At 58.4% G+C, this 52,225-nt stretch carries 37 protein-coding genes; 33 read left to right on the top strand and 4 right to left on the bottom strand.

All coding sequences use genetic code 11. The features are described 5' to 3' along the window. The first annotated feature begins 42 nt into the window (after positions 1-42). On the top strand, positions 43-11,994 hold the full coding sequence (locus AAE514_RS16550) for a beta strand repeat-containing protein (RefSeq protein ID WP_347332669.1): 11,952 nt from the start codon (positions 43-45) through the stop codon (positions 11,992-11,994). Between the two features lie 43 nt (positions 11,995-12,037). Beyond that, positions 12,038-13,933, top strand: coding sequence for a ShlB/FhaC/HecB family hemolysin secretion/activation protein (locus AAE514_RS16545; RefSeq protein WP_347332668.1), 1,896 nt, complete (start codon positions 12,038-12,040; stop codon positions 13,931-13,933). 33 nt (positions 13,934-13,966) lie between these two features. Here the strand turns inward: AAE514_RS16545 and AAE514_RS16540 are convergent, their stop codons facing one another. From AAE514_RS16540 to rsmD, 3 genes are all read right to left on the bottom strand, one after another. Next, positions 13,967-14,893, bottom strand: a complete 927-nt coding sequence (locus AAE514_RS16540) for a DMT family transporter (protein WP_347332667.1) — start codon at positions 14,891-14,893, stop codon at positions 13,967-13,969. Between the two features lie 3 nt (positions 14,894-14,896). Continuing rightward, a complete protein-coding gene (gene coaD, locus AAE514_RS16535) occupies positions 14,897-15,388 on the bottom strand; it encodes a pantetheine-phosphate adenylyltransferase (protein ID WP_347332666.1) in 492 nt (163 codons plus the stop codon). Positions 15,389-15,487: 99 nt separating this feature from the next. After that, the gene (gene rsmD / locus AAE514_RS16530; protein WP_347332665.1) at positions 15,488-16,087 is read right to left on the bottom strand and encodes a 16S rRNA (guanine(966)-N(2))-methyltransferase RsmD; all 600 of its coding nucleotides are present in this window, start codon (positions 16,085-16,087) and stop codon (positions 15,488-15,490) included. A gap of 79 nt (positions 16,088-16,166) precedes the next feature. On the opposite strand from rsmD, the gene ftsY reads away from it, so the two are divergent. From ftsY to AAE514_RS16375, 31 genes are all read left to right on the top strand, one after another. Next, positions 16,167-17,276 carry a signal recognition particle-docking protein FtsY gene (gene ftsY / locus AAE514_RS16525; protein ID WP_347332664.1) on the top strand — a complete coding sequence of 370 codons (1,110 nt, stop codon included), beginning with the start codon at positions 16,167-16,169 and terminating at the stop codon, positions 17,274-17,276. 9 nt (positions 17,277-17,285) lie between these two features. Then, positions 17,286-17,954, top strand: a complete 669-nt coding sequence (gene ftsE, locus AAE514_RS16520; RefSeq protein ID WP_347332663.1) for a cell division ATP-binding protein FtsE — start codon at positions 17,286-17,288, stop codon at positions 17,952-17,954. Beyond that, a complete protein-coding gene (gene ftsX, locus AAE514_RS16515; protein WP_347332662.1) occupies positions 17,951-18,946 on the top strand; it encodes a permease-like cell division protein FtsX in 996 nt (331 codons plus the stop codon). The genes ftsE and ftsX overlap by 4 nt, the downstream gene beginning before the upstream one ends. Positions 18,947-19,102: 156 nt before the next feature. Next, positions 19,103-19,960 carry an RNA polymerase sigma factor RpoH gene (gene rpoH / locus AAE514_RS16510; protein WP_347332661.1) on the top strand — a complete coding sequence of 286 codons (858 nt, stop codon included), beginning with the start codon at positions 19,103-19,105 and terminating at the stop codon, positions 19,958-19,960. A 99-nt stretch (positions 19,961-20,059) separates the two neighbouring features. After that, positions 20,060-20,443 carry a DUF423 domain-containing protein gene (locus AAE514_RS16505; protein WP_347332660.1) on the top strand — a complete coding sequence of 128 codons (384 nt, stop codon included), beginning with the start codon at positions 20,060-20,062 and terminating at the stop codon, positions 20,441-20,443. Between the two features lie 87 nt (positions 20,444-20,530). Further along, a complete protein-coding gene (gene trmB / locus AAE514_RS16500) occupies positions 20,531-21,223 on the top strand; it encodes a tRNA (guanosine(46)-N7)-methyltransferase TrmB (protein ID WP_347332671.1) in 693 nt (230 codons plus the stop codon). Between the two features lie 303 nt (positions 21,224-21,526). Further along, positions 21,527-22,585, top strand: a complete 1,059-nt coding sequence (gene gspC, locus AAE514_RS16495; protein ID WP_347332659.1) for a type II secretion system protein GspC — start codon at positions 21,527-21,529, stop codon at positions 22,583-22,585. Between the two features lie 15 nt (positions 22,586-22,600). Next, positions 22,601-24,628, top strand: a complete 2,028-nt coding sequence (gspD, locus tag AAE514_RS16490) for a type II secretion system secretin GspD (RefSeq protein ID WP_347332658.1) — start codon at positions 22,601-22,603, stop codon at positions 24,626-24,628. 66 nt (positions 24,629-24,694) lie between these two features. After that, a complete protein-coding gene (gspE, locus tag AAE514_RS16485) occupies positions 24,695-26,197 on the top strand; it encodes a type II secretion system ATPase GspE (RefSeq protein ID WP_347332670.1) in 1,503 nt (500 codons plus the stop codon). Between the two features lie 12 nt (positions 26,198-26,209). Next, the gene (gspF, locus tag AAE514_RS16480) at positions 26,210-27,445 is read left to right on the top strand and encodes a type II secretion system inner membrane protein GspF (RefSeq protein WP_347332657.1); all 1,236 of its coding nucleotides are present in this window, start codon (positions 26,210-26,212) and stop codon (positions 27,443-27,445) included. Between the two features lie 33 nt (positions 27,446-27,478). Next, positions 27,479-27,931 carry a type II secretion system major pseudopilin GspG gene (gene gspG / locus AAE514_RS16475; RefSeq protein WP_347332656.1) on the top strand — a complete coding sequence of 151 codons (453 nt, stop codon included), beginning with the start codon at positions 27,479-27,481 and terminating at the stop codon, positions 27,929-27,931. Next, complete coding sequence (locus tag AAE514_RS16470; protein ID WP_347332655.1) at positions 27,931-28,506, top strand: prepilin-type N-terminal cleavage/methylation domain-containing protein; 576 nt, start codon at positions 27,931-27,933, stop codon at positions 28,504-28,506. The genes gspG and AAE514_RS16470 overlap by 1 nt, the downstream gene beginning before the upstream one ends. Then, on the top strand, positions 28,503-28,919 hold the full coding sequence (gene gspI / locus AAE514_RS16465; protein ID WP_347332654.1) for a type II secretion system minor pseudopilin GspI: 417 nt from the start codon (positions 28,503-28,505) through the stop codon (positions 28,917-28,919). Before AAE514_RS16470 ends, gspI begins: the two co-directional genes overlap by 4 nt. Beyond that, complete coding sequence (gene gspJ, locus AAE514_RS16460; RefSeq protein WP_347332653.1) at positions 28,903-29,628, top strand: type II secretion system minor pseudopilin GspJ; 726 nt, start codon at positions 28,903-28,905, stop codon at positions 29,626-29,628. The genes gspI and gspJ overlap by 17 nt, the downstream gene beginning before the upstream one ends. Beyond that, complete coding sequence (gene gspK, locus AAE514_RS16455) at positions 29,585-30,700, top strand: type II secretion system minor pseudopilin GspK (protein WP_347332652.1); 1,116 nt, start codon at positions 29,585-29,587, stop codon at positions 30,698-30,700. Before gspJ ends, gspK begins: the two co-directional genes overlap by 44 nt. Before the next feature lie 12 nt (positions 30,701-30,712). Then, positions 30,713-31,966, top strand: coding sequence for a type II secretion system protein GspL (gene gspL / locus AAE514_RS16450; protein WP_347332651.1), 1,254 nt, complete (start codon positions 30,713-30,715; stop codon positions 31,964-31,966). Then, positions 31,963-32,445, top strand: a complete 483-nt coding sequence (locus AAE514_RS16445) for a type II secretion system protein M (protein WP_347332650.1) — start codon at positions 31,963-31,965, stop codon at positions 32,443-32,445. Before gspL ends, AAE514_RS16445 begins: the two co-directional genes overlap by 4 nt. A 15-nt stretch (positions 32,446-32,460) precedes the next feature. Beyond that, entirely contained in the window at positions 32,461-33,240 is a 780-nt protein-coding gene (locus AAE514_RS16440) for a type II secretion system protein N (protein WP_347332649.1), read from the top strand. Between the two features lie 16 nt (positions 33,241-33,256). Then, positions 33,257-34,255, top strand: a complete 999-nt coding sequence (locus tag AAE514_RS16435; RefSeq protein WP_347332648.1) for an FAD:protein FMN transferase — start codon at positions 33,257-33,259, stop codon at positions 34,253-34,255. Positions 34,256-34,480: 225 nt separating this feature from the next. Continuing rightward, positions 34,481-35,050: an AraC family transcriptional regulator gene (locus tag AAE514_RS16430; RefSeq protein WP_347332647.1), complete on the top strand. Its 570-nt coding sequence runs from the start codon at positions 34,481-34,483 to the stop codon at positions 35,048-35,050. Further along, complete coding sequence (locus AAE514_RS16425) at positions 35,047-36,930, top strand: tetratricopeptide repeat protein (protein WP_347332646.1); 1,884 nt, start codon at positions 35,047-35,049, stop codon at positions 36,928-36,930. Before AAE514_RS16430 ends, AAE514_RS16425 begins: the two co-directional genes overlap by 4 nt. Continuing rightward, on the top strand, positions 36,927-39,779 hold the full coding sequence (locus AAE514_RS16420; RefSeq protein ID WP_347332645.1) for a tetratricopeptide repeat protein: 2,853 nt from the start codon (positions 36,927-36,929) through the stop codon (positions 39,777-39,779). The genes AAE514_RS16425 and AAE514_RS16420 overlap by 4 nt, the downstream gene beginning before the upstream one ends. After that, positions 39,766-40,449 (top strand): tetratricopeptide repeat protein, encoded by a 684-nt coding sequence (locus AAE514_RS16415; RefSeq protein WP_347332644.1) that lies wholly within the window; start codon positions 39,766-39,768, stop codon positions 40,447-40,449. Before AAE514_RS16420 ends, AAE514_RS16415 begins: the two co-directional genes overlap by 14 nt. Then, positions 40,446-40,739, top strand: coding sequence for a hypothetical protein (locus AAE514_RS16410; RefSeq protein WP_347332643.1), 294 nt, complete (start codon positions 40,446-40,448; stop codon positions 40,737-40,739). Before AAE514_RS16415 ends, AAE514_RS16410 begins: the two co-directional genes overlap by 4 nt. A 156-nt stretch (positions 40,740-40,895) precedes the next feature. Then, complete coding sequence (locus tag AAE514_RS16405) at positions 40,896-41,576, top strand: MotA/TolQ/ExbB proton channel family protein (RefSeq protein ID WP_347332642.1); 681 nt, start codon at positions 40,896-40,898, stop codon at positions 41,574-41,576. A gap of 48 nt (positions 41,577-41,624) precedes the next feature. Further along, positions 41,625-42,143 carry an ExbD/TolR family protein gene (locus AAE514_RS16400; protein WP_347332641.1) on the top strand — a complete coding sequence of 173 codons (519 nt, stop codon included), beginning with the start codon at positions 41,625-41,627 and terminating at the stop codon, positions 42,141-42,143. Further along, a complete protein-coding gene (locus tag AAE514_RS16395) occupies positions 42,140-42,649 on the top strand; it encodes an ExbD/TolR family protein (RefSeq protein WP_347332640.1) in 510 nt (169 codons plus the stop codon). The genes AAE514_RS16400 and AAE514_RS16395 overlap by 4 nt, the downstream gene beginning before the upstream one ends. After that, complete coding sequence (locus AAE514_RS16390) at positions 42,649-43,626, top strand: AgmX/PglI C-terminal domain-containing protein (RefSeq protein WP_347332639.1); 978 nt, start codon at positions 42,649-42,651, stop codon at positions 43,624-43,626. Before AAE514_RS16395 ends, AAE514_RS16390 begins: the two co-directional genes overlap by 1 nt. A gap of 75 nt (positions 43,627-43,701) precedes the next feature. After that, positions 43,702-43,884, top strand: a complete 183-nt coding sequence (locus tag AAE514_RS16385; protein ID WP_347332638.1) for a PLDc N-terminal domain-containing protein — start codon at positions 43,702-43,704, stop codon at positions 43,882-43,884. A 1,231-nt stretch (positions 43,885-45,115) separates the two neighbouring features. After that, on the top strand, positions 45,116-51,472 hold the full coding sequence (locus tag AAE514_RS16380) for an RHS repeat-associated core domain-containing protein (RefSeq protein ID WP_347332637.1): 6,357 nt from the start codon (positions 45,116-45,118) through the stop codon (positions 51,470-51,472). Between the two features lie 5 nt (positions 51,473-51,477). Beyond that, the gene (locus tag AAE514_RS16375) at positions 51,478-51,849 is read left to right on the top strand and encodes a hypothetical protein (protein WP_347332636.1); all 372 of its coding nucleotides are present in this window, start codon (positions 51,478-51,480) and stop codon (positions 51,847-51,849) included. Between the two features lie 63 nt (positions 51,850-51,912). Here the strand turns inward: AAE514_RS16375 and AAE514_RS16370 are convergent, their stop codons facing one another. Further along, positions 51,913-52,155, bottom strand: a complete 243-nt coding sequence (locus AAE514_RS16370; protein ID WP_347332635.1) for a hypothetical protein — start codon at positions 52,153-52,155, stop codon at positions 51,913-51,915. Positions 52,156-52,225: the final 70 nt, after the last annotated feature.

The raw sequence follows: 52,225 nt of genomic DNA, 5'->3' as shown, positions 1-52,225 counted from the left end.
TCAAAGAATGAAGGCTCCGAACCCTATATTGCAATCACGGGGATGACCGAACTGGTCGGCGGCAATAATGATGATTCCTTTGTAGCGTCGGTCAACCACGGTAGCCGAGTCACCCTTCGTGGTGGCGAAGGTACCAACACCCTAGACCTGTCCGGTCTTGGAACCGATACAGTGGTGCAAGTGGAGTCTGTAGAGGCTGCGGACGAGGACCCCTCCAACTGGCTGATTTCAGACATCACAGAGGTGACTGGCGTTGAGGGTGACTTCTCCACGACTCTACGAGTTCCCTCGGGTGACAACCTCTGGACTATCAATGACGTAAACATTGGTGAGGTGAAACAGGTCGAGCCGGGAACGGGCGAAGAGGACAATCGCCTTTTCGATGAGACCATAAGCTTTTCCAAAGTGGACACCCTGGTTGGTGGGTCCGGAGACGATACGTTTACCTTCCAGCGTGGTAGTGACGGCAACGGCTCCCTGACGGGCGGTGTTGACGGCGGTGCAGGAGACAGTAACCAGATCGTGGCCGGAAACGTCAACAATATCTGGTCCTATCACGAACCTGACGGGGCCGGCGAGCGGACCGCGACCTTGCGCGAAGGCGCTGATCCTACTAGCGCAACCTCATACCTGCCTGAGTTCGCCAATATACAGAAGTTAAAAGGCGGCACCGGAGATGACCAGTTCATTTTATCCGGCGCGGTCTCGCTGGCGGAAATTCACGGCGGTGAAGGCGGCAGCAACTCTTTGACGGTGGAGGACGGCGACAATACCTGGACGCTTGATGGCGAATTTTCGGGAAATGTCGACGGCGGAAAAGTTACGTCCTTTTTGGAGATCCAATCCCTAACCGGCAGCGGCAGCGGCAACGATACCTTGAAGGGTCGTGATCAGAATAACGCCTGGGTGCTGAGTGGGCCGAAGGCGGGTAGCGTCGGATGGTGGAACCCAGATGACGAGAATGCGACCGCTACGGACACGTTGAAGTTCGATGAAATGAGTACCCTTGAAGGCCGTAGTTACTCCGATCGCTTTACGCTGGAACAAGACGCGGTGTTCGAGGGAACCCTTGTTGGAACGACAGCAGGCGAGCAGAACATTGAAGGCTCTCAAGACTCGCTGGTTGTTGAGAACGGGTCCAACGCCTGGGTTCTGGAAGGGCTCGACGCCGGTTCCGTCGCGGACAAGGCAGACTCGGACATAACGCGCATCGGCTCCTTCTCCGGTATTCAGAAACTGACTGGCAACGGCGACGATAGCCTAACGGCTCCAGTGGGAGCGGCGAATTACAGTTGGAATGGTGTTTCTGAAGGTCAGTGGACGGTAACGAATACCGGCACGGAGAAAACGTTAGCCTTCTCCGGCATGAGTTCACTAACAGGTAGCGACGGCGATGATACCTTTACGCCGGGCAGCAACACCACGGCGTTGCGAGTAGATGGCGGTGAGGCCGGTACCGATACGCTAAACTTGGCTAAGATGGCCGACCAAACAGTCGTCGTTGGGGAGAGGGCAGACGGTACGGAAGTCACAGGATGGAAAGCGGCCAATCTGACGAATTTGACAGGCAGTACCGGCACCACCACGTTGGAAGTAACCTCAGGCCATAATAGTTGGTCGGTTAATAGTGCGTTCGCCGGTGAAGTCAAGCCGGCAGACTCGGAGGATCCCTCCCCGCTGTCTTCAACCCTAAGCTTTACCGGGGTAACCACTTTGATTGGGGGCAGCGGTGATGACAGCTTTACCGTGCAGACCGGAGCGACCATTACCGGTATTGAGGGTGGTACCGGTTCCGACAAGCTGACCGTTCAAAGTGATGAAGGGGACACCGTCGACTGGAGTCTGAACGAGAACAATGGCGGCGGGCCCGTTACGCGTGATCCACAGGGCGATGACCCCGCTTACTCCGTTGTTACGACATTCTCTGGCATCGAAAACCTTACCGGCGGTGAAGGCAATGATCAATTCTCGGTTGACGGTGACGTTGCGTTCGATGGCCTTGTTGATGGTGCTGGCGGCGACACTAATACCTTAGACTTGTCGAAGTGGGACAACGGTAAGGACTCTCTGAGTATTGGTTTTGGCACCGATAACGAAATCTGGAACATAGCCGGTATTAACAGCTTAACTGGTAGCGGCACAGACGCGTCCTTGTCTATGGCCTACGGAACTAATACCTGGACCATTACGGATGAAAATGCCGGAAACATAGAACACAGCATCGTCGACGACCCCGAAAATCCGGATACGTTGTTTTCCGACACGTTGACCTTCAGCGGCTTCGGCAATCTGAATGGTGGTACAGGCAATGATACCTTTATCCTCGAAGCGGTGGACCCCGACGTGGTCGATGATGTCGCCGGCTCCATTACCGGGCGGATCAATGGTGGTGTTGATCCAGACAACGACAGCGGGCCAAGTAACACGCTTACCGTAAAGGGTGGGACTAACACTTGGAAACTGGACCATTCTGATAGCAATGTGGTGGCGGTTGCAGACGGCAACGCCACCCGCGTATCCGAGTTTAGCCATATACAGGTGGTTAATGGGGAAGGCTCCGACAGCTTCTACGGAAAGAATGAAGCCACCTACTGGAGCTCCGACACAAACGGCACTTGGGACCTTTCAACGTCAACATTAGCGGCGGACCAATACCTGACAGTGACCGGAATGGGAGCGCTGTTTGGTGGCAGCGGAGCGGATACCTTTACGCTGGACGAGAACGTGTCGTACTTGGGCTCTATTGATGGCGGCAGTGATCTTAATAACACGCTTAGCGTAGTGGGCGGTGACAACACCTGGAATCTGGACCATAGCGGTGATGATGTATTTGCAATTGTTAAGGACGGCGCCGCTCGCCTGACGGCGTTTGACCATATACAAACGCTCAATGGCGCGGACTCAGACACCCTGCACGGACGGAATGAGACCACCTACTGGAGCTCCGAGACGAACGGCACTTGGGACCTTTCAACGTCAGCCTTAGCGGCGGACCAATACCTGACAGTGACCGGAATGGGAGCGCTGTTTGGTGGTAGCGAAGCCGATACGTTTACGCTGGAAACGGGTGTGTCGTACTTGGGCTCCATTGACGGTGGTAGTGATCTTAATAACACGCTCACTGTTGTGGGCGGTGATAACACCTGGAATCTGGACCACAGCGGCGATGACGTGTTTGCAGTCGTTAAGAACGGTGCCACTCGCCTGACGTCGTTTGACCATATCCAAACGCTCAATGGCGCGGACTCAGATACCCTCCACGGACGGGATGAGACCACTTACTGGAACTCCGAGGCGGAGGGCACCTGGAGTCTCTCCACCTCTGATTCGAATGATGGCCGGTACCTGACGCTGACTGGCATGAGCCAGCTTTTTGGTGGCAGCGGGGCGGATACCTTTACGCTGGGTGACGGGGTAGCTCACTTGGGCTCCATTGACGGTGGCAGTGATCTTAATAACACGCTCACCGTAGCGGGTGGTGATAACACCTGGAATCTGGACCATAGCGATGCTGGCGTGAATGCAATCGTTAAGGACGGGGCGGCTCGCTTGACGTCGTTTGACAATATCCAAACGCTCAATGGCGCGGACTCAGATGCCCTGCACGGACGGAATGAGACCACCTATTGGAGCTCCGACACAAACGGCACCTGGAATCTGTCCACGTCTGATTCGGATGATGATCGGTACCTGACACTGACTGGCATGAGCCAGCTGTTTGGTGGCACCGGAGCGGATACCTTTACGCTGGGTGACGGGGTAGCTCACCTGGGTTCCATTGACGGCGGTAGCGGCCTCGACAACACGCTCACCGTAGTGGGCGGTGATAACACCTGGAACCTCGACCATAGCGACGGGAGCGTGAATGCCATCGTTAAGGACGGCGCCGCTCGCCTGACGGCGTTTAACAATATCCAGATGGCCAATGGTGCCGGCTCCGATCTCGTGTACGGTAGGAATGAGACCACTTACTGGAACTCCGAGGCGGAGGGCACCTGGAGTCTCTCCACCTCTGATTCGAATGATGGCCGGTACCTGACGCTGACTGGCATGAGCCAGCTTTTTGGTGGCAGCGGGGCGGATACCTTTACGCTGGGTGACGGGGTAGCTCACTTGGGCTCCATTGACGGTGGCAGTGATCTTAATAACACGCTCACCGTAGCGGGTGGTGATAACACCTGGAATCTGGACCATAGCGATGCTGGCGTGAATGCAATCGTTAAGGACGGGGCGGCTCGCTTGACGTCGTTTGACAATATCCAGGTGGCCAATGGTGCCGGCTCCGATCTCGTGTACGGTAGTAATGAGACCACTTACTGGAACTCCGAGACGGACGGCACCTGGAACCTGTCCACGTCTGATTCGAATGATGACCGTTACCTGGCACTGACTGGCATGAGCCAGTTGTTTGGTGGCAGCGGGGCAGATACCTTCACGCTGGATGAGAACGCGTCGTACTTGGGCTCCATCGATGGCGGCAGCGATCTTAATAACACGCTTAGCGTAGTGGGCGGTGATAACACCTGGAACCTGGACCATAGCGATGCTGGCGTGAATGCAATCGTTAAGGGCGGGGCGGCTCGCCTGACGTCGTTTGACAATATCCAGGTGGCCAATGGTGCCGGCTCCGATCTCGTCTACGGTAGGAATGAGGCCACTTACTGGAACTCCGAGACGGACGGCACCTGGAACCTGTCCACGTCTGATTCGAATGACGACCGTTACCTGACAATGACCGGCATGCGCCAGCTGTTTGGTGGCACTGGAGCGGATACGTTTACATTGGGCGAGGGTGTCTCGCATCTGGGCTCCATCGATGGGGGCAGCGGCCTTGACAATACGCTCACCGTAGTGGGCGGTAATAACACCTGGAATCTGGACCATAGCGATGATGGCGTGCATGCCATCGTTAAGGACGGTGCCGCTCGCCTGACGGCGTTTAACAATATTCAGATGGCCAATGGTGCCGGCTCCGACAGTTTTTACGGAAAGAATGAAACCACCTACTGGAGCACCGACACAAACGGTACGTGGAACCTGTCCACGTCTGATTCGAACGACGACCGTTACCTGACAATGACCGGCATGAGCCAGCTGTTTGGTGGCACCGAATCAGATACGTTTACACTGGGCGAGGGAGTGTCCCATTTAGGATCAATAGACGGGGGCAGCAGTGCCCCCAATACGTTGAGAGTTCTGGAGGGTAGCAACAGCTGGCAGCTAAATGAGGCCGGCGATGATACAGCCTTAGTGGTCGGTTCAGTAACGGGCCGGGTTGACGACTTCTCCTCCTTTCAAACCCTTCAGGGTAGCGGAACAGATACTTTCTATGGCCGCAATCGCACGACTGGCTGGACCCTGTCTGAAAACGCCGCTGACCATAACGACGAATGGAGCCTTGACGAAGGAACCGGAAGTATCGAGGGGCTGACGCTTAAGGGCATGAACAAGCTGGTCGGCGGTAACGACGTCGATACCTTCACCTTGAATGCGAGCACCGACTTTAACGGCACGGTAGACGGCGGCGCGAGCGGCGGCGATACCCTGGAGGTGAAAGGCGGGGGCAACGCCTGGCGTATTAGTGGGTACGGAACCAACAATACCGACGGCGTTGCTGGCGAAGTAACTTCCCTGAGCACCGAATTCTCCGCAATCAATATCCTTACCGGGGCGGCGGGAGACCGACTGTCCGCTCCGAACGAGTCCAATAATTGGAGCTTAACGGGCGCTGATAGCGGCACCGTAGTGGCCGCTGACGGTATCGGTTCCGATGTGGAGTTCAGCGGTATGTCCGCGCTGGTCGGTGGCAGTGGTACCGACAAGTTCGTCACCTCCGGTAAAACGCTTTTTGCGGGAGTGGTCGACGGCGGCGCCGGAGGCGATGATTCGCTCGACCTGTTGAGCATGGGGAGCACCGCCGTCACCGTGGGCATGCTGGCGCCGGACAACAATGCGTCTAGCTGGGAAGCCCGTGGTGATGACGATGTGACCATCCGCAATCTCGAGACGCTCCGCGCTGGCGAGGCGGCGAATAATGTAGACAATGACACGGGCAACACCCTGCTGGGCCCGGTGGCTGACCGCTACATTTGGACTCTGACCGGTGAGAACATTGGAACCGTCGAGCCCTCGCCCGGGGGTGCCGAGGACACAACGCTTGCGTTCTTCGGGTTCGCCTATCTGCAGGGTGGTGAGCATAGTGATTTGCGTTTCGATGGCGGCAACGTTACTGGTGGTATTACCGGCGGTACCGGCGAGACTTGGCTCGATTATTCTTTGGTTGAGGAGGACCTGTGTGTCAACTTGCTCAGTGGTTCTGATGCCTGCGACAGTCCGGTTCTTCGCGGAATCGACGGGGTAATCGGCAACGGTAGGGAAAACTCTGAATTCAACAGCCAACTGCTGGCCAATGGCGCTGGCGATTACGACTGGGTTATTGATGACAATGGTCACGACAGGGCCGATGGCATCAATGACGGTGAGTTCCAGCATGGCGATGAGACCGTCGCCTTTATTGACTTCAACCAGTTGCTCGGCGGCGCCGGGGAAGACCGGTTTCTTTTCCAAAACCAGGGCCGATTGTCAGGCTATATCGACGGCCGGGACGGCTCGAATACCGTGAATTCGGTTCAGTCCAATCGGGATTTGGCGTTCCGGCTGAAGGAAACGGCCCCCGAAGGCAGCAACGGTGCGGGCGTCTGGCTTAAGGGGGTTGGAACCATCACCGCCCACGGTAGCCGGAACAACCAGTTGATCGGCGAAACCGACGGCAGCCAATGGGTCGTCGACGGCGAAAACCGCGGCCACCTAAACAACAACGCCATCTCCTTCTCCGGTATTGGTCAGCTGTGGGGTGGCTCGGGCAGCGACACTTTTACCATCGAGCAAGCTGGCCGTTTGTCCGGCGGCATTACCGGCGGCAATGGCGAAGGCCGGGATAGCCTGCGGGTAGAAAGCGGCAATAACGATACCATCGCCTGGTCGGTGACCGGTGCCGGCACGGGCACGGTGGATCGCGGCGGGAGCTTTAGCGAACTGGAAGTGCTCAACGGTGGTCGAGGCGTTGACCAGTTTACCCTGAACGGCGCCGAGGCTTGGGTTGACGATATTAACGGTAGCAGCGGTGAGAACACCTTGAGCTACAGCGCTGACGATACCGATCCGGTGGTGGCTACTTGGACCCTCAGCGGCGCTCGGAACGGCTCGGTCACCTTGGGCGATAATGGCGAGGCCATCGGCTTTACCGCCATCGGTGATATTACCGGCGCTGGGAGTGACTGGCTAAGCGCCTCGAATGCGCAAAACAATTGGAGCCTCTCCAGTGCGCACGGCGGCACGCTGGAAACCGTCACTGGAAATGACTCCCAAAGCCTGACATTCGACGGCATGGCCACCCTGGAAGGCAGCCAGGGCGTCGACCACTTCACCCTTAATGGGGCGAACTTTGCCGGTACGCTTCTGGGCGGTAGTGGTGATGATGTGGTCTCCGCCCAAGGAGCCAATACCTGGAGGCTATCGGCCAACGGTAACGGCACATTGAATAATGCCACCAAGTTTGAAAGCATTAAAACGCTCAACGGCGGCGGTGAGAACAACGAGCTGATCGCCCCCGCGCGCGTCAACGAATGGACCCTGACCGGCGCGGGGAGCGGCACGGTGAAAGAGGGTGGAACCACTGACCTGGCGATGACTTTCACCGGCATGGCTATCCTGACCGGCAATGACCAAAAGGACAGCTTTGCCGCTAACGATGCGTTCACGCGGGAGCACCTGCAAAGCTTCGCCGCCCTGAACGGGGGCGGCGGCGCGGCCGATGAGCTGGACCTGAGCACGCTGGATGAGGCCATTACCCTCAGCCTGGGCCAGCCCGAAGATGGGCAGGAAGTCGAGCATGATGTCCACATCGACAGCTTTGTCTCCGGTTTTGAGACCCTAAGCGGCGCGGCCGGTGCCGCCAACCACTTGCTCGGCGCGGGGGATCGGGCCTACCGCTGGAACATCACTGGTGAGAACCAGGGCGAAGTGGAATACTTCGAAGGCGCCACCGATCAGACCACGGTCGCCTTTACCGACTTCTCCCGCCTGACTGGCGGTGCGGCCAGCGACACCTTCGCCATGTTCGACGGCGGGAAGACGTCAGGGAAGATTGACGGGGGCCGTGGCATTAACCTTATCGATTATTCCCGCAAGGACGAAGAAGTAAAAGTCACTTTCGCCGGTTTTGGCAGCAATATTGTCAATATTACCGGGGTGATCGGCAATAACGCCGGTTCCGGCGAGCACCTCAGCCGGCTTCTGTTGGGGGAAACCGAGGCTAACGCCAATTGGCGCCTCGGCTCCATCGCCGCTATTGACCAAAGCTGCACCGAGAACTGCCAAAACGATGGGCTCAATGACGGTGTGGTCACCCTCGGTGAGGAGTCGCTGTACTTTATCAACTTCAATGTTCTTGAAGGCGGCTCCGGGCAAGACACCTTTACCCTGGCCGAGGACGGGCGCTTTATCGGCACCCTCAAAGGCGGCATTGGGGCCGACACCCTAAACATCAGTGGCGCCGGCTCTGCCCAAAGCGTCGGCTTTGGCGAGTCCACCCCCGCCGACACCCATCTGGTTGGAGTGGAAACGCTGAGCGGCTCGAACGCGGTGCACCACCGCCTGTACGGGGCCGATACGGACAACACCTGGCGACTTGATGCCAACGGCGGCGGCTCACTCAATGGTGAAGACCTGAGCTTCACCGGCATCCAGCAGTTGTTCGGCGGCACCGGCGAAGACACCTTCATCCTCACCGGCGAGGGTAAGGCCCACACTCTGCACGGCGGCGTTGAGGGCGAGAATAACTCGCTGGATATCAGCGCTTCCCAGTCGGCCCTGCTAGTCAGTCTGGACCTCGACAGCACCGAGGCGGACATTATTCGGGTGGCCGGCTTGGATGACCTGACCGGTGGCAGTGAACAGGCCCACCAGCTGCACGCTGATAATGTCAGCAACACCTGGGCGATCGACGGTCGCAACCGCGGCACGTTGAATGACTCCCTGGAATTCAGTGGCGTTCATGCCCTGCTGGGCAACGACGGAACCGATGCGTTTATCTTTTCCGGGGCCGGTCGCCTTGACGGCTACGTGGACGGCGGCAACAACACCGGTAACCGCGTGGACCTCAGCCAACTGGCCGACGGGGAGAGCTGGACTCTCGCCACCTCGTTGGATCTGGCCGCCGACCTGAATATGCTCAACATTCAGAAACTGGATGCCGAGCGCGATGCGGCGCACACCCTGCTGGGCACCAACGGCGATACCGAGTGGACCATTACCGGAATCAATAGCGGCACGCGGGGCGGCTTGACCTTCAGCGGCGTCGCCACTTTGCTGGGCGGCACGGGCAAAGACGACTTCGAGTTCGGCTCGGCCGGCGAGCTTAGCGGCTACGTTGATGGCGGGGCGGGCACCGGCCGCAATACCGTGGACCTGTCCGCTAAAAACACCGTCGATGTCACGGTGGGCACCGACCAGGGCGACCTGCGTCGTTTCCATCACCTGACGGGCAATAACCGACAAACCACCCTAACGGCCCTGGAAGACGGCAACACCTGGCGGCTTGAGAGTGGCGAGAACGCGGGGCAACTGAACAACCGTCTGAGCTTCTCCGGCGTGACCGACCTGGTGGCCGGCGACGGGGGCGATACCTTCCACCTAAACGGTGGCTTGGTAACCGGAGGCATTACCGGGGGCGCCGGCGATGACCGGTTCAACCTGACTCTGGCCGCCGACGCCGAGGGCGAGCTGTCTCTCAACGGTGTTAAAGGCCGGGATGAACTCTGGGTCAGCGGGGGCGGCAGTGGTACCCAGGCGGAGTACTATGCCCGCCGTCGCGCCCCCGAACGCCTGACGTACACCGGGGCCAACAACCGCGTATTTGAAGTGGCGTTTGAGGGGCTGGAGCGCGTGCAGGATGATGTGACGGCCTCCCAGCTTCGCATCAACACCAGCCTGGAAGCCGACACCCTTTCAATGGAAGACAACGCCATTCAGGTCAATGGCTTGACCCAACTGGACTACAACAACAAAACCCACCTGGTTCTGGCGGCCAACAGTGACGACATCGTCGAGCTGAACGGCGCCGTGTCCATTCCGGGGCGGCTGGAAATTCGCAACGCCAAGGTCCGCCAAGCCACCCAAGATCGCTTGAAGGCCCGGGAGTTGCACCTGGTGGGCGTGGGCGCCTTCGGTACGCCCGAAGCGGCAATCCATACCGGCATCGACGCGCTCTATGCCGACGTGGGTCAGGGCGGCCTGGCGTTGAACAACGACGGTGCGCTCAACCTGGCGCAACTGAACAGCCTGGGCGAGACGGCCATCTACAGCGCCGGTAATATCACCAGCACCGCGGACCTGTCCGCGGCGGGGGACATTCACTTGCGCTCCGACCTGGGCGGCATTCGCCTGGAAGGGGACAACCGCTTCAGCGGCGCCACCCACCTGCAAGCCGCACACGACATTCTGCTTCGCCATGACCGGGACTTAACCCTGGGCGATGTGAGTGGCAAGACGCTGACCCTGAAAAACCGTGGTGACGTGAACGGCCAGGGGGCTTGGGATTTGAGCACGGCGGTCGTTTCTCTCGACGGCTCGCTCACAGCGTTAAACAGCGGTAACCGTCTCGGTACGCTGCGAGTCGAACGGGCGGACAACGTCGAACTGAAAAGCCGAGGGGCACTTGCCGTGGGGGCCGTCGATAGCCGGGGCGCGGTAGACCTGAGCGCCAACGGACTGTCTCTCGATGGCCCGCTGACGGCCGAGAACCTGACGCTGAACGCCGGCCGGGACGCCCTGAGGGTGGACGCGGCGGTCGATATTGAACAGCGGCTGGAGGCCAAGGCGTCCGGCATCACCGTGAACCGCGCGCTGACCGCCGATGCTCTGATGCTGGATGCCGGAGAAGACGCCCTGGAGGTGAACGCCACCTTGAAGGCCCTGGGCGCCGAAGGGGTGACCTTGGCCTCGGGCGCTTTTGCTCAGAACGCCCGCATTGACAGCGCCGGCATAATCGACATCGATGCCAGCGGCGACCTTCAGCAAAGAGCGGAGCTTTCCGCCCGTGCCGGTATTGAAGTGGTGGCGGACGGTGAGCTGACCATGAGCCGGGAGGCGCGCTCGAGCACGGACAACGGCACGATTCGTTATCAAGCCGGTGACAACCTATGGGTCAGCCACCTGGACAATGCCGATGGCACCATCGCGTTGGTCTCCGGTCGCCGAATCGAGTCGGCCCTTAGCGAAGGAATCGGGCTGCGCTCTCAGCGCATCGAGTTCGAATCCGTGGAAGGCATCGGCACGCAAACCCCGTTGGCCATGGAGACTCAGGAATTGCACGCGCTCAACCAAAGCGGCCCGGTGTCCCTGACCAACCAGGGGGAGCTGCGCATCGAGCGGTTGGCCACCAACGGGAATATCACCTTGGAAAACAAGGGCACCGTAACGTTGGATAACCGCGACGCACCGGTGTTTGATCGGGCATCAAGCGATGCGGTTGAAGGCGGCGGCATCGCCAACGCCAATTACAACCAGGGGAGCCTAAGTATCACCACCGAGAAGGGCAGTTTGCTGGCGCTTGGCCCCATCGACTATGGAAAGCCGGATCTTGTGGGCCGCAGTGGTATCTTCCTGGTGGACGGCGACATCGGCTCCTCCGCCCGCCCGTTGGTGATGTACTTCAGAGATTTGGTGTACCTGCAGGGTATTCGCAGCTGGAAGCCTTACTGGGCGTTTTACAAGAGCCCGGAAAAGTTTGAAAACAACTCGGATGTTGTGGTCAACCAGGACCTGACAAGCGCCGGGGAGCAACTGGTGGAAGTGGAAGGGCTGGAAGATGTCGACCCGGCGATTTTCACCGAGGTGCGCAACTACACCTACGACGAAGTTTCCATCCTCATGCCGCCGGACCAGCGCTACGAGGACGACGATGATGACGAACGCTACTCCGCCGACTACTAAGCGGAGCAGGGAAACCGACAACAGGAAAAAACGGAAGCACATTATGATGGCAGTACCCAGAACATTCTGGTTTTTAGGTTTGCTCGCGGCTGGTTTCAGTCAAACGGCGGTCAGCGGCAGCTTTCTGGAAATGCCGGACACCACCGAGGTGCCGGACTTTGAAGAGGAAAGCCTGCGGCTGGATTTGGACGTGCCCGGCGTGCGGGACCGAAACCCGGACCCTCAAGCCGGGCCGCGGCTCAACGTGCGTGAGTTCCGGGTTCAGGGCCTGGTAGAGTACCCGGAGTTGGGCATCACCCATGAAGAGGTGATGAAGCGAGTGGAGTCCATTCGTTTCGACATGATGGATGAGGGGGAAATGCTGGAGTCCGGGTACACCCTGGAGGAGCTGGCCTCCCTATCCGACCTGATTGCCGAAATCGAGGAACAGACCAAGGGCCGCCACGTCGGCCCGCTCGAAGTCCAGCGGGTCGTTTTTCACGTGCGCGAGCAGCGCCGCGAACGCGGCGTTACCCTGGGCATGGTGGAGCACGTGGCCGACACCATTACGCAATATTATCGCGAGCGTGGTTTTATTCTGGCCAAAGCCTACATTCCCAAGCAACGGGTACGCGATGGCGTGGTGAACCTGACGGTATTGATGGGCGACCTGGGGGACGTTCGAGTCGAAAATAACCAGCGCTACCGGGACCGGACCATTGAGCGAATTTTTGACGGCGTTCTGGACAAGCCAGTGAAGGCCGGCGTGATTGAAGAGCGGCTGTTCTTCGTCAATGACTTGCCGGGGCTGCGTGCGCGGGGCTTTTTCGAGCCCGGCCTGCAGGTGGGTGACTCGCGCATGGTCGTCAACGTTACCGATGAGCGTTGGTTCGATGCCAACGTTCGGGTGGATAACCACGGCTCGGAGAACTCGGGCGAGTACCGCTTGTACAGTGATTTTTATTGGCACAACCCCCTGGGCATCGGGGACCAGCTTCAGGTCGGGGCGCTGGCCTCGTTCGAGCCGGACAACTCCCTCTATGGCATGTTTCGCTACCGTGTGCCCGCTTATTTCACGCGGTTGAACTTTGCCGTTGGGGCATCGAATAATGACTTTATTGTGGGCCGGACCGCCTCCGAGGATACGGACGCCCTAGACATTGAAGGGAGGTCCAGCGTGATTGACGCGGCGCTTGATTATCAGCTGCTAAGGACCCGCTTGCGCAATCGCTCGCTGCATCTGAAGGTGGCCGAAATCGCCTCTGAGATGACTTTCGGGGGAAGCTCCATTGGCCGCGATTCGACGGTAATAAACACCACCCTTGAGTATCGCTTTGAACGCCTGGATGAGAAGCGTCGCCTGCTGCACCAGGGGGGCATGGGGGTCACCTGGAGCCGTTTCACCGAGCGCGGGGAACAGGAGAATGAGCTGGAGGAGTCCCCCGAGCTACTAAACCTGGACTATACGTTGCTCGCGTTCTGGCAGGTACCCTTTACCGAGCTCAACACCCGCGTGATCGCCCGCACCTCCGGGCAGTATTCCGGGGTGGCGTTGTCGTCGGTCAATCAGTTTTCACTGTCCGGCCCGCGCAAGGCCAGGGGTTACGCGCTTAACTCCTACTTCGCCGATAACGGCGTGCACGTCGGGCTGGACTGGATTTTCCCCGGGGTTGGGCCCTTGAAAGAGGCCCTCCAGCCGATGCTGTTTGCCGATTACAGCTATGGCGAAGCCTACAGTGTGCTCGAGGGGGAAGATGACAGTACGGGCGAGTACAGCGACGTGGGCCTGGGCTTTCGGATTAACGTGGGTAACCACGTAAGGGGCTCCCTTTCCGTGGCGCAGCCGTTAACGGGCCGCAACACCGCCCTGGAGCAACGACAAGAACAGGCGGGAGAACAAGAAGACAGAGAAGAGGAAGACGACGTGCGGGTTTACTTTGACTTGCAGTATAGCTTTTAGGGTTGCCCTCGCTGCGCATGGCGCGGTTTACAGTTAAAACCGCGTGGCGGGTCGGGTCACCAGCCAGATGCCGCCGCACACCAGCACCAGGGCCGCTAGGTTCTTCCATTCAAGAATGGTCTCTCCCAGAAACAGGGCGGAAAGCCCGGCCCCGAATATGGGAATTAAGAACTGAAAAGGCACCACCTGGCCCACTGGGTTGTGTTTAAGCAGAAAACTCCATAGGGCGAAAGCGGCGGCGGAGAGCATCATCAAATACAGCAGCAGGGCCCCGCTCGCCACCGTGACGCCGGTGACGGCGCCCTGCCCGCCTACACCGATGAGGATCAACACCAGCCCGCCCATGGTTAACTGCTGCGCGGTCATCACCATCGGGTCCACCGTCTGGGACAGCCGCTTGCCGTAAATCAGGGCCACGGCCAGCACCAGGGCGGCGATGGTAATAAAACCCTCGCCGAGCAGGGTAAAGTCCAAATCCAGCGCGCGCTCCCCCAGGTTGATCAACACCACCCCGGTAAACCCGATCAAACAGCCCAGGCTGCGCCCGGTACTGAGCTTGTCGTTGCGATAAATAAAGTGCGAAAGCAACACACTGAAAAAGGTGCCGGTGGAGACCATAATGGCCGCTTTTACCCCGGTGGTATGGGCCAGGCCGATGTAAAAGAACACATACTGCAGCGTGGTTTGCAGTAGCCCCAGCAGCGCCAACTGCCCCCACTGGCGTGCGGAAAAGTGCCACAGAGGCTTGCCTAGAATCGCCGCCAGCGTCAGCAAAATAACGCCGGAGCCAAAAAACCGAATGCCCGCAAACAGCATTTGGGAGGCAGTATCATCCGCCGCCATTTCGAGCCAGCCGTAACCGATTTTAATCGCCGGGTAAGCGCTGCCCCACAACAGGCAGCAAAACACGGCGGTCACCAGGACCGCCGCGCGGTTTTGAAACGCGGAGCGGGGGTTCATGAGTTAGTGGTGGGGTTTAAGGCCGAACTTGTGGGCCAGGGCCGCTTCCACCGAAGGGGTAACAAACTTACTGACATCGCCATCCAGGCTGGCAATCTCCCGCACGATGGAGGAAGAGATAAAAGACAGGTGCTCCGCCGGCGTCAGAAACAGGCTTTCCATGCTCGGCTCCAGAGCGCGGTTCATATTCGCCAGTTGGAATTCATACTCGAAGTCGGACACCGCCCGCAGGCCCCGCAACACCGCCTGGGCCTTCTTTTCCTTGACGAAGTCCACCAGCAGGATGTCGAACCCGCACACGTCCACGTTTTTCAAATGGGTAAGGTTGTCGCGTACCAGAGACACCCGTTCTTCCAGGCTGAACAGGGGCTTTTTCCGGGCGCTGTCCGCCACCCCGATAATCACGCGGTCAAACAGGCGGCAGGCACGCTCCACCAGGTCGATATGGCCGTTGGTAATCGGGTCGAAGGTTCCGGGGTAAACCACTGTCCGCATGGCGTTGTCTCTTAGGTTAGGGTTGATATCTTGCTTCCGAGCTGGCGCGATGGTAATGAATTTGCTCGCCCGGCGCCAGTCGCCCCGGGTGAGGCCGCCCTACCGTTCCAGAAAATATAGCCGGTAGCGCACCTGGCCGCCGGTTTTGTCCCGATGCAAATGCCAGTGCTCGGGCACCGCAAGCGGTGTGTCCGGCTCGGATTCGATATACACCGCCGCCCCGTCCGCCAGCCAGCCCTCTTGGGCCAGCCGGTCAATGCTGGCCTGCCAGAGCCGCTGTTGGAACGGCGGGTCGATAAACACCACATCAAACGCCCTGGGACTTTCGCGGTTCAGCCATTTGAGGCTGTCGCCTTCGATGACGTGCCCCGCGGTGCTGTTGAGCGCCGCCAGGTTCTGTTTCAGGCCAGAGGCGGCCTGCGGGTCCCGCTCCAGTAGGAGGGCATCGGCCGCGCCCCGGGACAAGGCTTCAAAACCCAGCGCGCCCGAACCGGCGAACAGGTCGAGGCACCGGGCCTCGGGCAAGTGGGGGGCAAGCCAGTTGAACAGTGTTTCGCGAATGCGGTCTCCGGTGGGGCGCAGTCCGTCCACCGAGGGGAAGCTCAGCTTCCGCCCCCGCCACCGGCCGCCAATAATGCGCAGGGGCCGGGTGTCCGAGTGTTTTGCGGGGTTTTTCACGCTTCGCTTGGCGGCTTTCAAAGGGGCCTCTCTTTCAGCGGGACAGAAGTGGTAGGATAGCGTCTTTCCGCCCGTACCATAAAGGTAGATTCATTCGTCCATGAAGTTTTTTAAGCGTAAGAAAAAAACCGAGGAGCCCGCCTCGCCGGCGCCGGAGCCCGAAGCCACCCAGGCGCCACCGGAACCGGAGGCGGCGCCCGAACCTGAAGCCAAGGCCGAGCCCGACGTCACGCCCGAGGCCGAGCCCGCTCCGAAAAAAGGCTTCTTTGCCCGCATCAAAGAAGGGCTGAGCCGCACCAGCAGCCACTTTGCCGAAGGCATGGGGAATCTCATCCTGGGCAGCAAGGCCATTGATGACGAGCTGCTAGAGGAGATCGAATCCCAACTGCTGATTGCCGACGTGGGCTACGAGGCCACCACCGACATTATTGATGACCTCACCCAGCGGGTGGCGCGCAAGCAGCTCAATGATGCCGAGTCGCTTTATAAAGCCCTGCGCGAGCAACTCTCCGCTCTGCTCGAGCCGGTAGAGGCGCCACTGAAAATCGACCCCTCCAAACAACCTTATGTGGTTCTGGTAGTGGGCGTAAACGGCGTGGGTAAAACCACCACCATCGGTAAGCTCGCCAAGCACTGGCAGAAACAAGACAAGAGCGTCATGCTCGCCGCCGGCGACACCTTCCGGGCGGCCGCCGTGGAGCAGCTCCAGGTCTGGGGCGAGCGCAACCAGGTACCGGTTATTGCCCAGCACACCGGGGCCGACAGCGCCTCGGTCGTCTTTGACGCGCTTCAAGCCGCCAAGGCCCGGGGCACGGATGTGCTGATCGCCGATACCGCCGGGCGGCTGCACAACAAGAGTCACCTGATGGAAGAGCTGGCCAAGGTAAAACGGGTGATGGCCAAAATCGACGAGTCCGCCCCTCATGAAATTCTCTTGGTGCTGGATGCGGGCACGGGCCAGAATGCCGTCAGCCAGGCGAAAGAGTTTATCCAGTCCGCCGGCGTGACTGGCCTCGCCCTGACCAAACTCGACGGCACCGCCAAGGGCGGCGTGATTTTTGCGCTGAGTAAAGAATTTGGCTTGCCCGTGCGCTTTATCGGTGTGGGGGAAGGGGTGGATGACCTTCAGCCGTTTGCCGCCGAGCCTTTCGTCGATGCCCTGTTTGGCGAGCGGCGCGATGCCTCCGGCCCCCGTGACGCGGCTCAATAGGCGCCGGGCGTGATTCGCTTCGACAACGTCAGCAAGCGCTACGGCAGTGGGCAGGATGCGCTCTCCCGGGTCAGTTTCGACGTGGCCCGGGGGGAGATGCTGTTCCTGACCGGCCACTCCGGTGCCGGCAAGAGCACCCTGATGAAGCTCATCATGCTGATGGAGCGGCCCACCCGCGGGCAGGTGTTGATCGATGATCGCAATCTCAACCGCCTCTCCCGCCGCCACATTCCCTACTTTCGCCGGAAGGTGGGCGTGGTGTTCCAGAATCACCAACTACTGTTCGACCGGAGCGTGTTCGAGAACGTCGCCCTGCCCTTGCACATCGCGGGCTATCAACCCGGTGAAGTGGGCCGCCGCGTGCGGGCGGCACTGGACAAGGTAGGGCTGCTCGACAAAGAGCGCCACAACCCCATTATGCTCTCCGGCGGGGAACAACAGCGGGTGGGTATCGCCCGGGCCGTGGTCAATAAGCCGCCCCTGCTGCTGGCGGACGAACCCACCGGTAACCTGGACCCGGAACTGTCCGCCGATATTATGAACCTGTTCGAGCAATTCAACGATGTGGGCGTGACGGTGATGATTGCCAGTCACGACCTGTCGCTGCTCAAACGCATGAACAAGCGCGTACTGGCCCTCTCCGGTGGCCAGGTCGCGCACGACGGGGCCCTGGCATGAGCCCGCGCCGCCCCGCCCCCCAGGCGCCGCCCAAACCCCGCCCCAAGGGCGCCAGTCAGAGCCGCACCCGGCTGACCGACCGGCTGGATTCCTGGCAGGCCCACCACAGCACCACCGCGGTGGAGAGCCTGCAGCGGCTGTTCCGTACGCCCATGCAGAGCCTGCTGACCTGGCTGGTGGTCGCCGTGGCGGTGGCCCTGCCCGCTGCCCTGTATTTGGTGCTGAACAACATTCAGGACCTGGGCTACAGCTGGCAGGACTCGGGGCAAATGTCGGTGTTTTTGGTGGAGGATGTTCGGCCCGAAGCGATCGACGCCCTGCTGACCTCACTCGATAAGGATGGCCGAATCGACCAGGTCACCCATGTGCCCCCCGGCGATGCCCTGGAGGAGTTCAAAGCCTACTCCGGCCTGGGGCGGGTGCTCCAGGGGCTGGAGGAGAATCCCCTGCCCGACGTGCTGTTGGTCCGCCCGGCCACCCACGACCCCGACGCCCTGGGTGAGCTGCGCGATGCCATTGCCGCCAAGCCGGTGGTGGCCGAAGCGCGCCTGGATATGGCCTGGGTCCGGCGGCTGCAGGAAATGATGGCCCTGGGTCAGCGGGTGGTGTTGGCATTGGCCACTTTGCTGGCGCTGGGGGTTCTGCTGGCGGTGGGCAACACCATTCGCCTGGCCATCGAGAACCGGCGGGATGAAATTCTGGTGGTCAAACTGGTGGGCGGTACCGACGCCTTCGTGCGCCGGCCCTTCCTTTACACCGGGCTTTGGTATGGTCTGGGCGGTGGAATCTTGGCCCTGGCGCTGCTCGGGCTCGGGCTTTGGTGGCTCTCCGGCCCGGTGGCCCGCCTGGCGGACCTTTACCAGAGCGATTTTCGCCTGCAGGGCCTGGATTTGACCGAAAGTTTGCAGTTGGTGCTGCTCTCTGGCGTCCTCGGCCTCCTCGGCGCCTGGCTGGCGGTGGCGCGGCACCTGATCCAAATCGAGCCCAGCTGACGTATATTGTCACACAAAGTCTTACAAGGCTCTGAAAAGAGGCTCTAAGCGACTGATTTGAAAGGTTTTTGTGGTTTCTCAAGGGAACTTTTCGGGGCTTGGCAGTCCAACCTCGTAGTGCTACACTCGGTAGCCAAACACCTAGGAGGTAAGTGAATGAGCACTGGCCTAATGCCGGCCGGAGTATTATCGCCCGGCGGGAACTTAAATGGTTACGTTCAAGCCGTCAGCCGCTTCCCGGTTCTGTCCGCGGAAGAAGAAAGCCGCTTGGCGGAAGACTTGTACTACAACGGCAACCTTGAGTCAGCCCGGCATCTTGTGATGTCGCACCTGCGCTTTGTGGTTCACATCGCTCGTTCCTACAATGGTTACGGCCTGCCCCTGGGCGATTTGATCCAAGAGGGCAACGTGGGCCTGATGAAGGCCGTTAAACGGTTCAACCCGGAGAAAGGCGTACGCCTGGTCTCTTTCGCGGTGCATTGGATCAAGGCCGAAATTCACGAATTCATTCTGCGCAACTGGCGCATCGTCAAGGTGGCCACCACCAAGGCCCAGCGCAAGTTATTCTTTAACCTGCGCGGCGCCAAGAAACGCCTGTCCTGGCTGAACAACGACGAGGCGAATGCCGTCGCCGAGGACCTGGGTGTTGACGTTAAGCACGTGCGCGAGATGGAAGGTCGCCTGTCCTCCTATGATGCGGGCTTTGATGCCGGCGAGGAAGACGACGATGACAGCCACTACGTGGCCCCGGTGCACTACCTGGAAGACAGGCGTTACGACCCGGCCACCCAGTTGGAAGATGCCAATTGGGAAGAAAACAGCGTCGGCAACCTTGAGCGAGCGCTGGAAACCCTGGATGATCGCAGCCGCGCGATCCTGCAACGGCGTTGGTTGAGCGAGAGCAAGGCCACCCTGCACGAACTGGCCGACGAGTATGGCGTATCCGCGGAGCGTATTCGCCAGCTTGAGAAGAACGCCATGAAAAAAGTGAAAACGGCAATAATGGCCGCTTAACCCAGGCGGCGCGCTGTTTTGCACGGGAAAGCCGCGCCGAGCGCGGCTTTTTTGTGTCACGGCCCACCCCCTGACTGACTCCCGAGAGAGAATACGCCCATGTTGGCCCCCCTATTCTTAATCGTCGCGGCCCTGAGCGGCCTTACCGCCGTGATTCTGGGGGCGTTCGCCGCCCATGGCCTGAAGCCCCGCCTGAGCGAAGCCGCCCTCTCTGCCTTTGAGACCGGCGTCCAGTACCAGATGTACCACGCCCTGGCCCTGCTGGGCGTCTTGGCGTTGGTGCGCTGGCTGGGGCCGACCCTGCCCTTGCAAGTCGCCGGCTGGGCCTTTGTGGCGGGCATTGTGCTGTTCTCCGGGAGCCTCTACGGCCTGGCGCTCGGTGGTCCGCGCTGGTTGGGGCCAGTCACGCCCCTCGGAGGGCTGCTTTTTATGGTGGGGTGGACGGCGCTGCTCGTTGTCGGTGCCCGGGCCTTAAAAGGGTAGTGTTGGCCTATAACCCATTTTTTCTGTTAACGATTTCATCTCGGGAAGTAACCCAAAACCATGAGTGAGCAAGACGCCCGCCTGAGTATCCGGCCCGAATACAAACCCAAGGCCATTCGCAGCTATGTGATTCGCGCCGGTCGCATTACCGAGGGCCAGCGCGCGGCCTTTGACCGGTGGTGGCCCGAGTACGGGCTCAGCCTGCACCAGGGCACTCTCGACTTAACGCAGACCTTTGGGCGATCGGCACCGTTGGTGCTGGAGATTGGTTTCGGCATGGGTGACTCCCTGCTGACCATGGCCGAGCGGGAGCCGGAAAAGAACTTTATCGGTATAGAAGTGCACCCGCCCGGGGTGGGGCGCTTGATCAAAGAGGCGGGGGAGGCGGGCCTCACCAACCTGAAGGTCTACATGGCCGATGCCGTTGATGTGCTCGATGACTGCATCCCGGCGGCGAGCGTGGATCGGTTTCAGCTGTACTTCCCGGACCCCTGGCACAAGAAAAAGCACCACAAGCGCCGGATCGTGCAGCCGGCCTTTGTGGAGAAAGTTCGGGGGAAATTGACGCCCGAGGGTGTCTTCCACTTGGCCACCGACTGGGAAAACTACGCCGAGCACATGCGGGAGGTAATGGAAGCCGCCCCGGGGTGGGAGAATGCCACCGCCCCCGGAGCCTTTGCCGAGCGACCCGAATACCGTCCGATTACCAAATTTGAGCAGCGCGGCGCTCGTCTCGGACATGGCGTCTGGGACCTGCTTTACCGGCCGTTGGCGCATTAATTCACCCTGAAAGGCCTCAAGGGGCGCGCCAAACGTGACTTCTGTCGCGATTCTCACCCATACTCGGTTTCAATTCCCAGGCAGAGGCGGTATGCTCGCCAAGCGTTTGCGCGGTCGGTGGAATTTACCTTGGCAGCGGCCTGTCATACTCATCGGTTGAAAGTCTGTGCGCCTTTGGCGTACTTTTAATTGTCTGGCCAGGCCGGGGTTCAAGTTTCTGGCCAAATAAGAATAAGACCACGGTGGTGCCGCATGCGGGGCGCCTGTGGGGAACGCGTTCCAGCGTGCGTGGAGTAGTCAATTTTGTCGAATACGGAAACACAACAAAACCAGCCTTCCTCCGGTATGGCGGTGGACTGGCGCAGCGAGCGGCTGGCCCATTGGATGCGGCAAGGCAGCGCATGGCTGGGCCGTATTCCGGCGGGCTTCTGGCGATTTTGCGCCAAATTCCTTATTGTTCTTTGGTTGAGCTATACCCTGGCCCAGTTGGTCTGGGTGCTGGCGCCGAGCCCCAGCATTCCCGATGCCCGTGTCGCGCCCAATGCCCTGAGCACCGAGAGAAGCGGCGGTAGTGCGCAGTCGGTGGATATTGCGGCCCTGTCCGGCTTGACCATTTTCGGGGAGGCCGCCGAAGGCGACGAACCCGAGGCGCTCGCCGAAACCCAGGCCCCCAGTGGCCCGAGCATTGAGGATCAGGCGGTGGATACCGACCTGAACCTGGTATTGCGCGGGGTCATGGGCAGCAACGACGAGAAAGCCGCTCGCGCGATTATTGCCGATGGCTCCAAACAAGAGATTTACGGCCCGGGCGATGAGCTGCCGGTCAGAGGCAACGTCACCCTGGAGAAGGTGCTGCCGTTGCGGGTTATTCTGAATAACGCCGGGCGTTACGAGTCGCTGTGGCTTTACTCGGACGATGATTGGGCCAGCGATTTGGCGGCCGGACCCGTGCCGGATACTCCCAGCCGAAGCTGGGAAGGGGATGAGGACACCGGCAGTGATGGCTCCATGCAGGAACGGGAGCAGTCAGAGCCGCAGCCTCGGGAAGAAGACCTGAACGAAGCCGCGGACGATGTGGCCGAGCGGGTCGGTAGCCGCTCCCTCTCGGATGTCGTCTCCATGAGTATTCACCGGGAGAACGGCCAGATTGTCGGCTATAAAATTCGCCCCGGTCGTGACCGGGCGCTGTTTGACTCTCTCGGCCTTCAGGCCAACGACGTAGTCAAAGCCGTAAACGGGGTTGCGTTAAGCAGTCCACAGAAAGTCATGGAAATTTATCGCGAGATGGGCGATGCCAGCTCCGCAAGCCTCCAGATTGAGCGGGGCGGCGAGGAATTGACCATCGATATCGAGCTCGAATAATAGCGAGGAAAACCAGTGAAAGTGTGTGTGCAACGTCTGGCGGGAACCATTGCGACGGCTCTGTTATGTGTCAGCCTGTCTGCCTGGGGGCAACAGACCTGGACGGTGAACTTTAAGGACACCGAAATCCAGGAAGTGATTAAATTCGTTGCCGATGCCACGGGCAAGACCATTGTGGTCGACCCCAAGGTGCGCGGTCAGGTGCGGGTGATCTCTCAGGATCCGGTCAACAAGGAAGAGCTGTATCAGCTGTTCCTGTCGATGATGGACGTGCAGGGCTTCACCGCCGTGGAAAACGGCAATGTGGTACGCATCGTTCCCAACCGGGATGCCCGCTCCCTGCCGGTGCCCACCGAGATGGGCCAGAGTCCACAGGGCGATGACACCTACATCACTCAGGTATTGAAGCTAGAGAATATCAGCGCCTCAAAAGTACTGCCCACCCTGCGGCCCCTGGTGCCTCAGCACGGTCACCTCTCCGCCTATGACCCCAGCAACGCGATTATCGTGACGGACACCCGCTCGAACATCGTGCGCCTGAAGCAAATCATCGCCCAGATCGACCAGTCCTCCGTGGTGGAAACCGAAGTGGTGGAACTGGAATTCGCCATGGCCGAGGATGTTGCCCGCCATGTCACCCAAATTGAAAAGCCCGGCTCGGACGGCGGGCAGTCGGAACTGACCGTTATTCCGGACAAGCGCACCAACTCGGTACTGATTCACGGTGACGACTTGCAGCGCGAGCGCATCCGGTTGCTGATCGAGCGGATCGACCGCCCGCGCACCAATGACAGCAATGTCCGCGTGGTCTACCTCAAATACGCGAAGGCGGAAAACGTCGCCACGGTACTGAACGGCGTGCTGCAGAACATGGCCCGCAGCGAGGAAAACCAGGGCCAGCGCCAGAAAGTGAACGTCCAGGCCGATGAAGATACCAACTCCATCCTGATGACCGCCGACAGTGACACGCTGGAGTCCCTCCTCGGTGTCATCGACAGCCTCGATATTCGCCGCGCCCAGGTGCTGGTGGAAGCCATTATTGTGGAAGTGGAAGATACCGATGGCCGCGAGCTGGGCGTTCAGTGGATGTACCAGGATGACAAAGCCGGCTTCGGCAGCTCCACCGATGGCAGCGGCCAGCTTGGCAGTTTGGGCGGGAACGCCCTTCAAATTAATGATGAGGACACTGAGGCTTCTGATGGGGCGTTACTGGAGCTGGCAGGTGGGCTGGCGAGCACGCCAGGGCAAGTGTTCGGTATAGGCCGCATGGGCGAGCGCACCGACTTTCTCGCCATCCTGAATATGCTGCAGGAACAAAGCTCCACCAATATTCTCTCGACGCCGAACCTGCTGACCACGGACAACCACACGGCGTCCATTTCCGTGGGGCAGAACGTGCCGTTTGCCACCGGTTCCTACTCCTCCACGGGCGGGGGCAACTCCAACCCGGGCAACCCCTTCCGGACCATTGAGCGTCGGGACGTGGGCGTCCTGCTGGAAGTCACTCCACATGTGAACGCTGGTGACAGCGTGGTGATGGATATCAGCCAGGAAATCTCCAGCCTGTCGAATCTGAACAGTCAGGACGGCCCGATCACCAACCAGCGTAAACTGAACACCCAGGTGTTGGCTGGAAACGGGGAAACCATCGTGCTGGGCGGTTTGATCGAAGAAGAAATTCAGACGACCACCCAGAAAGTGCCTTTCCTGGGTGATATCCCCTTGATGGGCCGGCTGTTCCGCAACCAGAGCGACCAAGTCAGCAAAACCAACCTGTTGATTTTCATCCGCGCGACCGTGATTGAAGACGACAAAATGCTGACCGGCGCCACGGCGGAAAAATACAAAGCGCTGCGCGCCCAGCAGGAAAATCGCCGTCGCCAAGGCGGCATGCTGTTTGGGCGAGACCAGATTCCCGTTCTGCCCGAGTGGCAGGAAAAGTTGGATGAGGCTGAGCGCATTCGCATGCTTAGCCCCAGCTCCGTAAAGGACGAAGACAGCGCCAGTACTGAGCCGGACGATGCCCCTGAGGCCGAGGAGTAAACCGTGAGTGCCGAGTCGATATTGGACGAGTACGATGAGTCCCAAGTCTCCACCTCGGAAGACCCGATGGAGGACGAGGTACAGGCTGCTAGCGCGGGTGATGATGTCGCCCACGCCCGGCTGCCCTTCGCGTTCGCGTCCACACACGGCGTCATGCTCGATGAGGAAGAAAACGAAGCCACCCTGCTCTACCGCCCCGGCCTGAACCTGAATGTATTGCTGGAGCTGCAGCGTTACCTGGGCGCGGAGTTCCGCCTGAAGGAAATCTCCAATGAGGATTTCCAGCAGCGCCTGACGCGGGTGTACCAAAGCGGCGACGGCGCGGCCCAGCAGGCGGCGGAAGACTTGGGGGCGGAATACGACCTCTCCTCCATGGCCGAGGACCTGGCCGACCGAACCGACCTGCTGGCCGGTAACGATGACGCCCCGATTATTCGCCTGATCAACGCCATTCTGTCCCAGGCGGTGCGCGAAGGCGCCTCGGATATTCACCTGGAGCCTTTCGAGGACCGGGTGTCGGTGCGCTTTAGGATCGACGGGGTGCTCAGCGAAATTCTCTCCCCCAAGGCCGAGTTGGCGCCGGTGCTGGTCTCGCGTCTGAAAGTCATGGCGCGGCTGGATATCGCCGAAAAGCGTCTGCCCCAGGACGGCCGTATTACCGTTCGTCTGGCCGGGCACGCCGTGGATATCCGGGTCTCCACCATTCCCTCGGCCCACGGGGAACGCATTGTATTGCGTCTGCTGGACCAGGCCGCCGGACAGCTGACCCTGGAACAGCTGGCCATGTCCGACACCGTGCGCGAGAAACTGGCCGGAGCGCTGCTCAAGCCCCACGGTATTATTCTGGTGACCGGTCCGACCGGTTCCGGTAAAACCACCACGCTGTATGCTGGCCTGAGCCACATTAATACCCGCAGCCGCAACATTCTGACCATCGAAGACCCGGTGGAATACCTGCTGCCGGGCATCGGCCAGACTCAGGTGAATTCCAAGGTGAACATGACCTTCGCCCGCGGCCTGCGCGCCATTCTGCGTCAGGACCCTGACGTGGTCATGGTCGGTGAGATCCGGGACGGGGAAACCGCTGAAATCGCCATTCAGGCCAGTCTGACCGGTCACTTGGTATTGTCCACCCTGCACACCAACACTGCCATTGGCGCTGTGATGCGCCTGAAAGACATGGGCGTGGAACCCTTCCTGCTCGCCTCGAGCCTGGAAGTGGTCATGGCCCAGCGGCTGGTGCGCAAACTCTGCCCCGCCTGCCGTGAGCCCCACCTGGCGGACGAAGCCGAGCGTCAGCTGATGCACCTGCCCGAAGGGGCCACTATTTATAAGCCCGTGGGCTGCAACCAGTGCAACAACATGGGCTACCGGGGCCGGAAAGGGATTTACGAGCTGATTGAAATTAACGAGCGGATGCGCCACCTGATCCACGAACAGGCCGGCGAGCAGGCGCTGTTGGCCGAAGCGCGCAAGAACAGCCAGTCCATCAGCGACGACGGGCGCCAGTGTGTGCTGGACGGCGTGACCAGCCTGGAGGAAGTACTCCGGGTAACCACCGCCAGTTAGGACGAATAGACCATGGGTGCCTACAGTTACCAAGCGCTAGACGAAGCCGGCAAAACCGTCAAAGGCATGCTCGAGGGGGACTCCGAGCGCCAGGTCCGCAGCCAGCTGCGCGCGAAGAAACTGAAGCCGCTTTCGGTACAGAGCGTGGCCGGTGGTCGCAAGGCCGCGGCGGCTGGCGGCGAGGGACTCGGCGGCATGCGCCAGCGCTGGCGCGCCAAAATGAGCGCCCGGGACCTGAGCCTGATTACCCGCCAGTTGGCGTCGCTGGTGAAATCCGGCCTGCCGCTGGACGAGGCATTGCAGGCCACCGCGAAACAGCAGCAGAAACCCAATAACAAGCGCATACTGCTTCAGGTGCGCACCAAGGTGCTGGAAGGCTTCAGCCTGGCCCAGGCGTTGGGGGAAATCCCCGGCGCTTTCGACAATATGTATCGGGCCATGGTGAAGGCGGGGGAAAGCGCGGGCTTTTTGGCACCGGTACTGGAGCGGCTGGCCGATTACACCCAGAGCAACCAGCAGATCCAGCAACGCCTGAAAATGGCCATGATCTACCCGCTGGTACTGCTGTTTATCAGCCTCTCGGTAATTATCGCGCTGATGGCCTTCGTGGTGCCCAAACTGGTCAGCGTGTTTCAGCAGGGCGAGCGCGAACTGCCGGCGCTGACCCAGTTTCTCATCGCTTCCAGTGACTTTATTATTAACTATGGCCACTACACGCTCCTGGTGCTGGTGGCGCTGGTTTACGGCTTCAACCGGTTGCTGCGCAACGAGGCCCGGATGCGCCGCTGGCACCAGCTAAAACTGAAAATGCCGGTGGTGGGCAACCTGATCTTGCAAATCAACTCGGCCCGTTTTGCGGCCACCCTGGCGCTGTTGTCCTCCAGTGGTGTGCCCCTGCTTCAGGCGCTGCGCATTGCCGGGCAGGTAATGACCAATAAAATTATGCAGGAGGCCTGCGAGCAGGTGGCCGAAGATGTTCAGGAAGGGACCAGCCTGCACCGCTCGTTGGAAAATTCCGGCCAGTTTCCACCCCTGTTGGTGCAGCTGGTGGCGAGCGGGGAGGCCAACGGTACTCTGCCCGAGCAGCTGGAGAACGCCGCCCAGGACCAGGAACGCGAACTGGAAATGATGCTGGGGGTGGCCATGGGCTTGCTGGAGCCCTTTACCGTGGTCTTTATGGGGGGCGCCGTCTGTTTGATTGTGATGGCGATCCTGCAACCGATTTTCGAAATGAACAGTCTAATTTAACGCGAGAGCGACACAGTGAGCGGAGTAGCAGCTATGAACCGGAAACCTTTACGCAGCCAGGGTGGCTTCAGTCTGATCGAAATCATGGTCGTGGTCATTATCATCGGCTTGTTGGCGAGTATTGTCGCCCCCGCCGTGCTCGACCGGGCCGATGACGCGCGCTTACAAAAAGTCCAGGCGGACTTCAAGGCCATCCAGACCGCCCTGAAACTCTATCGCATTGATAACTACACCTACCCCACCACGGAGCAGGGGCTGGAGGCGTTGGTCAACAAGCCCACCATGGCGCCCGAGCCGCGCAACTGGAAGCAGGGCGGCTACCTGGACGAGCTGCCGCAGGACCCATGGGGCTCGCCCTACCAGTACCTGAGCCCGGGTGAAACCCGCGAATACGACATCTACACCCTGGGCGCCGACGGCGTAACCGGCGGTGAAGGCCCCAACGCCGATATCAGCGTGTGGGACGAGAGCGTGCAAGGGAGTTAATGACCGTGCTCACCACCCAGCGTGTTCGTCAATCGGGGTTTACCCTGGTCGAGCTGTTGGTGGTGATGATGATCATCGGCATCGCCATCTCCATGGCGACCCTGTCCATCGGTGGCGATGACTCCACCAGCCGGGCAGAGGAAGAAGTTGAAGAGTTTATGCTACAGGCCAAGTTCGTCTCGGAGCAGACGGTGCTCGACTACAAGATGATTGGCCTGTTCTGGACCCCTCGTACCCCCGGGGACAGCACCCGCCAGCGCTGGTGCTATGACTGGCGCCAGCAGCGCCAAGGGGAGTGGAACCCCGTGGGCGAGGCGCTGGAAGGGCGCTGCCTCCCGGAAGATATGCAGCTTGAAATTCGGGTGGAAGGAGAAGAGTGGGAGTACGACCCACGGGAAGAAGAACCGGCACCGGTACTGATTTTTGCGCCCAGCGGGGAGGCCACGGCCTACGAAATGGCCATTTTCCCCGACGAGTTTGACGCGGGAAAAGCCCAACGGGTGGAAGTCTCGCCCCTGGGCGAAGTGACCTGGCTCAACCGTGAAGAACGGCGCAAATGGGAGCAGGATTTATGAGCCCCCAACAAAAACGCCAGCGCGGCTTTACCCTGATTGAGGTCATGGTGGCCCTGATGATCGTCGCCGTCGCCCTGCCCGCGTTCCTGACGCTGGTAATGACGCAGTTGGACGGCACGGCCTCCATTCGCGACAAAACCATGGCGTTTTGGGTGGCGGAAAACGAGCTGACTCGGTTGCGATTGCTTCAAGATCATGGTGGAACGGATTACCGGCTGCCCGACGAGCAGCGCGGCCGCCGGACTCAGGCGGGCCTGGAGTGGCAGTGGCAACTGGAGAACGAGCCCATGAAATTGGGCAAATTCGGGGAAATGCCCGAATTTCGGCAAATCGAGATTTCGGTTTCGCCCGCAACGCAGGAAGACAACGTCCTGGCCACGCTGACGGGGGTGTTTCGTGAAACCTCGCCGTAGGGGCCATGGCCAGAAGGGTTTTACCCTCCTGGAAATGATGGTCGCGCTGGCCATCGCCGGTGCGATTGCGGCCATGGCCTACCAGGGCCTGACCGCGGCCAGTAACGGCGCTGAGCGCAGCCGACAGATTATGGAGCAGATCAATAACCTGGACCGTGCCTGGCAGTTAATCGGACAGGATTTTCGCCATCTGGTGCCGCCGTCGCGGGGGCAACCAACGCAACAAAACGGTGGGGAGATACTGGTAAACCCGTTCGAGGCGGACCCGCAGGGCTCGCTCGCCAATGAAGAGCGGATTATGCGGTTCACTCGACACTCCTGGGCCAACCCGCTGGAGCGTTTGCGCAGCGATCTTCAGAAAGTGCAGTACTGGCTCGATGAAGACCAGACCCTGTGGCGCCTGTACCGGCCGGAGCGAAACGAACCCTACGATGAGTACGAGTTCGAGGAAGAGGCGGTCAAGATGCGTTTGCTGGAAGGGGTAAAACACCTGGAAATGCGGTTTTTGTCCCAGGCTTACGTGGCTCGTTCGGGGAAGGGTGCGCTGGAAGGCGATGACTACACCCGCGATTGGTCCAAGGCGTGGCCGGACCCCGACCAGGTGGGGGGCAACCCGGCCGCCATGCCCCACGCGGTGATGATGCGGATTGAAGTGGAGGGGGTCGGTGTTACTGAGCGCCTGTTCGAAATCGTCAAGCCCGGACCGTAGTAAACCCGGTACGCAGCGGGGCGCGGTACTGATTATGGCGCTGCTGATCGTCAGCGTCGTCGCGGGCTTGGCGGTCAAGTTTACCGCCGATTACCAACTGGGGCTGGCCAAGGCGGAGAGCCGCTGGCTGGGAGCCCAGACTCGCAACCACCTATTGGCGGCCGAGTCGATTACCAAATTTGTCCTGGCCGAAGACCAGGACCCGGCGGTGGATTATTACGAGGAAGGTTGGGGGGTCACACAGGATATTCAGCTCGATGGGGTTTGGGTCACCGTGGCGATTACCGACGCCCAGAGCTATATCGACTTGAACAGTCTGGGGGAGGGGGTGGATCAGGATAAGGCCATCAGCGACCCCAGCCGCTATTCGGTGGCCCAGCGGCGGTTTATCCGCCTGCTGCAGACCTTTGAGGAACAGCTACCGCTGAACCCGAGCGAGGCGGCCGCCGTGCTGGAAGCCATTGTTGATTGGATGGACTCAGACAATACCCCCAGCGGTTTTGGGGGCGCCGAGGCGGATTATTATGTCGGGCTGGAAACCGAATACCAGCCGGCGAACCAGGCGTTTTCCTCGGTGGATGAGTTGCGTTTGGTCCGGCATGTGAGTGAAGACCTGATGCAGCTGATCCGGCCCTACTTGGTGGTAATGCCGACGCAAGGGCAAGGACAGCAGGGGCAGCAGATGAATGTGAACACCATGCCCCGGCGGCTGTTGCGCACCATTAACGGCGCAAACGACCTGACGCCGCTGGACCAGGCTCAGGTGGAAATGCTGTTGCAAGACAAGGCGCAGCAGGGGTTCTACCAGAATGTGGACACCTTCCGTGGCAGTCAGGGGTGGCAGAGTTTGGGGGTGACGCCGGAGACGTCGAACCTTGGCGTCACCACCAGCCACTTTATGTTGGAGGCGGAGGCCACCATCAACGAGCAGCGTCGGGCGATGCGCAGCATACTGCGGCGCAACAACGATAAAGTTGAGATGATACAGCGCAAAGACATTTACGAAATTACCCGGTTCCCGCAAACGGCAGCGCCGGCGAACTCTCAATCAGCGACGACACAACCGAACTAAGCGAACACAGTTATGGCCAATCAACTTGTGCTTTACGTCAACCGGGCCCAGGATCAGTTTCGCTGGTGCTGGCTCGACAGCGAATCCCGCCCGCTGCTGGACAGCGCGGCCTCGGGGGATTTGGAAACGCTGGTGAATACCCTGGGCGAAGGGCATCACATCGCGTGGCTGTTAGTGCCCGGTAATCAGGTGGTCACGCGCGAGTTGGAATACGCCGAGGCCGAGAGAAAACACCTTCGCAAGCTGTTGCCGTTTCAGTTGGAAGAGAGCGTCATCGGTGATATCGATCAGTTTCATTTCGCCCTCGGCCACCCGAAAGACGGCCGTGTCATCGCCGCTTATACCGAAAGTGCCTGGCTGCGCGAACTGTTTGACCGCCTGTCCGAACGGCACATTGAAATCCAGCATGCCTGGGCGCTGCCGCTGACCCTGCCGCTGCCCAAGGAGGCGGAGCCCTCCGAGTCTTACCCCCACTGGACGCTGCAACTTGAGGGCGACGCACTAATGGTGCGCTATGCGCCCAACCTCGGTTTCAGCGTCGATCGTGACCAGGCGCGGCTGAGCCTGCAGATGCTACTGACCGCGCAAAACCGCGTGGATAACCTCCCGCGCCTGTCCCTTCGCGCCGCCACCGATGCGGACCTGGTCGCGCTGGAGTCCCTGCTGCCCGAAGAGCTGAAAGACCGGGTGGATGAACAGGCCGTGGTGGAGCTGTGGCAGCTGGATTTTCACCAAAGCGGCCTGCTCGACCTGTGCCAGGGTGAGTTCTCGCAACGCCTGCCTGTGGAGCGCTGGTGGCGGGACTGGCAAGGGGTGGTGGTCGCCGCGGCCGCCTGCCTGGTGCTCTACATCGGCGTGACCGTTTACGAGGTAAAAACCCTGGAGGCGGAGAATCTCGAAATTCGCCGAAACATCGAGCAGGTTTACCGGGGCGTCGCGGGGCAGGGCAACCTGGTGGACGCGGAGCGCCAGTTGGAGCAGCGGCTCTCGGAAATGCAGCCCAGCGCCAGCGGCGGCCGGGTAACCCCGTTCCTTGGGGACGTGTTCCCGGCTTTGGCGAGTACAGAAGGGGTGACGGTGAGCGCGGTGTCCTACTCCGCGCGCAGTGGCGAGCTGAGCCTCAACGTTCGCGCCCAGACCTTTAACGCCATTGAAACCCTGCGCGGTGAGATGCAGGAGCAAGGCCTGGAGGCCGAACTGCTCAGCGCCAGCGCCCAGGGCGATACCCACAGCGCCAGGCTGAGAGTCTCAGGAGGCCGTTCATGAAAGCATTTTTTGACTGGCTCTCTCGCTACAACCGGCGCGAGCAAACCATTATGTTGGTCGGCGCGCTCGCGGTCGCGCTCTATATTCTCTGGCAAGCGGTCTTGGTGCCCTTGTCCGAGTGGCGCGAGCAACAGGTTCGCTCCAACAACGCCGTCAGCCAAAGCCTTGGGCGCGTAGAGTTGCTGGCGGCGCAAATGCGCAAAGCCGAGCAGCAGGCCCAGTCGGCCGCCCGCGATGACAGCAACATCAGCGCCCTGGTGGATTCCAGCCTGCGCGCCAACAACCTGAGCATGAGCGGTTTTCAGCCGGGGACCGGGGGCCAGGTACGAGTCCGTCTGGACAAGGTGCCTTACGACCGCTTCATGCAGTGGCTGCATGAAATGGAATACCAGCACGATGTAAGCGTGGTGGATTTCTCCATGGCCGGTGCCAGTGAACAGGGCCGGGTGACAGTCAACATTCGCCTGCAAAAGAATTAAATCGACGACCTGACTATGTGGAATAACCTTTCTAACTTCATTCCCCCTGTGCGCTGGGTATTGGCGCTTGTTCTGCTGACGCTGATTTTTGCCGTCGCTCGAACGCCCGCCACCTGGGCCGCTCACTTTATGACCCAGGGCAACACCCTGGGCCTGAGCGGTGTGCGTGGCACCGTCTGGGAAGGCCAGGCCCGCATGGCCAGTGTGGAAGTGGACAACCAGCATTACTCCCTGGGGGCTCTTCGGTGGGACCTGAGCCCACTGTCGCTGCTGACATTGACCCCCTGCGCGGACGTCAACGCCAGCCTGGAGAGCCAAAGCATCGACGGCCGGGTTTGTGCCGGGCTCGGGGGCAAAGTGCGGGTCAGCGATACCAGCATCGACGCCCCCGCTAATCTGATCCAGGCCGGGCTGCCGTTCCCGGTCCAGGGTCAGCTTTCGGCCAATATCCAGTCTCTGGCCATGGCCGACGGGCAAATGCAGAACCTTGAGGGCAACCTGAGCTGGACCGGCGCGCGCGTCCAGGCCGAGGGCACCTGGGTCACCCTGGGCAGCTACGCCGCCGAGGCTCGCTTCGACCCTGAGCAAAACGCCATTGTGGCCGATGTCTTTGACCTTGAAGGGCCCATCGACATAGAGGCAGAAACTCGCCTGCCGATGGCCGGGGGCGTATACGTTAAGGGCCAAATGGAAATGACGGACGACTTCAGTGATCAGATCCAGGCGCGCGAATGGATGCCCATGGTACTCGACCACCAGCAGGGCAACCGTTACAACATCGACCTGCAATTCTAGAAAACCCGGAGGCACCATGAAAGCCCGCCTCGCCGCTGCGCTCTTTTGGTCGCTGGCTTTTCTGCCGGTCAGCGTCCCCGTCTCGGCGGAGTGGTTCAGCGACGAGCAGGCCATCATGGGCACCCAGGTCGTTGCCCGGCTATGGCACACCGACCCCGAGGCCGGACGGGAAGCCCTGGCGGCGGTCATGGAAGAAATGCACCGGATCAATCGTCACTTTAGCCCCTACCTCGAAGGTAGCGAACTCTCCCGCCTGAACCGTGAAGCGGTGAAGGCTTCCAAGCAAGCCCCCCTCTCCATCAGCGACGAGCTGGCCTGGCTTCTGGCCCAGTCCATCCGCTATGGCAAGCTCACCGACGGCGCTTTCGATGTAACGTTCGGCTCGGTGGGGCGCTACTACGACTATCGCGAAGGCCAGCAGCCGGACAAAGCCGCACGGGAAGCGTTGCTGGCCGCTATTGATTACCGCAAGATTCACCTGGATGCCCAAGCCGGGGAAGTGTACTTCGGCCACCCCAAACTCTATGTGGACCTCGGTGGTATCGCCAAGGGCTATGCGGTGGACCGAGCCGTCGCGGTGCTGCGCGAGCGGGGCATAGAGCACGCCAGCGTCGGCGCCGGGGGGGATACCCGCCTGCTGGGGGATCACCGCGGCCGCCCCTGGCGGGTGGGCATTAAAAACCCCCGCTCCCCAGAGGAAGTAGCGATTGTTCTACCGCTTCAAAACGAGGCGATTTCCACTTCGGGGGACTACGAGCGCTACTTTATTAACTCGGAAGGGGAGCGGGTTCACCATATTCTCAACCCGAGCACAGGCGCCTCCGCCCAGGGCGTGGCCAGTGCCACGGTGCTCGGCCCCAACAGTATCGATACCGACGCCCTGTCCACCAGTGTGTTTGTGATGGGCGTTGAGCCGGGGTTGGCATTAATTGACCGACTGGAGGGGTTCGAGGCGGTGGTCATTACCGCCGAAGGTAAAGTGCACTACAGTAAGGGGCTGGAGTCGCCGAATTAAGAAACTGAAGACTGTTTGTTTAAAACGCTAAAGGCTATTCATTTGGAGCGCTGAAGGCTGTTAATTTAAAAAGCTGAAGGCTCTATCCTAATGGCGCTGAAGGCTCTGCCCTAAGAAAGCCAAGTGTGAGCGCCGTCACAATTCCAAAGGCTTGGGGCCACTAGAATAGAAAGCCGTTGTATGCTGCGCCAATAAGCGCGCTTTTTTCGCTTGGGGGAACACTGCATGTCGTCTCACTCACTCCGCTCTCGGCGGCGTCCGTTTCTGTTGCCGGGTTGGTGCCTGGTGCTTATCGTTTTATGCGGCCTGCCCTTGGGGGTCGTTGCCCAGGAGGCCCAAGATGAGGCGGCTCTGGAGGCTTCTCTCGAACAATTGAAAGAAGACACTCTGGCGCTCAATCGCGACCTGCTGATTCTCGAGGAAGAACTCTTATACCCCGCCAGCAGCCAAGTGGCCGTATATCTGTCCATGGATCTGGGCAAGCTGTTTCATCTGGAAAGTGTTCGGGTGCAGGTGGACAGCGAGCCGGTGGCGGCGCAGCTATATACCGAGGCCCAGCGCGAGGCTTTGCACCGTGGAGGCGTTCAGCGGCTGTATCTGGGCAACCTCAACTCCGGAGAGCACGAAATCAGTGCGGTCTTTACCGGCATCGGGCCCGACGGGCGTGATTACAAGCGCGGCACCCGCCTCGAGGTGGAAAAGGGGCAGGAGCCCTTAATCCTAGAGCTCAAAATTGTCGACTCCGCCACCAAGCTACAACCGACGTTTGCCGTTGAGGAATGGGCGCTGCAATGAAGCAAGGATTGCGTCGGCTTGGCCTGATATCAGTGGCGTTGCTGGTGCCCGCCCTGAGCGAGGCACAAGAGCCGGCTGACGGGCGGGCGGCGCTGCACGAAGGCGTGGCGCGCTACCACTACTACCAGCAAGACTATCTGCCGGCCCTCAGTGAGCTGATGGTGGCCCGCGAACGCGGGCAGCTCGACGAAGGTCGGGGCGCCATTCTCGAGGGCGCGATTCGCCTGGCCTTCGGCATGTCCGGCAGTGCCCGGCGCCAGCTTGATCCGGCCCTGCAGGACAAGCCCGAGCAGCGAGCCGCCGCTACCTTCTATTTGGGCAAGCTGCACTACCTGCGCGGTAACTGGCGGGGCGCCACCGAGGTCTGGAGCGGCATGGTCGACTTCAACGCCCTGGCCCCGGAGTTGAAGCGAGAGCAACGGGCTCTCGAATGGCAGTGGCGGCTGCGCACCGACGCTCCCCGGGCGGTCGAGGCCGAGCAACTTTGGGACGAGTTGGGCGACTGGGCGCCCCAAATTCTGTACAACCTGGGCGGTGCCTATGCCCGTGCGGGTGAGCATGCACAAGCCCGAGACTACTACCGGGCCTTGGTGGACGAGGCGCCTTCGCACTTCTATTCCAACACCGAATATCTGGCCCTGCGCGACCGTGCTTTTACCGCTCTGGGTTACAGTCATCTATTGGCGGGTGAGTTCGCCCGCGCCGAAGAGGCTTTCGACCAAGTCCGCCTCACCCGCGATGAGACCGAACAGGCGCTGCTGGGGTACGGTTGGGCGGCGCTCGAGCGCGGCGATCCGAGAACGGCGGTACGCGCCTGGCAGGCTCTGAGTAAGCGCTCGCTGACCCAAAGCGCCGCTCAGGAAGCCCTGGTGGCCCTTCCCTACGCCTATGCCCAATTGGAGGCGCCCGCCGCCGCGCTGGAAGCCTACGACGGCGCCGAGCGTCGCCTGGAAGTCGAGCTAGCGCGGGTTCGTGAGCTGGCTCGGGTACTCACGGCCGATTACTTGCTGGCGCAACTGGAGCATGAAAACACCGGCGACTACCTCGCCCTGCGCGGCCAGGAAAACTGGTTAACCCTGACGGAGGAGACGGTGGCCCAGAGTCCGGACCCCTACCTCTCGGATTGGGTCAATCAAAGCCGGTTTCAGTCACAGGTTCAAGCGCTGGCGGACTTGCAGGACCAGGACCACCTGCTCGCCAGCTGGCCGGACAAACTCTCCCACTACGCCGAGCTGTTACGGGACAAACGGGCGCTGCGCCAGGACCGCCAGGCGGACGTCGCGCGCGAGGCACTTTGGCAGCAGGCCGAAGAACTGCGCCGGCGCCGTGCACCGCTGGCGGATGAACTGGCTCGCATCGAGCGCGAGGGGGATGTGATCGCGCTGGCGGACGCCGATACTCGGGCGCTCTACGAGCGTACCCGAAACGCCCTGGCCCGTCTCGACCGGCTGGTCGCGGCGGGCCGCACCGACGAAGCGCGGGAGCGCCGCGCCCGCCTTGAGTTGTATCAGGGCATTCTGTTGTGGCGGGCGGCTCAGAACTACCACGCGAACCTGTGGCAAACCCAAAAGCCCCTGCGCCAGCTTGATCGGGCCCTGGAAACCCTGGCGGAGCGCCGGGAGCGGGTCAGCGCCATTGTGAACCACAACCCGGATATCGGCCCCACCCTGGAACGTATGGCGGCCCTGGAAGCGCAAGTCGAAGATCAGCGTGCCCGTCTGAGGGAGGCCCGCCAAACCCGCGCCCAGGCGCTGGCGGAAAGCCTGCAAGGGCATCTTGAGCGGCACCAGCAGCGCCTGACCCAATATCTCGCTCGGGTCCGCTTGGGGGCGGCCCGGCTACAGGATCAGGCCCTGCGAGCCGGGGAGGGGGCTCAATGATGCGCTCGCGCCTGCCCCTGACCATTGCCTTGTTAAGCGGTACCTTACTGCTCTCCGCCTGCGGGAACTATGCGCCACGCTCCCAGGGCATGGCCGCCTTGCCCGAAGCGACATTGCCCTCTCCCGGTGAGCCAGTCACCCCCGAAACCGCCGAGCGCATTGCCGAGCGGTATCAAGAGGCTCTGACAGCGGCGGATGACCCCGCGATGCGGACCGACATCCGCTGGCGGCTGGCGGATTTGGCGATGGCGAGCAGCGAGCGCGCGCTGGCCGAGTCCGACAGTGTCGAGGCTCAGTTCGAGGCGCCCATCGCCCGTTACCGGGCACTGATTGCCGATTACGAAGCGGGTCGCTGGCCCCGGGAGCTGCCCGAGGCGGACCGCCTCTACTATCAACTGGCCAAGGCCTACGCCCTGGACGGGCGCATGGTTGAAGCGAACACCACTCTGGCCGAACTCGCCCAGCGCTTCCCCCAGTCGGACTATTACGCCGAGGCCCAATTTCGCCGGGCCGAACGGGCCTTTTCCGTGGGTGACTATGCCACCGCCGCGGCGCTCTACCGGGAGCTGCTGCCCGGCGAAGGCCCCATGCCGGAGTTTGGTCAGAACGCCCTGTACATGCGCGCCTGGGCACAGTTCAAGCAGGCTGAATACGAGCGGGCGCTGGAGAGCTTCGCCCGGGTGCTCGACCACTTGTTGCCCGAGGTGGAAACGCCTACCGCGTTGGAGCAGGTGTGGAATCAGCTCGATAGTGCCCGGGCGGAAGTGGCCGGCGATGCGCTGCGCGCCATGGCGCTGTCCTTCGCCTACCTGGAAGGGCCCGACAGCATTCGGGCCCTGGAGGCGCGCATCGGCCCGCGCGTGTACGAGCACAAGCTCTACCAGCGCCTGGCGGAAACCTACCGCGAGCAAGAGCGCTTCCGCGATGCCGCCGATACCTACGTTCAGTACGTGGAGCAAAACCCCAATAGCGACTTGGCGCCCGCGTTCAGCCTGAGCGAAATCGACACCTACCGCGAGGGCCGTTTCCCCAGCTTGATCCTGCCCGCCAAGCAGGCGTTCATTCGTCGCTACGGGTTGCTCAGCGCCTTCTGGTTTGATCGGGGCGGCGAGCCGGGCGAGCGAGTGGAGCAGCACCTGCACGAGTTTTTGGCCGACCTGGCGAACTATCAGCACGCCCGGGCCCAGCGCTTGGCCGATGAAGGCGCGGCCCCCTACGAGCGCCGCCAGGCCTTTGCCGATGCCGCCACCTGGTACCGGGAGTTCGTGGCCACCTTCCCGAACGACCCGGCCATGGCCGAGCAACAATTCCTGCTGGCGGAAGTACTCAACGAGGCAGAGCAATGGCCTGAAGCGCTGGAAAACTATGAGCAGGTGGCCTTCGTGCACCGCGATGCGGAGTACGGTCGTGAAGCCGGCTATGCCGCCGTCCTGCTCTCCGGGCAGCTTTCCGAACGCGCCGGCCCCGAGAACCTGCAATGGTGGCAGCGCCGCCTGACCGTGGGCCGGCTGTTCGCCCAGCGCTATCCGGCGGACCCGCGCTCCACCGCCGTGCTCGCCAGCATGGCGCGCGGGCAGCTCGATCGGAACTATCTTGAGTCCGCTGCGGATCTGGCCGAAACGCTGTTGGCCTGGCATCCGCCGGCGAGTGTTGACGAACAATTTACCGGTTGGCTGGTGCTCGGCCACAGCCGCTTCGACCTGAACCAGTACGCCGCCGCCGAGCAGGCCTACTGGCAGGTGCTGGAGCGCTGGCCGACCGCCGGCGTGGCCTCGGCCGGTGCCCCCACTCAGGCCGAAGTACGGGAGCGGATTGCCGCGAGCCTCTACCAGCGGGCGCGCACGCACCTTGACCGGGGCGAGACGGCAGAAGCGGTGGTTTTATTGCAGCGCATTCCCGATGAGCTGCCCAACACCGATGTGGCGGTGCAGGCTCAGTTCGACACCGCTCACTACCTGTTGGCGCTGGAGCGTTGGTCCGAGGCCCAAGAGGCCCTGGAGCGGTTCCGGCGCGCCTACCCCAACAGCCCGCTTCAATCTCAGATTCCGGCACGGCTGGCAAAGGTCTACCGGGAACAGGAAAATTGGGTGGCGGCCGCCGACGAGCTTCGCCGGCTGGAGCAGGTGTCGGATGACCCCGCGTTGCAGAAAGAGTCCCTCTACCTGGCCGCCGAACTCTATCAGCAGGCCGAGGAGACCGAATCGGCCATCGACAGTTATCGCCGCTACGCCCACACCTACTTGGAGCCCGCTGCCGATCGGCGCGAAGCCGAGTACCAGTTGACCGAACTCTACCGGCAGACCGGGCAGACGGAGAAGCGGCATTTTTGGCTACAGCGGTTGGTGGATGGCCACAATGCGGACAGCGGGCGCTCGACTTATCTGGCGGCCTTTGCGGCGAGCGAGTTGGCCGAGGAGAGCTTCCAGGCGTTTTCCCGCATTAAGCTCGACCTGCCGTTAACACCGAGCCTGGAGCGCAAGCGTTCGGCCCTGGAAAGGGCCTTGGCCGATCAGGAAGCGATTCTGGAGTACGGCGTGGCGGAGTTCAGTACCGGCGCCAGCCACCGAATGGCGGCCATTTATCACCAGCTTAGTCGGGACTTGATGGCCTCCGAACGGCCCGAAGGGCTGGGGGTGTTGGAGCTGGAGCAGTACGACATTCTGCTGGAAGAGCAGGCCTACCCCTTTGAGGAAAAAGCCATCGATTTGTATGAAATCAACGCCCGTCGGACCCGGCGCGGCGTGTATGATCAATGGGTAAAACGTAGCTTCGAGGCGTTGGCGCAAATACTCCCGGCCCGCTATGGTAAAGAGGAACAAGTGGCGGAGGTCAGCCGTGGGCTTTATTGATACCCGCTTTACCCGGTTTTGGCTGCCCGTTACCCTGCTCGCGCTGCTGGCCGGTTGTGCGACAACGCCGGAACCGGAGACCGAGCCGGCCGCCGGGGAAGAGAGCGGTGAAGCCGCCGCTCCCTCGGCCCTCCCGGAAGGCCCGGTCACGCCCAACCCCTACGAGCAAATGGAGGTGCGGGTGAGCGACCAGGCGCAAGCCGAGTTTGACCGGGCGCTCGAGGCCATGCGGAACGAACAATGGGAGCAGGCCGAGCAGCGCCTGCGGGGGATGACCGAGCAATACCCGACGCTCTCCGGCCCGTGGGTGAACCTGGGTAAGGTGTACGCCGAAACGGAACGCCCGGAGGAGGCGGTCACCGCCCTGGAAAAGGCATTGGCGTTGAATCCCAACAACTTGGATGCCTACAATCAGTTGGGGCTGCTTAAGCGAGAGGCCGGCGCGTTTGACGAGGCCGAAGCCCATTACCGTCAGGCGCTGGAGGTCTGGCCCTTTCACGCTCGGACCCACTTGAACCTGGGGGTCTTGTTGGACTTGTACCTGGGGCGGGGGAAGGAGGCGCTGCTGCACTACCGAGCCTATCAGCAGCGGCAAGAGGAAATGGACCGGCAAGTGGCCGGTTGGATTGTGGACTTGGAGCGCCAGCTGGCCGCAGAGGGTGGGCAATGAGACGAATACTTCATTGGTTGGTAGTCGCTGCAGCGGCGCTGGCCATAAGCCCGGCGTGGTCGCAAGAGGAGCGCTCACAGGGGCCGATTCTTGAACTGGAATCCCAGGTCACCGGTAACCGCGAACAGCCCCAGGTATTTCATGTGGTGCCCTGGCAGACCCCGGACAGCCCGGTTCCGGGCTACAATCCACTGGGGCGCCAGTTGGATTCGGTGTTCGGCCATTTGGAGCGGGACGAGCTACAGCGTTCATTGGAGCAATCGCAGGAAGCAAGTGACGTCGATCAATAGACGGCGCAAAATTCCTCTAAAAATACAATCTGAATCACAGACTGGCTGTGCTCAAGTTGGCATAATTACCCGGCAGGCGCCAGCCTGAAACGACAACAAACGATAGGTCTCTGCAAAAAGAGACCCACGATACGCTTGACTCTTGAGGGCATACCCATGGAATTCATCACTGTACCGCTGCGCTTTTTTCAAAACGGCGGCCCCTTTATGTATCCCATCGCCATTGTGCTGGTGGTTGGCCTGGCGGTCTCTCTGGAGCGCTGGCTCTATCTCAGCCACGCCAAAAGTGCCAACCGCAAAGCGTTTCGGCAACTGATGCCCCTACTGAAAAAACGGGATTACAACGGCGTGATGAAGCTGGGGCAAACCTCCAGCGCGCCTATTGCCCGCATCATAAGCGCCGGCGTGGCGCGCATGAGCCAGTCCCAGCGCCGGGACGACATCGAGCTGGCCATGGAGGAAGGCGTAATGGAAGCCGTGCCCCGCTTGGAAAAACGCACGCCCTATCTGGCAACCCTGGCGAACATCTCCACCCTGCTCGGTCTGCTCGGCACCATTATTGGTCTGATTTCCGCCTTTACCGCCGTGGCCGAAGCCGACCCCGCCGAGAAGGCCAATATGCTCTCCGGCAGTATTTCCGTGGCCATGAACACCACCGCCTTCGGCCTGATGGCGGCCATCCCGCTTTTGCTGTTCCACGCGACTTTGCAGACCAAGACCACCGAGATTGTCGACAGCCTGGAGATGGCGGGGGTTAAGTGTCTCAACCTGATGGGCTTGGGTAGCGTCCAACGGGCCAGCAAACCCGGCAGCGCCGATACTGCGACCAAAGGGTAATCGTCCTCCCGGACGAGTTCAGAGACCATTTAAAGGACAGCAAAAGCGATGTTTCATCGACGGCGCCATCGACACAAAGAAGAGGCCGAGCTCGACATCACCTCCTTTATGAACCTGATGATCATATTGGTGCCGGTGCTGTTGATGAGCATGGTCTTCGCGCGGATTACCGTGCTCGATATCCAGTTGCCCAAAAGCGTATTGGGCGAGGCAAGTGAATCCGACGAACCCAACGAGCGGTTGGAACTGGTCATTCGCGAGGATTATTTTCAAGTGAACTTCCCCGCCGGCCAACCCGTGGACCGGGTGCCTTTCGTTGACGGCGAACCGGATACCGAGCGGCTATCAAAACTGCTGCAGTCGGTTAAGCAGACACTGAAAAACGACGGCATCGAGAAAAACGATATTCTGATATTGTCCGAGCCGGACACCCCCTACCAGACCCTGGTCAGCGCCATGGACACCGCCCGCTCTTTTAAGGCCGTGGTGGCCGCTTCCGTGGTGGACGCCGAGCTGTTCCCGGCCATTTCCCTGGGTGATGCCCCGGCGCGGGAGGGGAGCGAATGAAGCAGTCCATGCGCGCCCGCCGAATGGAGCGGCACCACCGCCGGCTGAGTAAGTTGCCCAAGCTGAACCTGGTTTCCTTGATGGACATCTTCACCATTTTGGTGTTTTTCCTCTTGGTGAACTCCGCCGAGGTAGAGGTGCTGAGCCGGGACAAAAACATCGAACTGCCCGCCTCGGTGGCCGACCAACAACCGGATCAAAGCCTATTGCTGGTGGTGGGCAGTGACCAGATCCGGGTCAATGGCCGGCCCGTGGCGTCGGTCAATGACGTTATGGCTCAGGATGAGGCGGAAATTCCCGGCCTGGCGGAAGAGCTGTCGTTTCGTGCCGAGCAAGCCCGGCCGCTAACCGAGGCGGAAGAGGAAGTCGGTCGCCCGATTACCATCATGGGTGATAAGGACCTTCACTATCAGTTGCTGAAAAAAGTCATGGCCACCTGCGCGGCCACGGACTACCGAGATATCTCCCTGGCCGTGGACCGGGTGGCCTCCGGGGGGAGCGAGTAATGGCTCTGCATTTCGGCCCCAATACCGAACTGCCCTGGGAATCCAGTGCTGAGGAAGACCAGACGTTCAAGCGCCTGCTCCGTGGGTTGTTAGTTGCCCTATTGGTATTGGGGGTGATTGTGCCCTTTGTGCCCCTGCCGGACCTCAGCCGGGAGGATAAACAGGAGTTGCCCCCCCAGTTGGCTCGGGTGATCCTGGAGAAGGAAAAAGAACCGCCGCCTCCCCCGCCCGAGCCTGAACCGGAACCCGAGCCCGAGCCCGAGCCGGAAGAAGCAGAACCCGAGGAGGAGCCCGAACCGGCCCCGGAGCCTGAACCGGAACCCGAACCTGAGCCTCCACCGCCACCCCCGCCCAGTCGAGTGCAGGAAGCGCGGGAAACCGCCGCTCGCAGCGGCCTGATGCAACACCGGGATGCCCTGGCCGCCATGCGCGATACCGTGGATACCAGTCGAGTGGAGCAGGCCGCCTTATCCGAAGGCCAGGCCGAAGCTGAGCGGCCCGAGCGCACCGTCATTGAAGGCCAGGTCGCCGAGGACAGCGGCGGCATCGAAACCGACACCCTGAGCCGAGACACCGGCGGCGGTGGCGAGTTGGCCGACCGGGAAACCACGCAGGTAGCCAACGAAGCTGAAGCCCTGGCCGCCGCCGAATCGGCGGAAGAGGCCGCCGGCGGTTCGCGGGAACGGGCCGCCCGCAGCGACGAGCAGGTCCGTCAGGTCATCGACCAGCACATGGGCGGCATCTTCGCCATCTATAACCGGGAGCTGCGCAGCGATCCGCTGTTGAAGGGTAAGCTGGTGGTGCGAATGGTCATCGAGCCCAGCGGGGAAATTTCCGAAGCCAGGGTCGTCTCAAGCGAGCTGGACAACGAAGCACTGGAACAGCGCCTGCTGGCCCGCATACTGCTGATTACCTTCCCGGATGCGGACGTAACGGTCACCCAGGTGAACTATACTTTTGATTTCTTGCCTAGGTAACTTGGCGAACCTCTGATAATCTCCCCGGAGCTCGGGATTGTCAGAGGTCACTTAAACCTGAAAGGAGTGAGTGGTATGTCGATCGAAATAACCGGTATTCTGGGCCTGATCCTTCTCATCTGTGTGATCTACGCCCTGCTGCAAGTCGCCCAAAGCAATGAATCCAGCACCGCCAAACTGGTCTGGATCCTCGCCCTGCTGTTCCTACCCTTCCTGGGTTTTATCATCTGGTTGTTTATCGGCCCGCGCGGTAAATAGACCGAGAGTTCGGTAAACAACCGAGTATCGGTAATGGTGGTGCTGGAACCTTTGTGGGTTCCGCGCCGCCACTTTTAATCGACTCTAAGCCTAGATCCCGCCTCACTTCCCCGAGGTAGCCCCCCCTTATCCTACGAAAAGTGCAAAAACTGTTGCCCAGAAAATAGTCATCGGGGTATCATCAAAAAAAGTCCTTAGGGAAAAGCCTGGTGCCGTTTATCCAGCCTAGTCCATTAGGCGATTAGATAAACTTGCTCCAGGAAGAAAAATGTTCGTATATAATACAAAGTTCAAATTTTTTGGGCCAACCCTCTCTTTTTTCCAGATCCTGTTCAAAAACCGTTTCGTTCCAGGGCTGGCGATAGTGCTCCTAAGCGCCCTTTGTGCCAATACCTACGGTTACGTGAGTGTCCCCTCCAAAAACTACACTCATTCTTCCTCAGCGAATATAACGGTCACCTGGCGTTGCACGGTGGACTTTTGCTACCTGCAAGAGAAAAGTGGCGGGAGCTGGGTTGATAGGGAGTACATTCAAGGCACTTCAGCAACCCAAACTAAACGCTTTACCAAAAGCCCGGGTACCTATTACTTTAGATTGAAGAGATGCACTGTAACGGGTAGCCGTTATGGGACGGAAGTGTCTTGTACGGAAGACTATCAAAAAACCGTAAACGTTATACGGTACCCCGCATCGAGCCCAGCGCCCACGGTGCCAGCTACGAACAACTCGGGAACCTACGAAATATCTTGGTCTTCAGTGCCAGTCGCGACTAAGTACCACATATACGAGAAACCACTGCATCAAACTAGTTGGACGCGTATAGCGGTTAAACACCGAGGGGACTACCGTTTAACCATCACCAAGCCGAATGGCGCCTATCAGTATAGAGTCAGCGCATGTACATCCCGATGTGCGACGCCTAGTGGAGCGAGAACTATTAAAGTAGCTAGGGCGCCTGCTCGTCCCTCTACCATAACCCTTTCAAGTGACAATCCAACGCGAGGCCCTATAGATTTCTCTTGGGCCGCCTCTACAACAAACGTTACTACGTTCCTGTGGGAAGTGCTTGATGGGAGCGAACGTCGAGCACACGGGAACACAACACCGCAAACGAAGAGTGCAAGCTATACTGCCTTGGAGGAGAGCACCTATAAGGTGAGGGTAAAGGCTTGCAATGTGGTAAGCGGCTATAGTGTCTGCTCGTCCTGGAAAACGTCGGAGAACATTTACATGTCCCTTCACAAGCCGGGTGAGATTGGATCAAGCTCGGCAGTCGATAAGATCGGGCTATACTCTGGTGACCCTCTTTCAACTATACCCGACCCAAAAGGGGAGACACCATCTGATTCAATTTACTACGGAGCGCTGGAGGGCCAGTACTCCGTATCTCCAAGCGGGACCTTAATGTTCTCCCTCCCGTTGGAGGTGCCGGTTGGTATAAACGGTATGCAGCCCTCGCTATCTTTGGACTATAGCTCTGACCATAAAAATGGAATACTGGGGTGGGGATGGAGCCTATCGGGATTGCCGCATATTGAGAGGTGCGCAAAAAATTGGCGTATCGATTGGCGAGTGACCGGAGTGTCCAACCACGATAGCTATGGATACTGTTTAGACGGCCAAAGGCTGATAGAAGTTAGCGCGGGGACGTATAAAACTCACAAGGACGACTTTTCTACTATAGTTAAAAAGTCAGATTATTGGGAGCGCACTGATTCTGATGGAGTTGTATACCGTTTTGGGCATAACTCCGACTCCAAAACAAGAAGTGTCAATATCAGAACATCAAGGTGGGCGATAGATAAAGTTGAAGATATATACGGAAATGGATATACGGTTCGTTACGATAACGAGGGGTACCTACAAAACATCGAGTATATGAAAAGAGAAGGAATATCGTATTATCATCGGTTATCTTTTTCGTACCAGCCGAGGCCGGATGTAATTGGTGAATATGAAGCAGGAGAGCTGCGTTTAACAAAAAAGCGGGTTGAAGCAATAAACGTGTGGGCTAGCGGCAGGGATTTTTGGACGTATAACATAAAATATGAGGAGTACGGAAAAAATCATGCAGGCGATATTTATGAAAACCCAGTTGAAACGAGTCGAATTTATGAGATAGAGCAGTGCTTCAGTCTTTCAGATGACAAATGCAAAAGTGCCATTAGCCTAGATTGGAACAGAAACTCTGATTCGGATTTCGAGTATCAGTTAGCTGATCAAGAGATTATAGATCGATATGCAGAGGCTTATCCAAATATAGAAGTTGACAGGCCTATTGCAAATGATAACAAAGGTAATAGAGTCATAACCTTTGATACTCAACAATATACTCTCAACGTTAACGATCATGACGATGGCGAAAAGCTATACATTGACGTTGATGGTGATGGCTATAAGGACCTTGTGTCTATCCCTTCTACGAAGGATAGTTTCTCAGTTTATCTGAATACAGCCAAGTCAAATGAAGAGCCCGATTTTGCAGGGAAGGAGCATGAGGGATATTCAATCCTTAAAAAGGTAACAGAGTCGACTGTAAAAAATAGGCTAATGTTTTACGGCGAACGCGATCATATAGAAGTGAGAGGTTGGGGTGCGAGCGGTGAAAGTCAGCATGTAACTCGAGAAAAACGAGCATTTTCCTACACGTTTCAGTTTGCTGATGTGACGGGAAATGGACTGGTCGACCTTATTCGCTTCCCTCCGGGTTGCACGGAGTTCATGGAGAAATGCCGTTGGTATTCTTCCTTCTCAGCAGATATATCAGTAGCGCCTAATTACGGTGAAAAGTTTGGTGCTTTCCAAAAGTGGGCGGACTTGTCAACGAGCGAGATGGCACCTCAGTTCTCCTACTTTCTCGAGGATCTTAATGGTGATGGATTACCGGATGTGAGAGCGATAGGAACGCTACCGGACACGTATGTGTTCTATAGCATGAACCTAGGAATCAATAATGGTAGTGCTTGGTCCTCAAAAGGACTTGTCAATGGAAAATTCAATTGGGTAAACGGGGGAGGTAATTGGAATAAGATTCAAGGCTATCCAGGCGATTTTAACGGCGATGGAATAATGGATTATGCGCAGATCCCCACAAAGATGCATCACCAAGGAGCTGGTGACATAGATGAAGAATTGAAAGTTACGCTTGGTACTGGTGCACACAATATAGACGTGAATAATGGAGTTAAGCGCTTTGCAAGTTCTAAAGTAGTCTACTCTGGGGCGTTTATTTCCCAGTGCGGAAACGGTGCAGAAGAAGATGACACCTGTGTCTGGACTGTTGTGGACTATAACGATGATGGTATGGATGATTTGGTCGAAATAGGGTTCACCAAGGATCTCTACTGTAGTGCCAATCCCAATTGGGGTTACTGTGAAGAAGCAAGGTGGACCGTGAATGAGTTTACAGCGCGTCTGTATCTCTCTAAAGGAATAAATAGTAACGGTGTTATAGCTTTTTCCGAACCAATGGAGGTGTTGGAGGATGGCTTGTTATCCGAGGCAAATATCAGAAGAATGAAAGAGTCCGAGCTGGATCGAGTGGCTGCTTTTTTCAGCTATCATAGGAATGGAGGGATATCTCTTAATAAAAAGTTAACCAATAATGTAGCCCGGCACCATATTAGAAAGATTTACCAGGCAGGAAGGAGTGCCCTTGTTCGATACTCAGCCGTTGATGACAAAAGTGTCTATCGTCAGGGAGTTCGAGGTGATGACACCGGAAGAAGAAATGGTGGTGTCTACGCTCAGAATGAAAACCTGGCTCGAAAGCTTGTGGTGAAAGAGATAAATGATTCTAGTTATCTGACAGGAAAAATCGTTAAGACCTATGAATATGAGGGGTATCGATATGATAGTGCGGGATATGGAGGTCTCGGATTTGACAAGATAACAGTCAAAGAGACAGCTTATGGTTTTGATGAAAGCTTAGTGACTGTTCTTAATTACCACAATGTAGTAGAAGGACAACAATATAACCTATCAGGTAAGCTTCGAGAGAAAAAGCGTTATATTGCCGATATTAGCGGCGAGAGTAAACGGCTTCTAAGTCATGATAAGTACCAGTGGAAGGTTGGTACATTTAACATGAATTCCTACAACCTTACGCCCTCATACTATTATCCCTATATTTATAGGCAAAGCTCTGAATCTTGGGACTTGGAGGGAACCAGAATAGCAACGTCGATAAAACACAACCACACGCCCAAGGGTAGAAGTTGTGAGGCCTTATCGGTCGAGGAGGCGTCGAATGTCATTAGGTTTTCAGGCAGTTATGAAGACCACGAAAAAGGGGTTCTCTTGTATCAGGAAGAGGTGTTATGTGGTTTCGATCATTCTGATAATCGGGTTGTAATACAAGCTACAAAGAAATCTGATGTTACCACTAAGGGGCTTCGGTCTGGGCTGGTCCAAAGAATGGAAAGTCTTACTTGGACAGGGAAAGAAATAACAGACTTTCAAGAGTCTTCTTTTATAAGAAGACCGAAACAATATAAGTTTGAGGCCGATGGAGATCTTGAGTCAATGGAACGCTACCCGGAAGCTTCTGAACAAGACCGAGTAAACTACAAGGAATCTTATACGTACGATCAATACGGTTATATTAGCAGTACACTGAAAAGTTGGAAGGCATCGGAGGACGACGGCCTAGGCTTCAACAATGTTAGAACCACAATGCTCACTAGTTATGGCACAAGGGGGGAGCGCCGAGTAGAAATATCATCTCCGTTAGTAGGGACGTCATCAATGGAGTATCACTCAGCCTTTGACGCAGTTGTTAAACGCGTTGATGTAAACAAAGTTACAGAATTGATGACGTATGATGTGGCTGGCCGAATCATTGCATTCGATAGCGCAAGTGGTGCGGACGAATTTTATCAGTACTATAACTGCGATAAATGCTTCGGGCTGCACTCATCCTCGGGTTGGTTTTCCTATAAGAAAACGGTAGGAAGTTCGCCAGAGAAAGTCTACTACCGGCTAGACAACCTGCGTTTCAAGGAGTCCACAATCGGGTTAAATGGGGATCTGTATTCAAGTACGACGGGCTACAATAGCTTAGGGAAAGTGGTAGAGACTAAGGACAGAAATGGCCAGCGGACCTTATATGATTATGATCGTTTGGGAAGATTGGAAAGAACTCGATACCCTGACGGGACGGATGAAACAATTACCTACTTGGCAGGTAAAGTTATAAAGAAAAATCGACTGAGTCAGGAAACGGTTGAGTACCATAATGCACCCGGTTGGCTTGTGCAGTCGGATGACGCAAACGGTAGCTCAGTAGTGATGACCTATGATTCAGTCGGGCAGTTGACGTCTTCGCTTATACATGAAAACGGTATGGTTAACGAAGACACGAGACTGTCGGTTGAATACGATATGGGCGGGCGCCGAAAGATGCTGTCTGACCCAAATATGGGAGTAATGAGATTTCAGCATAACGCGTTGGGATTGTTGGCTTCATCCAAAGATGCGAACGGATACAATACGAGCTATGAATATGATCAGTTAGGTCGACAGATAACAAGAGTTGACGACTCGGAAGGATCTCCAAAAACACATAGATGGACTTATGATACCGCCTCCAACGGTAAAGGTAAGCTGCATAAAGTTTCGGGCATTAATACCGATGGAAGTTCATACCTGGAAACTCGGTCGTATGATGCCTCTGGAAGGCTGTCTTCAACTGTCACTAAAGTCGGTGCTACCTCGTTGGCTATAAAAAATAGTTTTGACGAGTACGGTCGGCCGTTATTGATAGAGTACCCAACTGGATACAAAGTCGCGAACATATACAACCAATACGGTTATCTGGCGCAAAAAGTTGCTGTCAATGATATGCAAATTATTTGGCATGCGGACGAAGCCAATGCCTATGGCAGTGTGCTTCGGTCAAGGTTTGGAGACGGAACGGAAACAACGAGAGAATATGATGACTTTAGCAATCTCCCTACCGCCATTAAATCGATAAGGTCGGGGATGCTCCTTCAGTATCAGGAGTTCGACTACGATGCATTGAATAATCTTGAGGAACGAAGGGATTTGAGGAATGAAGTAACTCAATCGTTTTGCTACGATGACCTTAATCGTCTGGTGTCAGCACGCTTTGATGCATGTTCTGTGAGCGATTACGATTACAGCTACGACGCGCTTGGCAACGTAATGAAGAAGCCAGGAGTAGAAGGGTACCAGTACGGGGTCAACGCTGGACCTCATGCGGTATCTGCCGCCAATGGTTTGGTCTACGAGTACGACGCTAGCGGAAACATGACGAAGGCTAAGAGGGGGGCGAGTGTCGTTAAAGAGGTGGAGTATAGCTCCTTTAATAAGCCTGTCAGGATGAGTGGCGAGCGTGGATGGTCTGAGGTGGTCTATGGGCCGGACAAAAGACGAGTCAAAAGAACCGATAGCAGCGGTCGATCCACCCTCTACGCCGGCGCCATGTATGAGCAGACAGAAGTCGCTGGGACCACGACGCGCACCCATCGTGTCAATTCCAGCATTTCGTATATAGAGGAAGTCGGCCTAAAGAACGCGAGCTATCATGAATATCGCCACTTAGACCATCAGGGGAGCGTTGTAGCTGTCACTACCGATAAGGAACCATCGTTGGAGGTGACCTCATATAGCCCTTGGGGGGAGCGCCTATTCGGCTTCTGGAATGGACCCTACGACCCTGACTTTGACCCAGTCAACAGCAGAGGCTATACGGGGCAGGAACATCTGGATAAGGTAGGGCTTATTCACATGAACGGCCGGGTCTATGACCCAGAGCTGGGTCGCTTCCTGTCGCCGGACCCGTTGATTCAGGCGCCAAACAATACACAAAGCTATAACCGCTATAGTTACGTGTTCAATAATCCCCTAAGCTTTGTTGATCCTACAGGCTATGAATCAGAAAAGCTCCCAGAAGTTGAAGCCAGAAAGCCATTAATTAGGGATGACGACCGACCCAACTGCGGCTACGGAAACGTGAGCAATAGTTGTACTGGTATACGCGGTGCAGAAGGTATTGAAGAAACTCTTAAAGAGTTGAGGGAAAGGGCTAAGTTGCAGGCTATTATTGGGCATAAGGGCTATAGTAATACAGTAAAGGAGCACAATGAGCTTGCACAAAAGGGGATGGCCCAAGACCAAATCAATAATATGTCGCCTGCCGACCTCTTGAAGTATTTTGGCGGAACGGTTATTCAAAATGGAGACGGTCAAAGCCTTTACTTCGGCCCTGATAGCAGAATGTCTCAATTATTTAGCCAAGGAGACGGAGCTAAGTACTTTGAGTCAAAGCTCTATGAAAAATATGGAGGTACTCTAACAACTGGCGGCAAAATGGATAATTTTGGTTATAAATTTGGCCCTTCACGCGTTTTTGGGACCTCTAACTTTGCTGAACACGTAGTTGGTAGTTGGGGCGGAGGGCAAGCAAGAGTTGTAGATCAGCAGATATTATTCCGGGCCACAAATACTATGGGAGCTAGTTCATTTTTTGCGGGCAGATATACAGAAAAGTGGTTTGGTTGGTCAATCGGTCAAAAAGCAAGTGATGTGCATATGACTCTAGAATGGACGTCACCAGTAAGGTAGTGAAAATGAAAACAACGTACTTAATACTTGTGGCCTTGTTGCTAGCTGGATGTGATAGTGGGGTCTTATGGGAAGATAAGCCGTATCAAGTCTTATGGATTGATGGTACAGCCAATAGAACTTTAAACTATGATTTTGGTGATGGTGGATTTATTACTCGAGTTGAGGCTCAAATTATAGCAGTGGGTAGCAACAATCGTTACATAGTGGCTAAGCAGAAAGAGCCTGGTACTGATGCAGTTGCATACTATTACATTGAGAAAGCCACTGATGATAAATTCGCTAATGGTGCATCTGGCCCATATAGCGAAGTTCAATTTCTACAATTGAAAAAGAAATTTGATCTGCCAGAGTTTACAAAATATTTTAATAAGTAGGACGACAAAGACTTGCCGCCAGCCAGTTTAAAGCCCAGCCATCCCCGGCTGGGCTTTTTGTTTTTAGCACTGCCTCCGAAACGCCACCGCATCAAATAAATCACACCCATCGGACAAGAGCAAGTAAGCCGCTTCGGAAACCGCTCGCAATGCCGAGCCGTCGGCCTCGGCTATCTTGTAAATCGTCGTCACTTCCAATAATCGCCGGGCGGCGTTGAGCCGGTGCGAAGCCGTCTCCGCCAGGTCCAACGCCTTAGCCGTGGTATCGAGAAACAATACCGGGTCGATAGTGGGTAGGGCTGTCATTGCCTGATGTCAATGGCCATCTATTTTGACCCACGTTTGGCCATTAATTTTGACCCACCGTACGTCGTCT

Source organism: Marinimicrobium locisalis (genome assembly GCF_039822625.1).
GTDB lineage: Bacteria > Pseudomonadota > Gammaproteobacteria > Pseudomonadales > Cellvibrionaceae > Marinimicrobium > Marinimicrobium locisalis.
Note: the sequence above shows the minus strand (reverse complement) of the source record. Positions and strands in the feature narration are given on the sequence as shown.

Excerpts from the sequence above, each read along its gene's own strand:
- AAE514_RS16550 (WP_347332669.1), top strand. The coding sequence starts at position 43 with ATGACCGAACTGGTCGGCGGCAATAATGATGATTCCTTTGTAGCGTCG.
- AAE514_RS16545 (WP_347332668.1), top strand. The coding sequence starts at position 12,038 with ATGATGGCAGTACCCAGAACATTCTGGTTTTTAGGTTTGCTCGCGGCT.
- AAE514_RS16540 (WP_347332667.1), bottom strand. The coding sequence starts at position 14,893 with ATGAACCCCCGCTCCGCGTTTCAAAACCGCGCGGCGGTCCTGGTGACC.
- coaD (WP_347332666.1), bottom strand. The coding sequence starts at position 15,388 with ATGCGGACAGTGGTTTACCCCGGAACCTTCGACCCGATTACCAACGGC.
- ftsY (WP_347332664.1), top strand. The coding sequence starts at position 16,167 with ATGAAGTTTTTTAAGCGTAAGAAAAAAACCGAGGAGCCCGCCTCGCCG.
- ftsX (WP_347332662.1), top strand. The coding sequence starts at position 17,951 with ATGAGCCCGCGCCGCCCCGCCCCCCAGGCGCCGCCCAAACCCCGCCCC.
- rpoH (WP_347332661.1), top strand. The coding sequence starts at position 19,103 with ATGAGCACTGGCCTAATGCCGGCCGGAGTATTATCGCCCGGCGGGAAC.
- AAE514_RS16505 (WP_347332660.1), top strand. The coding sequence starts at position 20,060 with ATGTTGGCCCCCCTATTCTTAATCGTCGCGGCCCTGAGCGGCCTTACC.
- gspE (WP_347332670.1), top strand. The coding sequence starts at position 24,695 with ATGGAGGACGAGGTACAGGCTGCTAGCGCGGGTGATGATGTCGCCCAC.
- gspF (WP_347332657.1), top strand. The coding sequence starts at position 26,210 with ATGGGTGCCTACAGTTACCAAGCGCTAGACGAAGCCGGCAAAACCGTC.
- gspG (WP_347332656.1), top strand. The coding sequence starts at position 27,479 with ATGAACCGGAAACCTTTACGCAGCCAGGGTGGCTTCAGTCTGATCGAA.
- AAE514_RS16470 (WP_347332655.1), top strand. The coding sequence starts at position 27,931 with ATGACCGTGCTCACCACCCAGCGTGTTCGTCAATCGGGGTTTACCCTG.
- gspI (WP_347332654.1), top strand. The coding sequence starts at position 28,503 with ATGAGCCCCCAACAAAAACGCCAGCGCGGCTTTACCCTGATTGAGGTC.
- gspL (WP_347332651.1), top strand. The coding sequence starts at position 30,713 with ATGGCCAATCAACTTGTGCTTTACGTCAACCGGGCCCAGGATCAGTTT.
- AAE514_RS16445 (WP_347332650.1), top strand. The coding sequence starts at position 31,963 with ATGAAAGCATTTTTTGACTGGCTCTCTCGCTACAACCGGCGCGAGCAA.
- AAE514_RS16440 (WP_347332649.1), top strand. The coding sequence starts at position 32,461 with ATGTGGAATAACCTTTCTAACTTCATTCCCCCTGTGCGCTGGGTATTG.
- AAE514_RS16435 (WP_347332648.1), top strand. The coding sequence starts at position 33,257 with ATGAAAGCCCGCCTCGCCGCTGCGCTCTTTTGGTCGCTGGCTTTTCTG.
- AAE514_RS16430 (WP_347332647.1), top strand. The coding sequence starts at position 34,481 with ATGTCGTCTCACTCACTCCGCTCTCGGCGGCGTCCGTTTCTGTTGCCG.
- AAE514_RS16425 (WP_347332646.1), top strand. The coding sequence starts at position 35,047 with ATGAAGCAAGGATTGCGTCGGCTTGGCCTGATATCAGTGGCGTTGCTG.
- AAE514_RS16420 (WP_347332645.1), top strand. The coding sequence starts at position 36,927 with ATGATGCGCTCGCGCCTGCCCCTGACCATTGCCTTGTTAAGCGGTACC.
- AAE514_RS16410 (WP_347332643.1), top strand. The coding sequence starts at position 40,446 with ATGAGACGAATACTTCATTGGTTGGTAGTCGCTGCAGCGGCGCTGGCC.
- AAE514_RS16405 (WP_347332642.1), top strand. The coding sequence starts at position 40,896 with ATGGAATTCATCACTGTACCGCTGCGCTTTTTTCAAAACGGCGGCCCC.
- AAE514_RS16400 (WP_347332641.1), top strand. The coding sequence starts at position 41,625 with ATGTTTCATCGACGGCGCCATCGACACAAAGAAGAGGCCGAGCTCGAC.
- AAE514_RS16395 (WP_347332640.1), top strand. The coding sequence starts at position 42,140 with ATGAAGCAGTCCATGCGCGCCCGCCGAATGGAGCGGCACCACCGCCGG.
- AAE514_RS16390 (WP_347332639.1), top strand. The coding sequence starts at position 42,649 with ATGGCTCTGCATTTCGGCCCCAATACCGAACTGCCCTGGGAATCCAGT.
- AAE514_RS16385 (WP_347332638.1), top strand. The coding sequence starts at position 43,702 with ATGTCGATCGAAATAACCGGTATTCTGGGCCTGATCCTTCTCATCTGT.
- AAE514_RS16380 (WP_347332637.1), top strand. The coding sequence starts at position 45,116 with ATGTCCCTTCACAAGCCGGGTGAGATTGGATCAAGCTCGGCAGTCGAT.
- AAE514_RS16375 (WP_347332636.1), top strand. The coding sequence starts at position 51,478 with ATGAAAACAACGTACTTAATACTTGTGGCCTTGTTGCTAGCTGGATGT.
- AAE514_RS16370 (WP_347332635.1), bottom strand. The coding sequence starts at position 52,155 with ATGACAGCCCTACCCACTATCGACCCGGTATTGTTTCTCGATACCACG.